Annotated in this window: 52 protein-coding genes and 1 tRNA gene (2 of these 53 running past the window's edge); 37 read left to right on the plus strand and 16 right to left on the minus strand. The window is 42.2% G+C overall.

Annotation, left to right across the window (positions count from 1 at the left end; translation table 11 throughout):
• Positions 1–1,117, minus strand: the 5' portion of a protein-coding gene (locus ACYVIL_RS10835) for a choice-of-anchor I family protein (RefSeq protein WP_460312456.1). Its footprint begins 761 nt before the window's first position; 1,117 of the gene's 1,878 nt are visible here — the first part of the coding sequence; the start codon lies at positions 1,115–1,117; its stop codon lies off the left edge, out of view.
• Positions 1,118–1,416: 299 nt separating this feature from the next.
• On the opposite strand from ACYVIL_RS10835, the gene ndk reads away from it, so the two are divergent.
• The 9 genes from ndk (at position 1,417) to der (ending at position 11,382) form a co-directional block, all read left to right on the plus strand.
• Positions 1,417–1,848, plus strand: a complete 432-nt coding sequence (ndk, locus tag ACYVIL_RS10840) for a nucleoside-diphosphate kinase (RefSeq protein WP_303470406.1) — start codon at positions 1,417–1,419, stop codon at positions 1,846–1,848.
• 105 nt (positions 1,849–1,953) lie between these two features.
• A complete protein-coding gene (gene rlmN, locus ACYVIL_RS10845; protein WP_303470404.1) occupies positions 1,954–3,090 on the plus strand; it encodes a dual-specificity RNA methyltransferase RlmN in 1,137 nt (378 codons plus the stop codon).
• Between the two features lie 67 nt (positions 3,091–3,157).
• A complete protein-coding gene (pilW, locus tag ACYVIL_RS10850) occupies positions 3,158–4,396 on the plus strand; it encodes a type IV pilus biogenesis/stability protein PilW (protein ID WP_460312457.1) in 1,239 nt (412 codons plus the stop codon).
• Positions 4,393–5,334, plus strand: coding sequence for a RodZ domain-containing protein (locus ACYVIL_RS10855; RefSeq protein ID WP_460312458.1), 942 nt, complete (start codon positions 4,393–4,395; stop codon positions 5,332–5,334). The genes pilW and ACYVIL_RS10855 overlap by 4 nt, the downstream gene beginning before the upstream one ends.
• A gap of 14 nt (positions 5,335–5,348) precedes the next feature.
• On the plus strand, positions 5,349–6,467 hold the full coding sequence (gene ispG, locus ACYVIL_RS10860) for a flavodoxin-dependent (E)-4-hydroxy-3-methylbut-2-enyl-diphosphate synthase (RefSeq protein ID WP_303470396.1): 1,119 nt from the start codon (positions 5,349–5,351) through the stop codon (positions 6,465–6,467).
• 114 nt (positions 6,468–6,581) lie between these two features.
• The gene (hisS, locus tag ACYVIL_RS10865; protein ID WP_303470362.1) at positions 6,582–7,862 is read left to right on the plus strand and encodes a histidine--tRNA ligase; all 1,281 of its coding nucleotides are present in this window, start codon (positions 6,582–6,584) and stop codon (positions 7,860–7,862) included.
• Positions 7,863–7,906: 44 nt separating this feature from the next.
• Complete coding sequence (locus ACYVIL_RS10870) at positions 7,907–8,521, plus strand: YfgM family protein (protein WP_303470360.1); 615 nt, start codon at positions 7,907–7,909, stop codon at positions 8,519–8,521.
• 7 nt (positions 8,522–8,528) lie between these two features.
• Entirely contained in the window at positions 8,529–9,767 is a 1,239-nt protein-coding gene (gene bamB / locus ACYVIL_RS10875; RefSeq protein WP_303470358.1) for an outer membrane protein assembly factor BamB, read from the plus strand.
• A gap of 169 nt (positions 9,768–9,936) precedes the next feature.
• A complete protein-coding gene (gene der / locus ACYVIL_RS10880; protein ID WP_303470356.1) occupies positions 9,937–11,382 on the plus strand; it encodes a ribosome biogenesis GTPase Der in 1,446 nt (481 codons plus the stop codon).
• Between the two features lie 75 nt (positions 11,383–11,457).
• Here der and xseA read toward each other — a convergent pair whose 3' ends face one another.
• Positions 11,458–12,801 (minus strand): exodeoxyribonuclease VII large subunit, encoded by a 1,344-nt coding sequence (xseA, locus tag ACYVIL_RS10885; RefSeq protein WP_460312459.1) that lies wholly within the window; start codon positions 12,799–12,801, stop codon positions 11,458–11,460.
• Positions 12,802–13,073: 272 nt separating this feature from the next.
• Between xseA and guaB the strand changes: the two genes are divergently transcribed.
• Both guaB and guaA read left to right on the plus strand, forming a co-directional pair.
• Entirely contained in the window at positions 13,074–14,543 is a 1,470-nt protein-coding gene (gene guaB, locus ACYVIL_RS10890) for an IMP dehydrogenase (protein WP_303470350.1), read from the plus strand.
• Between the two features lie 76 nt (positions 14,544–14,619).
• The gene (gene guaA, locus ACYVIL_RS10895) at positions 14,620–16,197 is read left to right on the plus strand and encodes a glutamine-hydrolyzing GMP synthase (protein WP_460312460.1); all 1,578 of its coding nucleotides are present in this window, start codon (positions 14,620–14,622) and stop codon (positions 16,195–16,197) included.
• 256 nt (positions 16,198–16,453) lie between these two features.
• On the opposite strand, the gene ACYVIL_RS10900 is transcribed toward guaA, so the two are convergent.
• The 4 genes from ACYVIL_RS10900 to ACYVIL_RS10915 all read right to left on the minus strand — a co-directional run bounded on the left by ACYVIL_RS10900 (position 16,454) and on the right by ACYVIL_RS10915 (position 19,902).
• Positions 16,454–17,629, minus strand: a complete 1,176-nt coding sequence (locus ACYVIL_RS10900; protein WP_460312461.1) for an MFS transporter — start codon at positions 17,627–17,629, stop codon at positions 16,454–16,456.
• A gap of 85 nt (positions 17,630–17,714) precedes the next feature.
• Positions 17,715–18,977, minus strand: coding sequence for an NAD(P)-binding domain-containing protein (locus ACYVIL_RS10905; protein WP_460312462.1), 1,263 nt, complete (start codon positions 18,975–18,977; stop codon positions 17,715–17,717).
• 54 nt (positions 18,978–19,031) lie between these two features.
• Positions 19,032–19,478, minus strand: a complete 447-nt coding sequence (locus ACYVIL_RS10910; protein WP_303470343.1) for a MarR family winged helix-turn-helix transcriptional regulator — start codon at positions 19,476–19,478, stop codon at positions 19,032–19,034.
• A 187-nt stretch (positions 19,479–19,665) separates the two neighbouring features.
• Positions 19,666–19,902: a hypothetical protein gene (locus ACYVIL_RS10915; RefSeq protein ID WP_460312463.1), complete on the minus strand. Its 237-nt coding sequence runs from the start codon at positions 19,900–19,902 to the stop codon at positions 19,666–19,668.
• Between the two features lie 201 nt (positions 19,903–20,103).
• Here ACYVIL_RS10915 and tadA point away from each other — a divergent pair, with 201 nt between their 5' ends.
• Positions 20,104–20,634: a tRNA adenosine(34) deaminase TadA gene (tadA, locus tag ACYVIL_RS10920; RefSeq protein WP_303470339.1), complete on the plus strand. Its 531-nt coding sequence runs from the start codon at positions 20,104–20,106 to the stop codon at positions 20,632–20,634.
• A gap of 176 nt (positions 20,635–20,810) precedes the next feature.
• On the opposite strand, the gene ACYVIL_RS10925 is transcribed toward tadA, so the two are convergent.
• Together ACYVIL_RS10925 and mltF are read right to left on the minus strand one after the other, a co-directional pair.
• Positions 20,811–20,963 carry a hypothetical protein gene (locus ACYVIL_RS10925; RefSeq protein ID WP_460312464.1) on the minus strand — a complete coding sequence of 51 codons (153 nt, stop codon included), beginning with the start codon at positions 20,961–20,963 and terminating at the stop codon, positions 20,811–20,813.
• Positions 20,964–21,153: 190 nt separating this feature from the next.
• The gene (gene mltF / locus ACYVIL_RS10930) at positions 21,154–22,551 is read right to left on the minus strand and encodes a membrane-bound lytic murein transglycosylase MltF (RefSeq protein ID WP_460312465.1); all 1,398 of its coding nucleotides are present in this window, start codon (positions 22,549–22,551) and stop codon (positions 21,154–21,156) included.
• A 220-nt stretch (positions 22,552–22,771) separates the two neighbouring features.
• On the opposite strand from mltF, the gene purL reads away from it, so the two are divergent.
• Both purL and ACYVIL_RS10940 read left to right on the plus strand, forming a co-directional pair.
• Positions 22,772–26,677, plus strand: a complete 3,906-nt coding sequence (gene purL / locus ACYVIL_RS10935) for a phosphoribosylformylglycinamidine synthase (RefSeq protein WP_460312466.1) — start codon at positions 22,772–22,774, stop codon at positions 26,675–26,677.
• A gap of 259 nt (positions 26,678–26,936) precedes the next feature.
• On the plus strand, positions 26,937–27,071 hold the full coding sequence (locus ACYVIL_RS10940; protein WP_303470333.1) for a hypothetical protein: 135 nt from the start codon (positions 26,937–26,939) through the stop codon (positions 27,069–27,071).
• Between the two features lie 82 nt (positions 27,072–27,153).
• On the opposite strand, the gene smrA is transcribed toward ACYVIL_RS10940, so the two are convergent.
• Positions 27,154–27,738: a DNA endonuclease SmrA gene (gene smrA, locus ACYVIL_RS10945; protein WP_303470330.1), complete on the minus strand. Its 585-nt coding sequence runs from the start codon at positions 27,736–27,738 to the stop codon at positions 27,154–27,156.
• 116 nt (positions 27,739–27,854) lie between these two features.
• Here smrA and ACYVIL_RS10950 point away from each other — a divergent pair, with 116 nt between their 5' ends.
• Positions 27,855–29,738 carry a M1 family metallopeptidase gene (locus tag ACYVIL_RS10950; RefSeq protein ID WP_460312467.1) on the plus strand — a complete coding sequence of 628 codons (1,884 nt, stop codon included), beginning with the start codon at positions 27,855–27,857 and terminating at the stop codon, positions 29,736–29,738.
• 79 nt (positions 29,739–29,817) lie between these two features.
• On the opposite strand, the gene ACYVIL_RS10955 is transcribed toward ACYVIL_RS10950, so the two are convergent.
• On the minus strand, positions 29,818–30,432 hold the full coding sequence (locus ACYVIL_RS10955) for a MarC family protein (RefSeq protein WP_460312468.1): 615 nt from the start codon (positions 30,430–30,432) through the stop codon (positions 29,818–29,820).
• A 381-nt stretch (positions 30,433–30,813) separates the two neighbouring features.
• On the opposite strand from ACYVIL_RS10955, the gene ACYVIL_RS10960 reads away from it, so the two are divergent.
• On the plus strand, positions 30,814–32,640 hold the full coding sequence (locus ACYVIL_RS10960; protein WP_460312469.1) for a cation:proton antiporter: 1,827 nt from the start codon (positions 30,814–30,816) through the stop codon (positions 32,638–32,640).
• 290 nt (positions 32,641–32,930) lie between these two features.
• Positions 32,931–33,380: a response regulator gene (locus tag ACYVIL_RS10965; protein ID WP_303470322.1), complete on the plus strand. Its 450-nt coding sequence runs from the start codon at positions 32,931–32,933 to the stop codon at positions 33,378–33,380.
• Positions 33,381–33,453: 73 nt separating this feature from the next.
• Here ACYVIL_RS10965 and ACYVIL_RS10970 read toward each other — a convergent pair.
• Both ACYVIL_RS10970 and ACYVIL_RS10975 read right to left on the minus strand, forming a co-directional pair.
• Positions 33,454–33,530 (minus strand) — tRNA-Arg (locus tag ACYVIL_RS10970).
• A 171-nt stretch (positions 33,531–33,701) separates the two neighbouring features.
• The gene (locus ACYVIL_RS10975) at positions 33,702–34,880 is read right to left on the minus strand and encodes a flagella assembly protein FlgT (RefSeq protein WP_460312470.1); all 1,179 of its coding nucleotides are present in this window, start codon (positions 34,878–34,880) and stop codon (positions 33,702–33,704) included.
• Between the two features lie 315 nt (positions 34,881–35,195).
• Between ACYVIL_RS10975 and ACYVIL_RS10980 the strand changes: the two genes are divergently transcribed.
• On the plus strand, positions 35,196–35,660 hold the full coding sequence (locus ACYVIL_RS10980) for an LPP20 family lipoprotein (RefSeq protein WP_303470318.1): 465 nt from the start codon (positions 35,196–35,198) through the stop codon (positions 35,658–35,660).
• Positions 35,661–35,727: 67 nt separating this feature from the next.
• Here the strand turns inward: ACYVIL_RS10980 and ACYVIL_RS10985 are convergent, their stop codons facing one another.
• The 3 genes from ACYVIL_RS10985 to flgA form a co-directional block, all read right to left on the minus strand.
• The gene (locus ACYVIL_RS10985) at positions 35,728–36,153 is read right to left on the minus strand and encodes a flagella synthesis protein FlgN (protein WP_460312471.1); all 426 of its coding nucleotides are present in this window, start codon (positions 36,151–36,153) and stop codon (positions 35,728–35,730) included.
• Between the two features lie 48 nt (positions 36,154–36,201).
• Positions 36,202–36,534 (minus strand): flagellar biosynthesis anti-sigma factor FlgM, encoded by a 333-nt coding sequence (flgM, locus tag ACYVIL_RS10990; protein WP_303470313.1) that lies wholly within the window; start codon positions 36,532–36,534, stop codon positions 36,202–36,204.
• 150 nt (positions 36,535–36,684) lie between these two features.
• On the minus strand, positions 36,685–37,416 hold the full coding sequence (gene flgA, locus ACYVIL_RS10995) for a flagellar basal body P-ring formation chaperone FlgA (RefSeq protein WP_460312472.1): 732 nt from the start codon (positions 37,414–37,416) through the stop codon (positions 36,685–36,687).
• Between the two features lie 170 nt (positions 37,417–37,586).
• Between flgA and ACYVIL_RS11000 the strand changes: the two genes are divergently transcribed.
• The 13 genes from ACYVIL_RS11000 to flgL all read left to right on the plus strand — a co-directional run bounded on the left by ACYVIL_RS11000 (position 37,587) and on the right by flgL (position 50,414).
• Positions 37,587–38,513 (plus strand): chemotaxis protein CheV, encoded by a 927-nt coding sequence (locus ACYVIL_RS11000; protein ID WP_460312473.1) that lies wholly within the window; start codon positions 37,587–37,589, stop codon positions 38,511–38,513.
• Positions 38,514–38,542: 29 nt separating this feature from the next.
• Positions 38,543–39,379, plus strand: coding sequence for a CheR family methyltransferase (locus ACYVIL_RS11005; protein ID WP_303470303.1), 837 nt, complete (start codon positions 38,543–38,545; stop codon positions 39,377–39,379).
• A 105-nt stretch (positions 39,380–39,484) separates the two neighbouring features.
• A complete protein-coding gene (gene flgB / locus ACYVIL_RS11010) occupies positions 39,485–39,889 on the plus strand; it encodes a flagellar basal body rod protein FlgB (RefSeq protein WP_303470301.1) in 405 nt (134 codons plus the stop codon).
• Complete coding sequence (flgC, locus tag ACYVIL_RS11015; protein WP_303470298.1) at positions 39,886–40,308, plus strand: flagellar basal body rod protein FlgC; 423 nt, start codon at positions 39,886–39,888, stop codon at positions 40,306–40,308. The genes flgB and flgC overlap by 4 nt, the downstream gene beginning before the upstream one ends.
• Before the next feature lie 26 nt (positions 40,309–40,334).
• Complete coding sequence (locus ACYVIL_RS11020; protein WP_303470296.1) at positions 40,335–41,021, plus strand: flagellar hook assembly protein FlgD; 687 nt, start codon at positions 40,335–40,337, stop codon at positions 41,019–41,021.
• A gap of 39 nt (positions 41,022–41,060) precedes the next feature.
• Complete coding sequence (gene flgE / locus ACYVIL_RS11025) at positions 41,061–42,443, plus strand: flagellar hook protein FlgE (RefSeq protein WP_303470295.1); 1,383 nt, start codon at positions 41,061–41,063, stop codon at positions 42,441–42,443.
• A gap of 180 nt (positions 42,444–42,623) precedes the next feature.
• The gene (locus tag ACYVIL_RS11030) at positions 42,624–43,367 is read left to right on the plus strand and encodes a flagellar basal body rod protein FlgF (protein ID WP_460312474.1); all 744 of its coding nucleotides are present in this window, start codon (positions 42,624–42,626) and stop codon (positions 43,365–43,367) included.
• A gap of 29 nt (positions 43,368–43,396) precedes the next feature.
• Positions 43,397–44,185 carry a flagellar basal-body rod protein FlgG gene (gene flgG, locus ACYVIL_RS11035; RefSeq protein ID WP_303470291.1) on the plus strand — a complete coding sequence of 263 codons (789 nt, stop codon included), beginning with the start codon at positions 43,397–43,399 and terminating at the stop codon, positions 44,183–44,185.
• 11 nt (positions 44,186–44,196) lie between these two features.
• Entirely contained in the window at positions 44,197–44,886 is a 690-nt protein-coding gene (flgH, locus tag ACYVIL_RS11040; protein WP_303470289.1) for a flagellar basal body L-ring protein FlgH, read from the plus strand.
• A gap of 41 nt (positions 44,887–44,927) precedes the next feature.
• Complete coding sequence (locus ACYVIL_RS11045; protein ID WP_460312542.1) at positions 44,928–46,010, plus strand: flagellar basal body P-ring protein FlgI; 1,083 nt, start codon at positions 44,928–44,930, stop codon at positions 46,008–46,010.
• Positions 46,011–46,035: 25 nt separating this feature from the next.
• Complete coding sequence (gene flgJ, locus ACYVIL_RS11050; protein ID WP_460312475.1) at positions 46,036–47,058, plus strand: flagellar assembly peptidoglycan hydrolase FlgJ; 1,023 nt, start codon at positions 46,036–46,038, stop codon at positions 47,056–47,058.
• Between the two features lie 24 nt (positions 47,059–47,082).
• Complete coding sequence (locus ACYVIL_RS11055; RefSeq protein WP_460312476.1) at positions 47,083–49,179, plus strand: FlgK family flagellar hook-associated protein; 2,097 nt, start codon at positions 47,083–47,085, stop codon at positions 49,177–49,179.
• Positions 49,180–49,187: 8 nt separating this feature from the next.
• Positions 49,188–50,414, plus strand: a complete 1,227-nt coding sequence (flgL, locus tag ACYVIL_RS11060) for a flagellar hook-associated protein FlgL (RefSeq protein WP_303470279.1) — start codon at positions 49,188–49,190, stop codon at positions 50,412–50,414.
• A gap of 9 nt (positions 50,415–50,423) precedes the next feature.
• Here flgL and ACYVIL_RS11065 read toward each other — a convergent pair whose 3' ends face one another.
• A complete protein-coding gene (locus ACYVIL_RS11065; RefSeq protein ID WP_460312477.1) occupies positions 50,424–51,350 on the minus strand; it encodes a hypothetical protein in 927 nt (308 codons plus the stop codon).
• A 260-nt stretch (positions 51,351–51,610) separates the two neighbouring features.
• Here ACYVIL_RS11065 and ACYVIL_RS11070 point away from each other — a divergent pair, with 260 nt between their 5' ends.
• The 6 genes from ACYVIL_RS11070 to fliD all read left to right on the plus strand — a co-directional run.
• Positions 51,611–52,435, plus strand: a complete 825-nt coding sequence (locus tag ACYVIL_RS11070) for a flagellin N-terminal helical domain-containing protein (RefSeq protein ID WP_303470275.1) — start codon at positions 51,611–51,613, stop codon at positions 52,433–52,435.
• A gap of 365 nt (positions 52,436–52,800) precedes the next feature.
• Entirely contained in the window at positions 52,801–53,643 is an 843-nt protein-coding gene (locus ACYVIL_RS11075; protein WP_303470273.1) for a flagellin N-terminal helical domain-containing protein, read from the plus strand.
• A gap of 494 nt (positions 53,644–54,137) precedes the next feature.
• Positions 54,138–54,965 (plus strand): flagellin N-terminal helical domain-containing protein, encoded by an 828-nt coding sequence (locus ACYVIL_RS11080; protein ID WP_303470272.1) that lies wholly within the window; start codon positions 54,138–54,140, stop codon positions 54,963–54,965.
• A gap of 892 nt (positions 54,966–55,857) precedes the next feature.
• Complete coding sequence (locus tag ACYVIL_RS11085) at positions 55,858–56,682, plus strand: flagellin N-terminal helical domain-containing protein (protein ID WP_303470271.1); 825 nt, start codon at positions 55,858–55,860, stop codon at positions 56,680–56,682.
• An 89-nt stretch (positions 56,683–56,771) separates the two neighbouring features.
• Positions 56,772–57,206 (plus strand): flagellar protein FlaG, encoded by a 435-nt coding sequence (locus ACYVIL_RS11090; RefSeq protein WP_303470268.1) that lies wholly within the window; start codon positions 56,772–56,774, stop codon positions 57,204–57,206.
• A gap of 20 nt (positions 57,207–57,226) precedes the next feature.
• A protein-coding gene (fliD, locus tag ACYVIL_RS11095; RefSeq protein WP_460312478.1) for a flagellar filament capping protein FliD crosses the window boundary here: on the plus strand, positions 57,227–57,671 show its start. Its footprint extends 1,016 nt past the window's final position; 445 of the gene's 1,461 nt are visible here — the first part of the coding sequence; it begins with the start codon at positions 57,227–57,229; the stop codon falls past the right edge of the window.

The raw sequence follows: 57,671 nt of genomic DNA on the forward strand, positions 1-57,671 counted from the left end.
TTGCAATCGTATCTGGTTGATACATGCCGTATAAGCCAGGTACGCTGCTGAAGCTTGGGATTTCATCTTCATTGGTGAAGTCTAGTTCAAACTCACTCCAATTTTTGAATCCTAACCCTTTCACTTCAATGGTCATGTCATCTAAATCAATAATGCCGATAGCATTCGCTTCTTGTAAAGAAACATAAGCTGTTTCGCCTTCAGCGCCTATGGCAATGTATTCTGGCTCTAAGTCTTGAGCGACAGTGGTCCCGGCAGGTCCTGCAAACTTAACACCCATAGCTTCAAGCAAAGCTCTACGCTTTTCATCCGTATCGTAGTCTTCTTCGTCTAAGGTGTCATTTGAGAACACCATATCGGTTGATAAGTTAATAGTGTTAGCAACGTCTGCTGGCACATCGTCGGTAATGGTAACTACCGAAATACTGCCTTCAGGATCAACATCATAATCGGTATCTGGCTCACCTTCATTGGCAATAAGGGCTAAGCTTCCATCTTCACTGAAAGTAACCATATCCGGTAACGCACCGGTTTCAACTGCTTTTACAAAAGTTCCTTGGCCTAGAGCATCTAGGGTATAGAACAATACTGCGCCATTATCTGTTTTCGATTCAGCTTCAACTGCTAAGGCCAACATATCGCCATTAATGGCGACAGAGTTTGCTACCCCAAGAGAAATTGTTTGATCAGCGCCATCTGCGTCTTTAACCGTCACACTACTAGGGAAAGTGAATGCTTGTGACGTTAAGCTGGTATCTGTGATTGGGTTGCCCACAGCAGCGGTAGGTATATTAGTTAATGAAATAACTTCCACTTGGTTAAGTGCGGCATTAATTGCAAAGGCTGATTGAGATGCTTCATGGAATTGAACGATTTCAGCAGCGCTCTTGCCATAAATCTCTTCACCACCTGCGGAAAATCTGCCAACCACTTCAATTGCTAGCTCGCGAGGTAGGCTTTGTCCATCTGCGCCGTCAATTCCATCAATTCCGTCTACACCTGCCGCACCTGTTGCGCCATCTTGACCGTCATCACCATCTAAGGTGCATCCACTTAATGCAGTCACTACTGCTAAGGCGACTAGGCCTAATTTTAGTTTGTTTAGCTGATCTTTCATTATTATTCCATGTTATCTATGTGTTATTAAAATCAGTCGTTTACATTAAGAGTTGGAAATTAAACATTTGCTACACTTGTATGAAGTAATTGTGACGATTTGTCGCTGTAATCACCTATAACTTAGGTTTAATTGGGTTTTTGAAGTGGTTTTTTTCAGCACTGTTGAGTTTTTATTACAGCTTAAATAAAAATATTTAGTCTATTTGTCAGATAAATTAGTCATTGAGAGCAAAGTTGCATATAATCCGCGCGGAAATTTAAGCAAATACTTTTTTATATGTAATCGGAGACCTGTCAATGGCCTTAGAACGTACTTTTTCAATCATCAAACCAGACGCTGTAGCAAAAAATGTTATCGGTGCGATCTATAATCGTTTCGAGTCAGCGGGTTTACGCATCGTTGCTTCAAAAATGGTGCACTTAAGCAAAGAGCAAGCAGAAGGTTTTTACGCAGAACATAGCGAGCGTCCTTTCTTTAATGCTTTGGTATCTTTCATGACATCTGGTCCAGTGATGGTTCAGGTACTAGAAGGTGAAAACGCAGTTTTACGTCATCGTGAAATTATGGGTGCCACTAACCCTGCAGAAGCTTTAGCGGGTACTTTACGTGCTGACTATGCTGCTTCTATCGACGAAAATGCAGTTCACGGTTCTGATGCTACAGAATCTGCTGCTCGCGAAATAGCATACTTCTTCTCTGACGAAGAAATCTGCCCTCGCACTCGATAAGCTAATCGCTTTATTCAAAAGGGGAGCTTTGCTCCCCTTTTGTCGTAGTAAAGTTAGCTTATAAAATGTACAATCTAGTTAGTTTGAATTGAGGTTAATTGTTTTATGTCTGTAGTCCATCAAGTGGCTAAAACCAATTTGTTAGATTTTAATCGTCAAGGTATGCGAGAGTTTTTCGCGTCTATGGGCGAGAAACCATTTCGTGCTGATCAATTGATGAAATGGATTTATCAGCAAGGTGAAACAGACTTCGAGAAAATGACGAACCTGAATAAATCCCTGCGAGCTAAGTTGATTGAACGTTGCGAAATACGTGCTCCAGAAATTGCTTATCAGCAAAATGCTACCGATGGCACCATTAAGTTCGCATTAAAATTAGAAGGTGGACAGGAAGTAGAAACTGTCTGGATACCTGATGGCGACCGAGCCACTTTATGTGTGTCTTCACAAGTGGGCTGCGCTTTAGAATGTACATTTTGTTCCACTGCACAACAAGGTTTCAATCGCAACTTAACGGTAGCTGAGATTATCGGACAGGTTTGGCGCGTTGCGATCACCATTGGCTTATCAAAAGATACGGCAAAAAGACCCATTACCAACGTTGTAATGATGGGCATGGGCGAACCACTGTTAAATTTAAAACATGTGGTGCCAGCCATGGAAATTATGTTAGATGACCTTGGCTTCGGTCTATCTAAACGTAGGGTAACATTAAGTACTTCAGGGGTTGTACCTGCACTCGATAAATTAGGTGACATGATTGACGTGGCATTAGCCATATCTTTGCATGCACCAACTAATGATTTACGTGATGAAATAGTGCCAGTCAACAAAAAATACCCCATTGAAGAGTTCTTAGCTGGGGTTAGACGATACCTGGCGAAGTCAAATGCCAATCAAGGTAAAGTCACGGTAGAGTATGTTATGCTAAATGGCATTAACGACAGTACTGACCAAGCTCATCTATTAGCTAAAGTGCTTAAAGAAACGCCTTGCAAAATTAACCTAATACCCTTTAATCCTTACCCAGGTTCACCTTATACTTGTTCAAGTAACTCTCGAATCGATCGCTTTGCTAAAGTGTTAATGGAATATGGCATTACTGTGGTGGTGCGTCGAACTCGCGGCGACGATATTGACGCTGCTTGTGGGCAATTAGTCGGAGACGTTGTGGATCGTACTAAGCGTATGTTGAAAAAGCAGCAAAAAGGTCAACAAATTTCAGTAAAAATGGCTAACTAGTTGGATTCGTACCTAACAAGCAGTTAGCATAGGTGAATCTAAATAATCCCTAACGTAAGTGAGTTATATGCGTAGTTTTTTGATTATCGCAATGATATTTCTCTCCGCTTGTGTGAGCGAACCTTTGCCGGAAGGTTTTAAAGCAAGTGACGACTTTGATCCTATCGCTGCGGCCAAAAATAGAATTTCACTGGGTTTAACCTATCTAAAAAATGGTAACTACAGTCAAGCTAAGTTTAATCTGGACAAAGCGTTGAAATTTGCTCCTCGCCTAGCGGATGCTCACTTTAGTATGGCGTATTATTATCAACAGGTAGATGAAGATAAATTGGCAGATGAAGCCTATCAAAAAGCGCTGGCATTTGACCCTAAAAACCCAGATATCGCCAACTCTTACGGTGCTTTTTTATGTGAAAATGGGCAATACACAGAAGCCAAAAGCTATTTTCTTAAGGCGGTTAATAGTAGTAATTATATTTCAACTGCGGAGACCTACGAGAACTTAGCCTTGTGCAGTCAAAGCCAAGGAGAAATCGAAGACGCCTTAACCTATCTGCAAAGCTCTTTAAATCATCAACCGTCTCGGGCCAAAGCGTTAAATTTGTTAGTTGAACTGCAAATGCAACAACAACAGTGGGAAGAGGCAAAACTGAATCTTCGTCGTTTGGAGAAAACTGCCAGAGTCACCGCAGATACGCTTTGGAAGTCGATTATTATAGAACAGGCATTAAATCATAATGACTTAGCCAAGGGCTATGGCGACATGCTAATTAGCATGTACCCTAAGCATCCTAATACGGTAAAATATATTCAAAACAGACAAAACTTAGCCAACTTAGTGGATAATAAAAAAGTTGCAAAAAAGCTTACGCCGAATAAGAGCGGAATAGATAATATTAATAATCAAAACACGGTAGCAGAACAGCTTATTACCAGCCAAAACGTTAACACTGATAACTCTGCTCAACCTCAAAAAAACAACCAAAACAGCCAGGAAAATAACCAAAATAGTGTGGTACAAGATTATCCAGTTGAAGACTCCCAGCCTGAGGAAATCCTGAAAGAGACCTCGGAGTTAGAGTCTGAGCAGGAGGTTGCGACTTTGCTTAAAAGGCAAGAAGTTAATGAAGAGTCAGTGCAGAAATATCATATTGTGCAGAAAGGCGAAAATTTATATCGAATTTCTTTGAAGTATAATGTCAAAATGCAGCGCTTAATGGATTGGAATAATCTTTCTGACGGCGCGGCTTTATTCGTAGGAAAAAAGTTAATAGTGATTGATCCCCAAGCGGTAGAAAATAAATGACAGAAGAACAGCAAGAACAACCCATTAGCGTAAAAGGCCCAGGTGCAATTCTAAAGGAAGCACGGGAGAAATTAGGCTTAAAATCCATTGATATTGCCAATAAATTACACCTCAAAGTGAATATTATTGAATCAATTGAATCTGATGAATACGACCCCAAAATCTCCATGACGTTCACCAAGGGGTATCTGAAATTATATGCAAAACAAGTGAATGTGGATGAGCAGGTTGTGGTTGATGCATTTGCTTCACAAACAGAAGTTGAAAAAGAACCTGCAAAGCTACAAAGTTTCTCGAAGCGGGTAGCTAAACAAGCCAGCGATGACAGGTTGATGTTAATTACTTACGGTATTATCGCTGCATTATTAGCGTTAGTGGTGATTTGGTGGTTACAACAAGACTCGTCGGATAATACAGACACAGCAACCAATCAGATTGATGAGCCAATTGCCCAGCAACAGGCGTCAGGGATAAGCGCTGAACAGAATACGCCAGAGGATCTTTCACAGACTGATATGTCTGAACAGCCCACTGCGGATGATTTAATTATCAGTGCACAAATCAGCGAAGAAGTTAATGACATTGACACTAATGAACAAACTGAAATAACCGAAGACGATTCTATTGTTGCTGATGTTGCTCAACAAGCTGACGTAGTAAATGTACCTGAAGAGTCGCAAAATGCGGCGAACAATATAGAGTTAGTATTCGAATTTTCAGACAATTGCTGGATGAATCTTAAAGATGCAACGGGTGAAGCCATTGCATATGGGGTTAAAAAGAAAGGTCGGGTGATGACCGTGTCTGGGGTTGCACCGTTCGAAGTGACATTAGGTGCACCAAGTGTTGTGCAGATTCGTTATGACGGTGTGTTGGTTGACATGTCGCGTTTTGAAGCGGGCAAGTCAGTTAAATTTTCTCTGCCATTTGCTTCATAGGTTAAGGTATTTATATGTTTTCTGAATCTCCCATAAAACGTCGTAAATCGACTCGTATAAACGTTGGAAATGTCCCCATTGGTGATGGCGCACCTATTGCCGTGCAATCTATGACCAATACGCATACCACAGATGTTGCAGCGACTGTGGCTCAAATCAATCGAATAGTAGCAGTGGGTGGCGAAATCGTAAGAGTATCGGTTCCGACCATGGATGCGGCTGAAGCATTTAAACTCATTCGAGAGCAAGTGAATGTGCCCCTTATAGCAGACATTCATTTTGATTATCGGATTGCCTTAAAAGTAGCGGAGTACGGTGTAGATTGTTTGCGTATTAACCCAGGCAACATAGGTAGCATGGAACGTGTGCGTTCTGTTGTCGATTGTGCGAGGGATAAAAACATTCCTATTCGCATTGGTGTAAATGGTGGCTCTTTAGAAAAAGAGTTGCAAGAAAAGTACGGTGAACCTACACCCGAAGCGTTAGTTGAATCCGCTATGCGCCATGTGGATATCTTAGACAAGCTCAACTTTGATCAATTTAAGGTCAGTGTGAAAGCATCTGATGTGTTTTTGGCCGTAGGCGCATATCGAGAGTTGGCCAAAAAGATTGATCAACCCTTGCATCTTGGGATCACCGAGGCTGGAGGATTTCGTTCAGGGGCAGTGAAAAGCTCTGTGGGTTTAGGGATGTTATTGGCAGAAGGTATTGGCGATACCATTCGAATTTCATTGGCCGCCGATCCCATAGAAGAAATAAAAGTTGGGTTTGATATATTAAAATCCCTGCGGATACGATCAAGAGGGATTAACTTTATTGCTTGCCCCAGTTGTTCTCGTCAAGAGTTCGATGTGATTGCCACGGTCAATGCCCTTGAGCAGCGTGTTGAAGATATTTTGACACCCATGGACGTGTCCATTATTGGCTGTGTTGTAAATGGACCGGGTGAAGCTGAAGTTTCCGATTTAGGGCTGACAGGGGCTCGCAATATGAGTGGCTTTTATTTAGATGGGCAGCGTCAAAAAGAACGCCTTGCAAATAATGATTTAGTCGATCAATTGGAAAAACGGATCAGAGCCAAGGCATCGCAATTAGATGCCAGTCGCAAAATTGATGTGAAGCAAGTGGGTTAAAATTTTTTAGCACTTGTAACACTACTATCAAAGCCCCTATAATACGGGGCTTTTTTATTAGGGTGTTGGCAAACTGAGCGCCAATGCAGAATCGAATTTCAGAGTACGTATTTAGTGACAAAACAAATTCAAGCAGTTCGCGGGATGAATGATTGCTTACCCGCTGATTCCGGTATTTGGCAATGGGTAGAAAACAAAATTCGCAATGTAGTTAGTGCATACGGCTATCAAGAATTGCGCACTCCTATTGTAGAGAGTACCGATTTATTTAAACGCTCTATCGGAGAAGTAACTGACATCGTTGAGAAAGAGATGTACACCTTCGAAGATCGTAATGGCGATAGCTTAACCCTGCGTCCAGAAAATACGGCTAGTTGTGTTCGCGCTGGCAATCAGCATGGTCTTATCTACAATCAGCAACAACGTATCTGGTATATGGGCCCCATGTTCCGACACGAACGTCCACAAAAAGGGCGTTACCGTCAGTTTCACCAATTTGGTATTGAGACCTTTGGTCTTGAAGGTCCAGATATTGATGTTGAAGTGATTTTACTCAGCGCTCGTCTGTGGAAAGCCTTTGGTATCAGTGAGCAGGTTACGTTGGAATTGAATTCATTGGGTTCTAACCAAGCTAGAGCTAATTATCGCGAAGCTTTAGTGGAATATTTAACGGCACGGAAATCCCAGTTAGATGAAGATAGCTTGCGCCGTTTAGAGTCAAACCCATTGCGCGTCTTGGACAGTAAAAATCCTGATGTGCAGGCTGCTATTAAAGATGCTCCCACATTATTAGATTATCTAGACGAGGACTCAAAAGAGCATTTTGAAACCTTGTGCTCGAAATTAACGGATATGGGCATTAATTACCGGATTAACTCCCGTTTAGTTCGTGGTTTAGATTATTACAATCGCACGGTTTTTGAATGGGTTACCGACAGTCTAGGAGCTCAAGGTACAGTGTGTGCCGGAGGCCGATACGATGGTCTAATTGAACAATTAGGTGGTAAACCGAGCTCGGCTGTGGGCTTTGCCATGGGCATTGAGCGACTTGTTTTAATGTTACAAACCTTAGAATTAACTTCCGAAGTTCCTGACCCTGTTGATATTTATGTGACGGCCCTTGGTGATTCTACGGAACTTTACGCCATGAAATTGTCTGAGCAATTGAGAGATTCTTCTCCACAGCTTAGAGTGCAATTGCATTGTGGTGGCGGAAACTTAAAAAAACAGATGAAACGCGCTGATAAGAGCGGAGCACCAATAGTGTTAGTGATTGGTGAAAATGAAATGAACGAACAGAAAGTAGTGGTTAAATACCTTCGTGAAGATATTCCGCAGGTGACAATAGCCAGTGCTGAATTGGACACAGTTTTAGCTCAATATTTTACAAAATAAGATAAAGTACAATTACCTATTACAGTTTGTACGAGGAAAATTAGATGGAAGAGTTTGCAACAGAAGAACAACAAGTCGAAGCGATTAAGCGTTTTTGGCGTGAAAATGGCTTAGCAATTGCGGTTGGCGTGGTTTTAGGTGTGGGTGGTTTGTATGGTTGGAGATATTACAACGATACGCAAATAGCAGAAAAAGAAGCTGCGTCACTCTCCTATGAGCAAATAAACACGACGTTAAACTCTAAAAATACGCAAGAAGCGGAAGCTTTTGTTGAAAATAACCAAGGCGGATACTCGATTCTAACAGCCTTACAGTTGGCGAAATTGTCAGCTGAAGATGGCGACTTAGAAAAAGCTGTTACGCATTTAAAATATGCAGCCAATAATGCCCAAGACCCAGCATTAAAAAGTGTTGCGAATTTACGTTTGGCTAGAGTACAAAATTCATTGAATCAATTTGACCAAGCTATGGCGAGTTTAGACTTGGTTACGCAACCTGCATTTGTTGCTCAGGTTGAAGAAATCAAGGGCGATATTTACTTTAATCAATCGAATTTTGACGCTGCCAAAGCGGCATATACTGCGTCTTTAGAAGCCAATGCAGGTAATCAACCGGTTAAAATGAAGTTGGATAACTTAGCGGTTGTGATAAATGGGTAATATCAGTATGAGGTTAAGTTGGATTAAAGTGATTACATTTGTAAGTGTAATGACACTAGCAGGTTGTTCAACTATTTCTGGCTGGTTTATGGATGACGAAGAAATTGAAATCCGCACCCTCAAACCAATAGATGCTAAGTTTACACCCAAGCAGTTATGGTCAAAAGATCTGACCGGCGGTATTGATAAATTCTATTCAAGATTACGCCCCGCGATTGCCTATGACAAAGTCTTTGCTGCTAGTCGTCAAGGGACGGTTGCGGCTTTTGAGCTTGAGTCGGGTAAACAAGTGTGGGAGCGTGATTTTGCCGAATATCCTAACGATAACTGGTATAGCTTTATTACCAATTTATGGTCGGATGGGGTAACTGCTAAAATTTCCGGTGGCCTTACGGTTATATATGAAACTGTGTTTCTTGGCTCGGAGAACGGCGAAGTTTATGCGTTAGACGCGAACACCGGGGAAACCAAATGGGTGACCCAAGTCCGTGGTGAAATTATTGCCTCTCCCGCTGTCGATGAAAATGTCGTTTTGGTAAATACAGGTTCAGGGACACTTTTTGCGTTGGACGCAAACACTGGCGAGCAATTGTGGATGTTTGAATCTGACGTGCCCGCTTTGAGTTTAAGAGGAATTTCAGCGCCAGTTGCGGTGAATGGTGGTGCTTTGGTAGGGACAGCGACAGGGAAATTGGTGGTCAACATTCTCGCTAGTGGACAAACTGCTTGGGAGCAAACTATTTCAGCCCCTTCAGGCGCAACTGAGTTAGAGCGAATCGTTGATATTGATAGTCAACCTTTGGTAGTCGGACCAAATGTTTATGTCATTTCCTTTGACGGTACTTTAGCCGCAGTAGAATTGCGCAGCGGACGTATTATTTGGAAGCGTGAATATAACTCCTATAGACGTCTTGGAATTGATGGCAATAGTCTGTTCGTAACTGACAAAAACAGTAATATTTATGCTATCGATAGACGTAACGGTGTTGAACTATGGAGCCAAGGCGGTCTTAAAAAACGCAATCTAACCTCACCTGAACCTATTGGAAAATACATGGTAGTAGGGGATAAATACGGGTTTTTACATTGGTTAGATAAAACCGATGGCAGCATAGTCTCGCGGATGGATGTTGGTGGTGATGATGAAGATGAAGGAATTTATGTCGCTCCCGTAGCCTTTGGCGATACAATATATACTCAGACTCGAGATGGTGAATTAGTTGCCATTGAAGTGCCTATAATCTAATTAACTTTTGTTGATTTGGCACCATCGATTGTGTAAGTTCACAGATATTAGCCACTATGGATTGGCTTTATAGCATGAATGTGGACTACATAGCTTAAGTACAAACTATTAACGGCTCAACTATCTAATTTAGGTACTTGAGCCGTAACTTTTTTATTGGAATGATAATATGTTACCTGTCATCGCTCTCGTTGGTCGCCCTAACGTGGGAAAATCTACTTTATTCAATCGGCTAACCAATAGTCGAGATGCCTTGGTTGCCGATTATCCTGGGTTAACCCGTGACCGCAAATACGGTCAAGCTAAATACGAAGGCTTGCAGTTTATTGTGGTTGATACCGGCGGGATCAGTGGCGATGAGCAGGGAATTGATGCAGAGATGGCTGAACAATCGTTATTAGCCATAGATGAAGCCCATGTGGTGTTGTTTTTAGTCGATGCCAGAGCGGGGTTAACACCTGCCGATATTGGTATTGCTAATCATTTGCGTAAACAAGAAAAAACCGTTTACGTGGTCGCCAATAAAGTCGATGGTATCGATGGTGACAGTGAAACAGCTGAATTTTATTCGTTAGGTTTAGGAGAAATATCGCAAGTGGCGGCGGCCCATGGTCGTGGTGTCACTCAACTTCTTGAAAAGTCGCTTAAACCAATTGAAAAGCTTTATCCCGATATGCACATCCCTGAAGTTGTGCGCGATGATGATGGTGAAAATGCCGAAGCTGAATTACTGCGTTTACAAAGTTTACCTATTAAGTTGGCAATTGTCGGCAAACCTAATGTGGGTAAATCGACCTTAACGAACCGTATCCTGGGTGAAGAGCGGGTGGTGGTGTTTGATATGCCGGGTACCACACGAGATAGTATATTTATCCCAATGGAGCGTGATGATCGCGAATATGTCCTGATTGATACGGCCGGTGTTAGAAAACGCAAAAAAGTGTCAGATGCGGTAGAAAAGTTTTCCATTATTAAAACCTTACAAGCCATTGAAGAAGCCAATGTTGTGTTGTTATGCATTGATGCCAGAGAGGGGATTGCCGATCAAGATTTGAGCCTACTGGGTTTTGTCCTTAATGCAGGGCGTTCGTTAGTTATCGCGGTAAATAAATGGGATGGCTTGTCGAAAGACGTGAAAGACGATATTAAGCGAGAACTAGACCGCCGTTTAGGGTTTGTTGATTTTGCCAGAATACATTTTATTTCAGCGTTACATGGTACCGGAGTAGGGCATTTATTCGAATCTGTACAAGAAGCCTATGCTTCTGCCACTAAACGAATCAATACATCCATGCTTACTCGCATTATGGAAATGGCCCAAGAAGATCACCAGCCACCCATGGTGCGTGGACGCAGAGTGAAAATGAAATATGCCCATGCGGGTGGCTATAACCCGCCGGTGATCATTATTCACGGTAACCAAGTAGAAGATTTACCATCAGCGTATAAACGCTACATGATGAACTACTATCGCAAATCTCTGCAAACCATGGGAACACCAATACGGGTTGAGTTTAAAGAGGGGGCGAACCCGTTTGAAGGTAAAACCAACAAACTCACCTTGTCACAACAACGCAAGCGCAAGCGTTTAATGACCCATCATAAGAAGCCTTAATCCCTCAAATTTAGTTGAATTTCTTAGTCACAGCTAGTCGACAAGACTGGTCTGTGACTGTTGTTATTTTAATCCTTAGTCTGTACCCGTCACTTTGCTATTAATAGAGCCATCATGGAAGCGCGTGGTTATCTCGTCGTTTGGCTTTAACTGACTGCTTTTCTTTATGATTTCATTGTCTTTGTAGGTAATACTGTATCCTCGGGATAGAGTAGAAAGTGGGCTTACGCTATCGAGCAGCTCAGATGCTTTGGCGAGTTGAAGTTGTTTATTCACCAACAGATTGGTTGTCGACTTTTTCAATTGCATCGTCAGGCTTTTGTTATTTTCCATTAACCTTTCTAACCTATTGATAGGCGAGCGGCTGTATAAATGCTGGCTCAAACTATTCACAGTATTGGCGACCTGGTCTAATTTGCGTTTCATACGTTGTTCTAATGCCATCTGCATTTGATCTAAGTGTTGAGCTTGCTGTTTGATGCGATTTTCCGGGTGCAAGGTCTTTAACTGTTGGCTAGCAATTTGCGATCTGTGCCTGTGAAATTGCGTTTGCGAGACCATGCTACGATGTAGGTGAGACTTCAAACGTTGCAAGTTTTGCAGCACATCAAGCATGTCTGTACTGACCAATTCGGCCGCCGCTGAGGGGGTAGGGGCGCGCACATCGGCTACAAAATCAGCAATGGTTACATCCACTTCGTGGCCAACCGCGCTAATGGTTGGGATAACACAGGAAAATAATTTACGTGCTAATGTTTCATCATTGAAACACCATAAATCCTCAAGGGAGCCGCCACCGCGGCCAATCAGTAGCACATCTACCTCGTTGCGTTGCACGGCTTTGTCAATTGCTTGGCATAGCTGGTAGGGGGCTAATTCGCCTTGAACTTGTGAAGGGTAAACAATCACAGAAATCAACGGATTTCGTCGTTTTAATACCGTTAATATGTCGTGCAGCGCCGCACCTGTGGCTGAGGTGATAATTCCCACACGTTGAATCGTCTCAGGCAGCGCTTTTTTATGTGAAGTAGAAAACAGGCCTTCGGCTGCGAGTTTGACTTTTAGCATCTCAAATTGTTGTTTTAATTGACCTTCACCTTCTGGCTCCATGAAATCGACAATAATTTGATAGTCACCACGGGCTTCATATAAACCCACCGAAGCACGCACCAGTATCTTGTCACCTTCTTTAGGGCGTACTTTTAGCCGAGAGTTTGCGCCACGAAACATCGCTGCTTTCACTTGGGCTCGCGGATCTTTGAGGGTGAAGTACCAATGGCCAGAAGCCGCCGCGACAAAATTTGATATCTCTGCAGACAACCAGACTTGACCAATCTGCGACTCTAACACTGAGCGAGCAAGTCGATTTAATTGGCTAACAGTAAATATATTTTTGGAAGGGGAAGATTGGTTTGGCATAAAATCCTTAATGGTAAACCGAATTATCTTAACTTCAGTCTTGACGATATTTCTAAGCAGTGAGCTTAATTAAAATAAACACCAGGGTAAAATGTGTCGTGCTTTAAACTCGCTATTTTGAGTAGAATCGGCGTTAATGCAAATAAATCTATACGCAAATGAGATTAACCGCAAAAAGTTTTGAAATTTTACTACAAATTCAGTTTACCTGATAACGCAAAACCGCTACAATCACGCCGCAATTAAAACCCGCTAAATATAGGTGTAATTGCATGTTGAGGATTGCTAAAGAAGCCCTGACTTTTGATGATGTACTCTTAGTTCCTGGGCACTCCACTGTGTTACCTCACACTGCCGATCTGCGCACCAGATTAACCAGCAGTGTATCATTGAATATTCCATTAATCTCTGCCGCCATGGATACAGTTTCTGAGGCTCGGTTAGCTATTGCCCTTGCACAAGAAGGCGGAATGGGATTTATCCACAAAAATATGGCCATTGAAGAACAAGCTAACCATGTTCGTGCTGTTAAAAAGTATGAAAGTGGCGTGGTATCTGATCCGGTTACGGTTAGCTCTCAAGCCACCTTAGGTGAAATCAATGCTCTGAGCAAACATCATGGTTTCTCGGGCTTTCCTGTTGTGGATGATGATAATAACCTTATCGGAATTGTCACTGGCCGTGATTTACGTTTTGAAAATAAAGTCGATCAGCCCGTATCTAGCGTGATGACTCCTAAAGAAAAATTGGTAACTGTGCCTGAAGGCGCTGCTTCAGAAGAAGTACTTGAGCTGATGCATGAACACCGTGTTGAAAAAATTCTAGTGGTAGATGATGCGTTCAAACTCAAGGGCATGATCACCGTTAAAGATTTTCAAAAAGCTGAAAATAAACCCAATGCCTGTAAAGATGAATTAGGACGCTTGCGCGTAGGCGCGGCAGTAGGTGTTGGGCCAGGTACTGAAGAACGTATTCAAGCCCTAGTTGACGCTGGCGTAGATGTGTTATTAATCGATACCTCTCACGGTCACTCGCAAGGCGTACTGGATCGTGTTGCTGCTACCCGCCAAGCATTTCCTGAATTACAAATCATTGCCGGTAATGTGGCAACTGGAGAGGGCGCACTAGCTCTAGCTGATGCTGGCGTTAATGCTGTAAAAGTGGGGATAGGCCCTGGTTCAATTTGTACCACTCGTATTGTGACTGGTTGTGGTGTGCCGCAAATTACCGCAGTTGCAGACGCTGTTGAAGCTCTTGAAGGGCGAGATATTCCTGTTATTGCTGACGGTGGAATTCGTTTCTCAGGCGATATTGCTAAAGCATTAGTGGCAGGTGCAAGTTGTGTGATGGTAGGTAGTATGTTGGCCGGAACCGAAGAAGCGCCAGGAGAAGTTGAGTTGTACCAAGGCCGTTATTATAAGTCTTATCGTGGTATGGGCTCACTCGGTGCCATGAACCAAAGTCATGGTTCTTCTGATCGCTATTTCCAAGATACAAAATCAGAAGAAAAAATGGTGCCAGAAGGGATTGAAGGCCGTGTTGCTTATAAAGGCCCAATTTCTAATATTATCCATCAACAAATGGGCGGTTTACGTTCAGCAATGGGACTAACTGGCAGTGCAACCATTGATATTTTGCGCACCAAACCACAGTTTGTGAAAGTGACAGCAGCTGGTATGGGAGAGTCCCATGTTCACGATGTCAGCATCACTAAAGAAGCACCTAATTACCGATTAGGCTAATCTAACTATTGGTTCAATCTTAGGTATTGGCTTTGATGCCAATACCTACTTTTATATTATTAACACGAGACTTTCCATGACCACTAATATTCATGATCAACGTATTTTAATTCTTGATTTTGGCTCCCAATATACCCAACTCATCGCCCGTCGCGTCCGTGAAATTGGCGTATATTGTGAACTTTGGGCATGGGATGTGAGTGAGGAGCAAATTAAAGAGTTTAATCCTAATGGGATTATTCTTTCTGGTGGTCCTGAGTCGGTGACTGAAGCCAACTCTCCGCGCGCTCCCGAATATGTATTTAATGCCGGAGTCCCTGTATTGGGTATTTGCTATGGAATGCAAACCATGGCGGCCCAGTTGGGCGGGAAAGTGCTGGGTTCAGATAAACGTGAATTTGGTTATGCGCAAGTGGAAGTCATTGGTAATATTCCATTGTTAGCAAATATTGAAGATCACATTGGCAGTAATGGAAATGGCTTGTTGGATGTTTGGATGAGCCATGGTGACAAGGTATTGGAAATACCAGAAGGCTTTGTTACAGGTGCACAAACACCGAGTTGTCCCCATGCCGCAATGTTTGATGTTTCTCGTCAATTTCACGGTGTGCAATTTCACCCTGAAGTGACCCATACCCGTCAGGGAATGCGCGTTTTATCTCACTTTGTGATGGACATCTGTGGTTGTCAAAAACTGTGGACCGCGGCTAGCATTATTGAAGATGCCGTTGAGCGTATTAAGAAAAAAGTGGGTGACGATGAAGTTATTCTGGGTTTATCTGGTGGTGTTGATTCGTCAGTAACAGCCATGTTGTTGCATCAAGCTATAGGTAAAAATCTCACTTGTGTGTTTGTTGATAACGGCTTGTTGCGACTCAATGAAGGCGAGCAGGTGATGGAAATGTTTGGTGACCATTTTGGTCTTAACATTATTAAAATAGATGCTGAACCACGCTTTTTAGAAGCCCTGGTCGGGGAAGCGGATCCAGAAGCTAAACGCAAAATTATTGGTCGTGAATTTGTTGGTGTATTCGATGAAGAATCGAGAAAGCTAAAAAATGCCAAGTGGCTAGCTCAAGGTACTATCTATCCAGATGTCATTGAATCTGCAGGCTCGGCGACTGGAAAAGCTCATGTGATTAAATCCCACCACAATGTGGGCGGTTTACCTGATGACATGGAAATGGGGCTTGTTGAACCTTTACGTGAATTGTTTAAAGACGAAGTGCGTAAAATTGGTTTAGAACTAGGCTTGCCTTACGACATGCTTTATCGCCATCCTTTCCCTGGACCGGGTTTAGGTGTGCGCGTGTTAGGAGAAGTGAAAAAGGAATATTGTGATTTATTGCGCCGCGCTGATGCTATCTTTATTGAAGAGCTTCACAGCGCTGACTTGTATCATAAAGTCAGTCAAGCATTTACCGTGTTTTTACCGGTGCGCTCGGTTGGTGTAATGGGCGATGCTCGCAAGTATGACTGGGTGGTTTCCCTACGTGCTGTAGAAACCATTGATTTCATGACAGCCCATTGGGCCCATTTACCCTATGACTTTTTAGGCAAAGTATCGAATCGCATTATTAATGAAATTGATGGTATTTCTCGCGTGGTTTATGATATTTCAGGCAAACCCCCAGCGACCATTGAGTGGGAATAAAAGATTCGGTTAGGTAACATCTGAGAATAGCTATCAATAACAGAATAAATTTCAAAGCCCAGCGTTCGTGCTGAGCTTTTCGTTTGTCTAAGAGAACAAAGCTGATTTTTGAGCTTGGTTAGGCAGATGCAGCCGTTCGATACGTTGCAGGTCAACAAGCCCAGGCAAGTATCGCGCAGCTCAACCATATATCCACTGAGGGAGAGGTCGAAATTTTATCTTTTCCTCGAATATTCGCCTTCTGACGTTTTGCAGATTACCGTTGCCGACCTAGTCTGTGCATCGCCCAAAGCCCTAAAGCTGGCCCCGGGAGTAGCCACCATACTACCCACAAACCCTGCCATTGCCACAGGGCTGTGGTCAATGCAATTGATGGAATGGTCAAAGCAAAGCCAATAGCATTTAACATGGCCAAGGTTGAGCCGATTCGCTCTCTTGGAGCGGCTTCAGCGGCCAGAGCCGATAACTGAGGAGAATCCGCAATCACTGTCAGGCCCCAGATAAAGAGTAAAACTAGCATTACTTCGGGCGACAAAAAGGCAACCAACGGATAAAGCAAGCAGATAAGTCCAGAGGACCCAAGTGCCAAGCGCGCCACTGCCAGACTTCCTATACGTCTGCTCAGTGCCCCTCCACCCACACAGCCCATCAGGCCAAGGGCGATGATGCTAAACGATATCAACGGGGTCGAGAAACCCTGCGCGTCGAGACGTCCCATTTCGCGGGACACCATAAATGGAATCAGCGTCCACATTGCATAAAGCTCCCAACTGTGACCAAAATAGCCGATTGCAACTGCGCGGAAACGCCGTTCACTTAAGGCGGCTAGCCCATCTTTGAGTCGTACCTTAGTACTTGAGGAAGGTAAGTGTGGGCCATCACCCAAAATGAAGATAGCCGCGCCACCTAACAATGCTAATAAGGAAGCAACGAGTAAAGTCCACTGCCAAGGTAACCCGAGCGTCATGCCGCGCAGAAGGTGAGGTAGGGCAGTGCCTAGGGTTAACATTCCGACTAACCATGCCAACGCTGCTCCGACATATTTAGGTGTCCAGCCAATCACTAGCTTCATACCTAAAGGGTAAATACCGGCTAAGCACAGACCGGTGAAAAACCGTAACAGCAGATCGAATGGCTGATGAGCCGCCACAAACACAAAGCTGGCATTTGCTAGCGCACCCGCTAGGCAGGAAATAGCGAAAATGCGGCTGGCAGCTATTCGATCTGCCAAACCTGTGGTGGCAATAAATAGCGTACCAGTAATGAAACCTGCCTGAACAGTGAGAGTTAACCAACCAAGATCTTTTTCAGTTAGCCCAACATCATGAATGAGAGCCAAACCCACCCCATTAACAGAGAACCAAAGGGAAGTACCACATAACTGAGCGAGCACGACAATAAATAGCGGATGACTTCGAATAAAGTATGTCATTTCTCTCATCCTATTGACCAAAAGAAAAATGCCCTCCAATAAACCTTAAATCCATTAATAAAGCTTTGATTAGAGGGCGAGACGCTTATTCTGAGCAACTTTGATTAAGGGCACAGTCTTTACGAGAAAGAGAGCTATTTATAACAGCAAAGTCTTTGTATTCCTGACTAGCTAACGTAGACGTTATTGACTTAATCTGTTTATAGCCAGTTCTTAGCAAAAAGGTTGGCGCACGGCCGTAGCTTTTAATTCCAGCAATATAAAGCCCCATCTCTGGGTGCGAAAGCTCAGCCGAACCATGCTCAGGGACTGAACCACAACTATGAAGATTGGGATCAATAAGAGGGCCGAGTTGAACCGGACTTTGGGTTGCAGGATCAATGGAGGTGCGCAGCTCAGACAGCAGCTGAAGGTCAGGACGAAACCCTGTTGCTGCAATGATCTGATCTACAGGCGGTAGTTGATATGAATGGCTATTTACGATCAGTTTGCCATTTTCACAGTTGATTTTTTCTATTGCTATATCGGTAAATACTTCGATTTTTCCTTCTTCCAGTAATGTTTGAATATGAACTTCGAGACTTCTGCGCTCTTGCAGCTCATCATTTTTTGGTGATCGCACGATGTTATCCACGGAGGAGCCGCGTATTCCCCATAAAATATGCATGCCATCAGTTTGTTCAGAAAGTTTGACTAAATCTTGTAATGCGTTAAATGCTGAATGGCCGCCACCGATGACGAGTACGGACTTGCCCGCATATTGTTTATTGCTAGCGCCAAGAATATCAGGCACACCGTAAGAAATTGATTGCGAAGCAGTAAGCTCACCAATAGCAGGAATACCATGAGCGCCAAGCCAGTTGGGGGTCTGATATGTACCAGAGGCATCAATTACGGCCTGAACAAGAATATCACGCTCACCTTCAACGTCGGAAACACGGATCACGAAGGGCGTACTCTCCCGGCCATTATTTCGTAAAATATCGTGATATTGGCGGCTGACGTTGTTAACACGGGTATTCAAATGTAGGTGCGGAGCAATCTTCTCGTGGGACGCCAAAGGAAGTATATAGCGCTCAAGCAGTTCGCTTCCGGTTGGAAACTCGGTCGAAACTGGTTCTACCCAGCCCTTTTTCTTAAGTAATGAAACCGCTTTGGGATCCATATTGTATGACCAGGGCGAAAACATACGCACATGACCCCATTTTGCTATGTTGGAACCGGCACAATCACCTGATTCAAACACAATGGGTGTAAGGCCTGCATCGAGCAGGTTAACTGCTGCACTCAAACCGATAGGACCGGCGCCTATGATGGCAATGGGCAAGTTTTCGACATTGTAATTCATAGATAAACCTCCAAAATAGTGTTGTTAGTAACAACAATGTGGTTAAAAAAATAGTTAATCGCCGAGTCGGTTCCGCGCTGCGACGGTAAGTTTTCCCAAGAGTACAAGAGCCGCATCGACAACTTCATCAGAGATATCAGATATCATTGATGCCTCTTCTTCAATCAAGCTTTTTCGAATGGTTGCATATAACTCATGGCCTTCAGGGGTTAGTGATAGCTGCACTGCGCGCTGATCAAGGGGGTCTAAGGTCTTCAGTGCATAGCCTTTACGCAGTAACGAGTCAACTACTCGGCTTGTGGTACTTTTATCAAGGCACATTTCTTCAGCTAGTTCTTTAAGCCTTAAGGGACCTCGTTTTACCAGTGTTTCCAGCGCATAACACTGAGCGACCGACACGTTATGACAGCAAATACTTTCACGATCACGAAACTGATGTACGCGGATCAGTTGGTTAACCGCTTCATAAAGTGCTTCGGCACGCTTGAGTTTTGTGTTCATCGAATGTCTCTGGCTTAAGTTGTTAGTAACAACAATATAGTAGCCGTCCATTTTCTGCAAGCCCCGGGTCTTGTTTAATTAAAATTGTGTTTGAGATGATGTTAGACAGGGAATAGTCGCTGATCTGCATAGTAGCCATGCTATAAGGTACAAAAAAGGCGATAGTAATATCGCCTTTTTATACAGCTTACGCTGCTTTGCTAGGTGTTAGATTGTCAAACTCGCGCTTTAGTACATATTTTTCATCGGTTACAATGGCCTCTAGTACTGCAATTCGATCCTGCATCGCAGCAAGTCGTTGTATTAATTCGTCATTTTGCAGATCGGGTTCAGATACCTGTTTAGGGGCTTTTTTATCTTTCCCGGTTAATTTTACAATGGTCCAGCAAATGATGGCAATTATGGCGATGGCGGTTAAATTCATAGCGTAGTCTCCTTTGACTGGTATGGTGTTATCGTATTAGTATGTTTTAGCGTTATGATCTTGTTTTGCATATTTTTAACCAACTTTTATTTCTTATAAATATCAATAGTTTAGGTTTTTTCATAGGCAATGCTTGATATGTATATTAGTTAAAAAAACAACTTATTGAGCAAATTAACCAATGTTTTGTATGACCAATAAATGACAACTCCAAATTCGCCAAATAAAATTCAATCACAAGATGAGTATTGGATGGAATATGCGCTATCTTTAGCAGACAACGCTTGGAAAATTGGTGAAGTTCCAGTGGGAGCGGTGTTGGTAAAAGATAATGAGTTAGTATCCCAAGGTTGGAATCAGTCCATTAGCTTAAATGATCCATCTGCCCACGCAGAAATGATCGCCATTCGAGAAGGGGGAAAGTTGCTAAACAACTATCGCATGCTGGACTGCACCCTTTACGTAACCCTAGAACCTTGCCCAATGTGTGCTGGGCTACTGGTCCATTCTCGTATCAAACGCTTGGTCTTTGGCGCAAAGGATTATAAAACAGGCTTCGCAGGCAGTTTAATGAATCTTTTGAATGATGAAAGATTAAATCATCAAATTGAAGTGCAAGGCGATGTATTGGGCGAGCAATGTGCCAGCAAAATATCCGACTTTTTTAAAATGCGACGTGAGCAGAAAAAAGCCCTTAAGCAAATTGCTAAAACTGGCACTCAATTGAAATGATCTTAGACAAATTTTGTTGAATAGATGACCCGGCACCGAATCGTGCTGTTTAGTATTTTCGCAAAGATATTTTCAATATCGGAGGAGGGGTGCATAGTCAAATCGGATTGGAGGATGATTTACTTGCTCTTAACCAATTTGTTGAAAACAACATAGCCAGTTGGCTGAAGCTTATTCTAACTTGCTTCAGCAAAAGACTCTTGTAAATCAAATTGTTGGAAATTTTGACGTCTAACCAACACTCTTTGGTGTACTTTTTTTAACATTAGCCTTCTACGGCTACTATTGTTTGGTTTCACTTTTCTAGTAAATGTATTTCTTTTTCTCATGGTAACTCCTTTAAGGATTTTTCTCCTATTTCTTGTAATAAAACGGGTTAATTGATGTAGACAACTAAACTATCCATTAGTTTCAAAATTATTTCCATTGAAACAAATGAATCATTTACTTCTAATTAGATTGGCATGCAAATGTGACTGCTATATGACAAGTCAATAAACAGCGTAAATATCGGATGGTTTAATTTTCTGGCGCTTGAGCTGCGTCTTCAGCTTCATCGAGGGTTTCGGCATCCTGCCCGTCTAGCCACACTAATGTATCATAATAACGCCGTATGTTGTCAACATAAGTCACTGCTTCGTCACCCCGCGCGTATCCATAACGGGTGGTTTTGTAGTATTTTTTCTGACGTAATTGCGGTAAACGTTGTTTAACGTCTATCCACATGTCAGGGTTGCCGCCCTGTTTTTGAGTTAAAACCCGGGCATCTTCAAGGTGACCTAATCCAATATTGTATGCTGCTAAGGCAAACCAGATACGATCTGGCTCCTGAATGCGAGCAGGAATTCTACTTAATAAATTAGCGAAGTATTCAGCTCCCCCACGGATGCTTTGCTCAGGGTCTAATCGTGATTCAATACCTAGATCTTCTGCTGTGGCTAGGGTTAACATCATCATGCCACGAACCCCTGTGGGGGATTTTGCGTTAGGGTTCCAGTGGCTTTCCTGATAGCTCATGGCGGCTAACAAACGCCAATCAAGATTTTGAGCATGTTTCTCAAACCATTGTCTAAAGTTTGGTAAATTGCTTCGAGCTGAACGGATAAATTCCCGAGTGTCCACATAGTTAAATTGCCTAACATGACCAAAGTACTTGTCTTCTAAAGCCGCCAGGGTGCCATTTGATTGAATTAAACCAAAATATTCAATCAGTGCTGCTAATAATGAGTCATCTTGGCTTTTGTCTAATGCCCAGGCTACGCTTTGTTCTTTACTGATAGTAAAACCAATACTCAGCTCAGGATGTCTTCTACGCAAAACTGCTAAAATGTTAGAATCTACTATGGTGTAAGCGAGTTCATCGTTTAAAACCATTTCCATAAGTTCTTCTGCGTCTTTATCGTCGGTTTCTCGCCAGGCTAATTGCGGATGAAATGGCTTAAATTCTCGTAGTGTTTCAGCATGACTACTGCCTGCAATAACCAACATTTCTTCGGTCAAATCCGTCGCACTTCTGGGCCGTTCATTACCTTGTTTAAATACCACTTTTTGGCTGATACTTTGGTAGGCTGGACCAAAGCGGAATATATCGACTCGCTCATTGGTAACACTAATTCCGGCAGCAATTAAGTCCAAATGATGATTAGCAAGTTGGGGAAATAGTTCATTTAAAGTGTAATAGGGGAAAACTTCCAGACGCACGCCTAGGTAGCTAGCGAAACCGCTGGCTAATTCATATTCAAAGCCTTCAGGCCCAACAGGCCCATTATAATATGTTGTCAAACCATAATTGGTTCCAACTTTGAGTACACCTTGGTCTAAGATGCGGGCTAGGGTGCTGGATTGTTGCGGTTTTTCACATGCACTGAGTACAAAAAATACGCTCAGTAAAAAAAACCGAAAAACTGTTTTCTTCACAGATTCCCTTTTAAACTTAGTTAATTACCTCATTGTGACGAAATTGTTTGGATTCATCTACACAAATAATGCAATTGATGAGTAAAAACTTCTAAATCAAGTGGATTGATGCTTATAAATCGATTGTTTTTACACTATAATTCGCGCCTCAAAACTTCCTAAAAATCGTGAACTTAGTCAGACTAAATGGTCAAGTTCCAGTAACTTTGGTAATAGCCCTATGCTCGTCCTTCGTGGTGCTCCTGCGTTATCTGATTTTCGTGTTGAAAAATTACTTCAACGTTTTACATCTGCTCAACTTCCCATTGCTGAAATATACGCTGAATATGTGCACTTTGCGCAAATTGAGTCGGAAATAACAGCGGAGCAGAAACAAGTTTTAACTCAATTACTCACTTACGGCCCGGCGATACCCGCCCACGATCCAGAAGGCGAGTTAATTTTGGTAGTACCAAGACCCGGAACTATTTCCCCATGGTCTTCTAAAGCAACTGATATTGCTCACAACTGTGGTCTTAATAACGTTAAGAGAATTGAACGTGGTTGTGCATATTATTTGAAATTTGCCGCTGAGCTTAGCCAAACACAACGCACCGAGTTGCAACACATATTACATGACCGTATGACTGAAGCGGTCATGGCTGATTTTGAGCAAGTGCAAATGTTATTTGTAGAAGACTCGCCTAAACATTTCAGTAGTGTTGATGTGATCGGTGGAGGGCGAGAGGCTTTACGCTCTGCCAATGTTGAAATGGGGCTAGCGCTTGCTGATGATGAAATTGATTATTTGGTGGAAAACTTCCAACGCTTAGGTCGTAATCCAAACGATATTGAGCTGTATATGTTTGCTCAGGCTAACTCAGAGCATTGCCGACATAAGATTTTCAACGCAGATTGGACAATTGATGGTGCGAAACAGCCTAAATCCTTGTTCAAAATGATTAAGAATACCTTCGAACTCAACCCAGATTATGTGCATTCCGCTTATAGTGATAACGCTGCGGTTATGGAGGGATGGAAAGCCGGTCGTTTCTTCCCTAACCCGGCATCCCATGAATACGAATATCACCATGAAAATATTGATATTTTGATGAAGGTAGAAACCCACAACCACCCAACGGCTATCTCTCCTTTTTCTGGAGCCGCAACGGGGTCGGGCGGTGAGATTCGTGATGAAGGTGCCACTGGAAGAGGTTCTAAACCCAAAGCGGGGTTAGTAGGCTTTAGTGTTTCAAACTTGAATATTCCTGGCTACCCATTACCTTGGGAAACCGCTTATGGCAAACCAGAGCGAATTGTGAATGCGTTAGAGATTATGCAACAAGGCCCATTAGGTGGGGCGGCGTTTAATAACGAATTTGGTCGTCCTAATATTCTGGGATATTTCCGTACCTATGAACAACAGGTAAATAGCTTCAATGGTGAGGAAGTACGGGGTTATCATAAACCAATTATGTTGGCTGGTGGATTAGGAAATATTCGTCAATCGCATACTCAAAAAGGCGAAATCACCGTAGGGGCTAAGTTAATTGCCTTAGGTGGGCCAGCCATGAACATCGGGTTAGGGGGAGGTGCCGCTTCCTCAATGACATCCGGTGAGTCAAATGAAGATTTAGACTTTGCTTCTGTGCAACGGGGTAATCCTGAAATGGAAAGACGTTGCCAGGAAGTGATCGACCGCTGTTGGCAGTTAGGAGATGAAAACCCCATCCAGTTTATTCATGACGTGGGTGCAGGGGGGTTATCAAATGCTTTCCCTGAACTCGTTAATGATGGTGGACGTGGCGGAAAATTTGAGCTTAGAAATGTACCCAATGACGAACCTGGTATGGCTCCCCATGAAATTTGGTGTAACGAATCACAAGAACGATATGTGCTATCTGTTGCTCCAGACAAACTGCCGTTGTTCGAATCAATTTGTCGACGTGAAAGAGCGCCTTTTGCGGTGGTGGGAGAGGCTACTCAACAGCCTCATTTGTCATTGCATGACGAACATTTCAATGACTTACCCATTGATTTACCGCTGGATGTTTTACTCGGTAAACCACCTAAGATGCATCGTGATGTAACATCTAAAACATCCGTTGGAGATGATTTTAGGGCTGAGTCGGTAGACATAAATGAAGCTGCAGAACGTCTTTTACGTTTGCCCACAGTGGCAGAGAAAACCTTTTTGATCACCATTGGGGATCGCAGCGTGACTGGTTTAGTGAGTCGTGATCAAATGGTCGGCCCTTGGCAAATTCCGGTGGCGGATGTTGCCGTGACAGCGTCTTCATTTGATAGCTATCAAGGTGAAGCTATGGCGGTGGGTGAGCGCACGCCTATTGCATTATTAAATCATGGCGCGTCAGCGCGAATGGCTGTGGGTGAGTCTTTAACAAATATTGCCGCTGCAGATATCGGTTCGTTAAATCGCATTAAATTATCGGCTAATTGGATGGCTGCCGCTGGACACCCAGGTGAAGATGCTGGTTTGTACGAAGCTGTTAAAGCCGTAGGTGAAGAGCTATGTCCAGAACTAGGGTTAACCATACCCGTTGGCAAAGATTCAATGTCAATGAAATCTCAATGGCAAGAAGAGCAGGCTGATGGGCCGCAGGATAAATCGGTTACCTCACCATTATCCCTGATCATTACCGCATTCGGTGCCGTGCAGGATATACGTAATACCATGACTCCGCAGTTGCGAACCGACCAAGGTGAAACGGTTTTATTGTGCGTAGATTTGGGGGAAGGGCGTAACCGCATTGGCGGATCTTGTTTGGCGCAGGTATACAGTCAGTTGGGTAATCAAGCTCCTGATGTGACTCAGCCTAAGTTATTAAAAGCCTTCTTTGAAGCTATGCAAACATTAGTGCATCAAAATCTATTGTTGGCTTATCACGATAGATCTGATGGTGGTTTATTTACCACGCTAGTTGAAATGGCCTTCGCTGGACGCACTGGTATTGATGTTGAACTGGATAGCTTAACAGGTGATGCGCAGTCAGTATTGTTTAACGAAGAACTAGGGGCAGTGGTTCAGGTAACGACAGCCGACTTGGATAAAGTGAATCAAGTACTTAGTCAGCATGGACTTACAGACGTGACCCATTTGATTGGCACGCTCAACACTTCAGACAGAATTGAAATTAGCCACAAGCAACAAAAGGTCATCTCACAAGAACGCGGTTACTACCGCTTAATTTGGGCAGAGACCACAGATAAAATGCAGCGATTACGTGATAATCCTGAATGTGTTGATCAAGAGTGGGCGGCAAAAGGAAATGCCCAAGATCCTGGTTTGCATTGTGAATTAAGCTACGATATCAACGAAGATGTTGCTGCTCCGTATATTTCGAAAGGGCTTAAACCACAAATAGCCATTTTACGCGAGCAAGGTGTTAATTCGCAAAACGAAATGGCTGCAGCTTTCAATCGAGCGGGTTTTAACGCTATTGATGTTCACATGAGTGATATTATTGGTCAGAATCTAAGCTTAGATAAATTTGCTGGGTTAGTTGCCTGTGGCGGCTTCTCCTACGGTGATGTGCTAGGCGCAGGTGAAGGATGGGCTAAGTCCATTTTATTCAATCATTATGCACGAGACCAGTTTGAGCAATTCTTCCACCGAGATGAAACTTTTAGTTTAGGTGTCTGTAATGGTTGCCAAATGCTTTCAAACTTAAAGTCACTGATACCAGGTGCTGATTTATGGCCCCATTTTGTGACTAACCAATCGGAACGTTTTGAAGCACGGGTTTCCATGTTAGAAGTGCAAGAAAGTAAATCTATTTTCTTTGCCGGCATGCAGGGTTCTCGCTTACCCATAGCGGTATCTCATGGTGAGGGAAGGGCGGAATTTAAACATATTGGTCACCTTCGACAAGTTCAAAATAATCAACATATTGCATTGAAATATGTGGATAATTTTGGAAAGGTGACTCAACAGTACCCCGCAAACCCCAATGGCTCACCGGATGGCATTTCAGGACTGACTTCCAGTGATGGTCGCGCGACTATTATGATGCCTCACCCAGAGCGGGTGTTTAGGGCTGTGGCAAACTCTTGGCAAGCCGATGATTGGCAAGAAGATGGCCCTTGGATGAGAATGTTTAGAAATGCGCGAGTATTTGCAGGTTAATAATTTACACGCGGCATATAAAGTCATTTTAGAAAGTTAGAATTTCTAGCGCCTAATTTTTTAGGCGCTTTTTTTGAAATTTGTTTTTATTAGTTAGATCCTTGATTTAATTAAATAAACCCTTGTCAATTTAAAAAAACAGGTTTAGACTAAAGTCTACAATAGGTATAGTTATCAGCGATGATTCTACCCGCAAATGGACTTTACATAAACTTACCGACAACAATTACAATTTCAAAATAATAATAAGAGAAATAAAATGAATCGTTCGTCAAAAGGTTTTGGATTAACAGGTGTGTTCGCCACCGTACTTTTCCTCGTTGTTTTAGCTGTTGTTAGCACTCCCGCAAGTTCGCAGACAATGTCTGATGAGATTAAACATACTCAAATCTAATTGAGTACTTGTACTTAGAAAGACATTATATTAATACTGTTTGCAAATACTTATTCACACGTTTTGTTTGCTCGTATTGAGATTACTTTTTTCGATGTAATTCTCGATTAGTAGCTTTCTCTGTCTCACTTTTTTTCAGCAGAACATACACTGATGCCGAACCACCATGGTATTTTTGCGCAGTATGAAAAGCCAAAACTTGCGGCATTTGCTGTAACCATTTTTGCACGTAACTCTTCAGAAAAGCTGGGAAGGGTTGGCTGTTCAATCCGATTCCATGTTTCACTAATAATGTGCGAATACCTTTTTGCTGAGATTGAAGAATGGTTTCAAACAGAGCTTGTCGAGCTTGTTCAAATTTGTACTGCTGTAAATTCAGCACAGAATCAATTTTGTATTTCCCCAAACGTAAATTTTTAAATACACCTTCCTGTACCCCAGGCTTTTTGTATATGAGGTGATCATAGGGATCAAGAGGCTCTACGTGTTCAGTGCTCAAGTAATTCTGAGCTAAATTTAAATCTCGTTGCAATGCCTCACGCTTTAAGCTCTGTGCGAGGGTTGGCTTTGCTTTTAAGGATAGCACTTTATCTTGTTTAGGAAGTGGTTTGACATCTTGCATAGCATCCATAAACGTCGAAATTTCTTCGTTATTTTGTCTAGACATCTCAACCCCTTTTGAAAATTATGCTTTTAGTTAACCTGCAGATAATTTGCGGCCTTTGATTTCGGTTCTAACTAGTTTTATGTCACAATTAGCGAAAAAGTTCACTAGGAAAATATATGAAAAGTATTCGCTATCTTGCGTTTTTTTGGGTAACCACCTTATTGGCTTGCTCCAATCCAGAACAACCTTCCGAAACCAAAGTACAACAAACACCAAAACAAACGCAAATAGACAATGCTAAAGATTATCATTCTTTTGCTAATCCCGATGAAGTGAAAGTGTCACATATCGATTTAGATCTAACCGCTGACTTTGAAAAACATCAGCTGATAGGCACGGCAACGCTGACCTATCAAAAGGTGGATGAGCAAAGTGAAACCTTAATTTTAGATACTCGCGGATTAACCATTTTAGAGGTGACAGCCGGCAATGTCCCTTTAGCGTTTGAATTGCAAAAAGAAGATCCGAATTTAGGCTCTGCATTACGCATTACATTGCCAAAATCAGGCAATCAGGTAACGATTAATTATCATACTTCAAAAGAGGCTTCAGGCGCGCAGTGGTTAACTCCTGAGCAAACCGCAGGTAAACAATTTCCATTTTTGTTTACCCAAGCCCAAGCCGTTCACGCACGTAGTTTCATACCTTTGCAAGACTCACCACTGGTGAGAGTGACTTATACGGCTACCATTCGCACACCTGAAGAGCTACTTGCGGTGATGAGTGCCGCCAATGACCCAGATACAGAGCGCGATGGTGTGTATGAATTTAATATGCCACAACCCATTCCTTCTTATTTGATTGCGTTGGCTATTGGTGACTTGCACTTTAAGGCTATGGGGGAACGCACAGGTGTTTACGCTGAACCTTCAATACTTGATGCAGCAGCCAAAGAGTTTGAAGATACAGAAAGTATGCTAGAGGCAACAGAAAAGACCTATGGACCTTATAGCTGGGATCGTTACGATTTATTGATACTCCCGCCATCATTTCCCTTTGGTGGAATGGAAAATCCTCGACTTTCTTTCATTACCCCAACGGTTATCGCTGGCGACAAGAGTTTAGTGTCTCTCATTGCCCATGAACTTGCCCATAGTTGGTCAGGTAATACTGTGACGAATGCCACTTGGCGTGACCTGTGGCTTAACGAAGGTTTCACTACCTACTTAACTTATCGGATTATGGAAATGATCTACGGTACTGATCGCTACAATATGGAAGCTGTATTGGGATACCAAGATCTAGAAGCTGATATTGCAGCCTTGCCAGATAACGATGAAATATTAGCGATAGATTTGCGAGGACGTAATCCTGATGATGTGTTTTCAAATATCCCTTATGAAAAAGGTGCATTATTTTTACGTGAAATAGAACAAAAAATAGGGCGTGATAACTTCGATAAGTTTCTACTCGAATATTTCAATCACTTTGCGTTTGAGAGCATCACAACCGACCAATTTGTTAACTATTTAGATAAAACCCTATTGACCACTTATGCTGATGTTTTAGACAAAGAACGTATTCAACAGTGGATTTTTGAACCGGGTATTCCCGAGGGGGCACCTGCTCCTGAGTCAGATGCCTTTAGTAAAGTTGATACCGCTCGCAATGCTTGGTTAGAAGGAAGTTTGAGTGCCAAACAAGTTGATACTCAAGGTTGGACTGTTCATCAGTGGTTGTATTTCCTAAACAATATGCCAGATGAGTTAAATGAATCACAATTAAGCGCCCTTGATGATGCTTTTCAACTTACAGCAAGCAAGAATAATGAAATTGCCCATAGCTGGTTACTTATTGCGGTTAAAAACCAATATAAGCCTGCCTACGAGAGGCTGCATAGTTACTTGGTAAACATTGGTCGTAATAAATTAGTGAAACCATTGTACAAAGAGTTATCAAAAACCGTGGAAGGTAAGGCATTTGCTAAACGAGCGTTTGAAGAAGCTAAACCTGGTTATCATCCGCTCACTGTGCGTGTTAATAAGAAATTTGTTGAATAATCGGCTTTAACCATTCGTTTATTTGAACGTTTGAAAAAGGGAGCTTAATCAGCTCCCTTTTTGATTCTTATTCTTTTGTTTACGAAAAACTGCTTATCCACTTCTCAATGGATAAGGCTTCAACGACAAATTCGACAGAGAGCGCCGCTAAAATTATGCCCATTATGCGGGTAAGAATGGATGCGCCTCCTGAGCCAATAATGCGCAGTATGCGCCCTGACAATAACAACAACCCCAGGGTAATTAGCAAAATACTAAACATCACCAAAGTGGTGGTTATTTGTTGATGAATGGGGTGGGTATAGTTATCGGTTAATAGGATGACTGCTAAAATTGCACCTGGTGATGCTGTGGCGGGTATAGCAAGAGGAAACACCGCCATGTTGTGCTCTCGATCCATTTCGTTTCTGGGCGAACTGTCATCAAAAATCATTTTAAGCCCAAATAAAAATAAAATAATGCCGCCGGCAACTTTAAATGAAAGCAAACTAATTCCCATCGCGGTAAGGATTATCTGGCCAACTACAATTGCGCCTAAAAGTACCGCACTTGAATAGATGATAGTTTTAAATGCGGTTTTACGGCGCTCTGACGGGGAAAGACTGGCTGTGAGGCCAGCGAATAGTGCCATGGTCCCGATTGGGTCTATCGTTGCCCAAATTATCAAAAAGTCATTTAGTATTTGTTCCATCATGTTTTCATTAATTCTCGTTGAATATATCAGTTGATTACAGGGTTAGGTGTTGCGGTTGTATTCTTTAATTAAAGGAGCGAGTGCAATAGGTTATGTTTTATGAGGCGTTTCCAATGAAATTAGTTGTTAGGTTTTTGATTTAGAATGCTACTGAGACTGTAAACTTTTATGCCAGAGTTAACGTAGTTAAAATGCCGAGAAGTTTAATTGTATCGAAGCTTAGTAACCTGTATAAAAGTGATTTGCTGTCTATGTGGGGGCGGTTGAATAATTTACAACATGCTTTAGTCTTTGTTTCGAGTATCTATGGCTCATAACGACTATGTGGTGAAGCTATGAACGTAGTCAAAAAGTGTAACTAACACACATTAAGGAAAGTATTTGATTGATATTACTGCTGGACTGGTTTTGGTTGGATTGTTATCCATTTTTTGTCAGTATTTCGCCTATCGGATAAAATTACCTGCAATTTTACCGCTTCTTTTGGTTGGTATTATTGTTGGTCCTGGAACCGGGATCATAAATGCAGACCAAATTTTTGGCGACTTATTGTTTCCTGTCGTATCACTTTCTGTGGCCATTATTCTGTTCGAAGGAGCCTTAACCCTTCGATTTGAAGATTTACGCGGTCATGGCTCTATGGTCCGAAACCTATGTACATCAGGGGCTGTTTTAACCTGGTGTTTAGTGGCTGTGATAACCCATATTGTGTTAGATATGTCATGGGAAATGGCCTTTTTATTTGGCGCTATTGTTACTGTGACTGGGCCTACAGTCATTGTTCCCATGCTTCGTACTGTTCGCCCTAGTAACAAATTAGCCAACATTCTGAGGTGGGAAGGTATTATTATAGACCCCATCGGTGCATTGTTGGCGGTGCTCGTTTATGAGTACATCATTTCCACTCAAGATGCCCTCAGTCACACCTTATGGGCGTTTAGTCTTACCGTCAGTATAGGACTGGGAGTAGGGGCCGTTATGGGGTATCTAATGGGACTTGCTTTGAGAAAAAATCTCATTCCTCATTATTTGCGCAATACAGCCGTTCTAACGTTAATGTTAGGTGCATTTGCCGGTTCCAACATGATAGCCCATGAGTCAGGTTTACTGACTGTGACGATTATGGGGATGTGGCTGGCCAATATGCGTGATGTGGATGTTGATGATATTTTAGAATTTAAAGAAACCTTAAGTGTATTGTTAATTTCTGGCTTATTTATCTTACTGGCCTCGAGAATTCAGTTAGATTCAATTCTCAATGTTGGATGGGGCGCTATCATTGTTCTGCTGGCGATTATGTTTATCGTCCGGCCGATTTCGGTGATGGTTTCCTCCCTTAAAACAGGACTTAATTGGCGAGAACAGGCGTTTTTAAGCTGGGTAGCGCCAAGGGGGATTGTTGCCGCTGCAGTGTCTGCTTTGTTCTCATTAAAGTTAGAAGCCCTTAACTATGCACAAATAGAAATTCTTGTGCCCCTGGTTTTTTTAGTCATTATTTCTACTGTTGTGGTGCAAAGCCTAACCGCAGTTCATGTTGCCCAATGGTTGGGTATTCGAGCCCCTAAACCGAATGGCTATTTGATATTTGGTGGCGGTGCGTTCTGTCGGATGTTTGCTAAAGAACTAATGGACAATGATATTAATGTCTGTGTTGCGGACACTAACTGGGATGCTATTCGTTCCGCTAGAATGCAAAATATCCCCACTTATTTTGGCAACCCGATGTCTGAACATGCATCTCGGACGTTGGATCTAACATTATTTGGACGAGTGCTAGTTATGTCACCCTATCGCCAACTGAATCCTATGGTGACTTTTCATTTTGAAGATGAATTGGGTAAAGGAACCGTTTTAGGCTTGAGCAATAATGAGCAGCAACAACGACCTAGCCATCAAATATCAGAGTCGTATGCAAAAAAGCTGGGGTTATTTGCTGATGGCGTCACCTATGGAAAGTTAGCGAGTTGGGTAGCAAAAGGCGCAAAAATTAAAACCACTCAATTAACTGAAAGTTTTTCAATGGATGATTATTTACAAGAGTATGAAGGTAATTTACTGGTTTTATGTGCCTTCGATAGCCATAATAAATTGCGAATGCTGACCAATAAAAAGTCTGTTGATCCTAAGGCCGGATGGCGCATAATGAGTTTGGTTATCCCTAAAGAGACCGATTCTGAACCAGCGACTAATTCGAAGGATGATAAATAACAAAAGTAAGGCAACCACTGTCAATTAACGATAATAATATTCTTTACACTTGCTATTAGATAAGAGAATCGGTCTGCTTATTGTGGTGTGATGAAACGGGATATTCAGGTTAATGGCAAGCAAAGGGGTGGGTTTCCGTTTTGTTAAAATGTATCTTAACAACCTAGTTGAGAGCTTAAATTGTCTTCCGCGCTAGGCGGTTTTATCGTTATTATCAATCACAACCTTGTGATATATTTTAGACGGAAAATCATAATAAAAACCTCTGTAAGGGAAGGCGGGTTCCAACCATGAACGATATGAGTTTAGTTGCTAAAAATCTTCGGGCGGTCAATCATATTTTAGTCGCTGAAGATGATTTAGATGATCAAGAGTTGATCCGAGATGCGCTAACTGAAAATAATTTGGCGTTGGAAAAAATTAAGTTTGCTCAAGATGGAGAAGAACTAATTTCTCTACTGAACACAGCAGAAGTATTGCCAAATTTAATCCTGTTAGACTTAAATATGCCGCGTAAATCTGGAAGAGAAGCGTTAGAGGAAATTAAACAAAATCCAAAAATTAAACATATTCCAGTGATAATTTTCACCACATCAGATTCTGAAATTGATATAAAAGAATGTTACTTTCTGGGCAGCAACGCGTATTTAACAAAGCCTAATAACTACGTTGATTTAGTAGAATTAATGAAAGATTTGATCAACTTCTGGTTCTGCCAAGCGCAAATTATCATTGATTAGCGCCTATCCATTTAAGTGTCACGCTTAACCTAACCCTCAAACAAGTTTCCCAGTTATTCATTTACTCAGGAAGTGGCGTCTCCTAGAGGATTCGAACCTCTGGCCTACCCCTTAGGAGGGGGTCGCTCTATCCAGCTGAGCTAAGGAGACATTTTCGAAATTTTTAAGGGGCAAGACTATACCTAATTTGATGGTAATAAAACAAGTCTGGAGTCATCAGATTTTAATGATTAATTAGATTAGGTTGATAGGTTTCAGTATATCTTTGGTTAGTCTAAATATGCCCGCTAGCCGCTCAGATATTTAAACTGATCACTTCAATTATTGTTTGGAGACAAAGTCATTGGCTTGAATATTTCCCAATAAACTACCGTCTTTGGATATTGCCACCGCGGTGTTTGGGGAAATGCTCACTACTTTAACTGGCGTAGGGTGTAAGTTGAACTGAGTAAAGGTTTTACCTTGTGGATTCAGAATTTGCTGCAGCTGAAAAAGGGTGAACTCATCGCCTTTTAAAATGCCTTGGTTGCTGCCAATATCCAGTGTGAGTTGTTCACCTCTTACTTGAATAATGCGTCCATAGGTAGGCGCGCAGGCTAGCTGTTCATCCACATTGATGGCTATGTCTTGCATAATGGATGATATTGATTCTCCGTAAGGGCTTTGCCACAACACATTGCTGTTGATATCAACACTTTGATGGGTATCGAACTCCCAAGGTGCGGTGGAATGATAGGATTTTTGCCACAGTAATGAACCTGTATAACCGTCAATCAGGGCGACTTGGTAGCTGAAGTTACGGGAAGGGGAAGGGCTATTCCACAGTGCCCAGTTTGATGATTTTGTTTTGTTTAGACTAATATCTTTGACCTTAGCGGTTAATACGTACTGAGCGTTTGATTGCTTTGCTAACGCCATCGCATCATTTATCAACGTGATAGGTTGTTGTTTATAGTAAAAAGGCAAAATGGTTTGGATACTTGATTGCTGAGCGAAGTGTTGGAAATTTCGTTGCAGCATTTCTGGCAAAATCGTGCCAATTTCAAAGATATTACCCGTGGTAGCCTGTTCTCTTTTTTCCAGAGGATGCCAGGTGGTGACGATGTTTTTAGGGTATTGCGATGCCTGACATACACTTTTATTGGGAAAGATATCTGCTCGTATGGAAACGGTGAGATAGCCATCTTTCGAAATTTCATCAATGAGTTCAATACTATTTACTTCGCCGCTGGCTCGAATGGTTAAATCATCATTTTGCAACACCCCATTTGCCATCTTTTGCACACTATGAACTGACGCTCCGGCAAATAATAGCACTTGCTTAATGGCTTCTTGGGTCGCGTTTTGCCGGGCTAGCTCAATATTGCCGTTTCTAATTGCCGCTTGGCCACTGGACTCGAACCAAGCTGCTGAGGATAAAGCAGAGAATAGTAAAGCGGAAAAAGCACAAAAGAATGTGATTAACTTCACAGAGAAAATTCGATTATGTGCTGGTTTCATTTACAAAATATCCAATTAGCGCTTAGACTCACAACGGTAAGCACCCAGTCAGTTGTGTGCTTACCACTGCTAAGGAATGCATTAACAATAGTAGTTACAATTCAATGCATCTTTTGTACCTATTTTCTTTTGGAAGGGGATTATTTAACCACTTGCTTCTGATTGGATACATATTTTCGACATTTGCCGGCGGATTTTTATCTTAAGGAACAAATATTGCAGTGCAAACAATCTGATGACAGTTCGAATTGGGTTTAAACATGACGAAAATCCAATATAGCAAATATGTGCTGTTAAATATTATTGAGAAAAAATATGAAATTACTATATAGCTTTGTGATTGTAGGTTGTTTAGTCGGTGTAGTCGGGTGTCAAAATCTCATCGATAAGCAGGTGGAGTGGGAAACCATCGAGCCTGAAACTTATCCTGTTATCCGTTCAATTGGTTATGCGCCAATCGACGCTCAACGTGGAAATGATAGATCGGCTAAAGTATTAATGGCGGTGAAAGCCTCGAAGCTGGATGCTTATCGTGAATTGACCGAACAGGTGTATGGACAAAAAATTGACGGTGAACAATCGTTAGCTAATTTAGTGCTCACCGATACTCAATTGATGGCCAGTGTACAAGGTGTTATTCGCGGTGCCAGAGTGGTGAAAAGTTACCCTATTGGAAATGATTCCTATGCCACAGAATTGGAATTGGATTTCAGTTTAGTACACGATCTATATTTGAGTACGGCCAAGCCTAAGCAAGTTAAAAAAGTGCGTTACTACTAAGCTCAATAAAGTAAAATTAAGGTCGATAAACTGGAGTGGGTTATTAGGTTCCGTCAGCAACTAACGCCTAAACGGTGACGCTTTTGCCAGATGAGCCGCCTTTAGGTTTACCGCTCTTGTCGTAAGTCATGGTTTCTTTCGCACGAGACTCTAGCAATAAGCTGCGAAGATGTTGCAGACGCAATTGGCCTTGTTCAACTGCTTTTTGATTGATTTCAGTTCTAAATTTACATTGCGATAAAGATTGGTTAATTTTATCAAATAAATCCTTCACCCCTTGCTCTGTTGCCCAATCAGGCTGTTTCTCAATTTGTTGCTCTATGGCTTTGTCTGTCTGGGCAATAGATTCTAATAGGTTGGATTTGTCATTGATAACAGTCGTTAAAGACTCAGCGTCTCTGGTGCCAATTAAATGCAGTTCAGATTCAAGTAATACGATAAGTGAATCGAGTTGTTCTTTTTGCTTTTCGAGGAGGGTAATTAGGTTCTTCATTTAGCTTTACTTTTATTTTGAGAAGCTAAACCAGTTTGGCATTAAAATCTAATCTTTAATGCCAAATACTTGAGCTTCGAGTTTGCTAATTTTTTGCGCTAACACATCAGGGTTAACACGATATTCACCATTCTGGATGGCTTTTTTCAATTTGTCGACCTTTTCCTGATTAACAGGCGCTTCTGATGATTTCTTTTGAACCTGACTTAACTGCTGAGCAGATTGGGTCAAGGATACAGAGTCCTGTCTTGGTACTGCCGCAGATTTAGATTGTTGTGCTGCAGATTGCGCAGTCGCTTGATTCTGAGATTGTTGTTGATTCAACCTCTGATTCTCAAGTTGTGGCTTTTGATTTCCACTATTTACATTGTTAATTGCCATAATGACCTCGAATACCTAATTTACCTCACTTATCTTATCGGCCGCAACTTTACGATCTTTAGAAAAATTTGGAAATAAATTAACTATTTTTTAGATAACCTTAAACCGTCGCTAATTAGCTGTAATAACAGACAGTTTACGCTAATTAAATTATATCTGCACAACTACTTGATGTGGATTCACAACTTGTGCGTGTACCACTCGATTAGATTTACTATTCTTCACCGCAATGGTGTCGCCTAAATTGCCATCTTGCTGTGCAATTCCTTTGGTCTTTATGCTGACGCCACCGGTATTTGCTGTAATTAATATACTATCGCCTTTGCAAACAAAACACAGTTGACCAGGAACCACCGGTTGGCCAGGGCGACTGCGTTTTTTCATTCTCGCTCCCACCACTGTACTTATATCGGCAAAGGTGCTGGTGCGTATTAGATTTTTATCCAGCATCACTACGCGAACATCGTTTTCATTTAACACTGTGCCAGGGCTGACAGAGGTTGTGAGTACCACAACAGGTTGTACCCGGGTTGCCTTTACCATCATATAAAGGTACCAATTGGTTTCCTCGCAACTGGCTCTTACGGTAATGTTGCTTTGCGCTAGGGCTTCTTTGCTTGCCGAAATTGTATAGGGTACAGGACAATCTGGAATGACAATGCGTTCATCTAGTGGCATTGTTTTTATCGTCAAATTACCATCGCTCACTTGCGTATATTGTTTTAATTGACTTGTTACGTAGTTTTCTACGGCATGAGTTAATTGTTGTTTGCTAGTATCAATATCATTAGACTGCCCAGCATAAGCGCTGTTTAAGGCAAAAGCGGCAATGAAAAAAGTACTCAGTATGTTTCGAGTTACATGTTTTGTTGATATTTTCATGTTCAGTTGCCGCCGTTTTGTCTATGCTTATTGATTCTTAAAGCAAACAAAGATAAACGTCAAAATTCAGTCACAAAAGCCAGTTTTGACGCTAATATTAGTTAAACTTGTATTTTCTGATAGGGATAACGCAACAATTGTGCCTATTTTAAATTTTATTGAGGTGGTTTATGTCGGGAATTCTTGACTCAGTTAATCAGCGAACACAGATAGTTGGTCAAAACCGACTTGAATTGTTGTTATTCAGGCTAAACCGCAGGCAACGATTCGGCATTAACGTATTTAAAGTGCGTGAAGTATTGCAATGCCCCCAATTGACTTCAATACCTCGACAAAACCCGCTAATTAGAGGGGTAGCCCATGTTCGGGGGCAAACAATCTCAGTGATCGACTTAAGCATGGCTACTGGCGGGAAAAAAATCGAAAATATCGCCAATGCGTTTATCATTATTGCTGAATATAATCGTTCTGTGCAGGGCTTTTTAGTCGGTTCCGTTGAGCGGATTATCAATACCAATTGGGATGCTATTATGCCACCTCCCCAAGGTACCGGAAGAGCGAGTTATTTAACCGCAGTAACCGAAGTCGATGGTGAGTTAATTGAAATTCTTGATGTGGAAAAAATTCTAAACGAAATATCGCCTTTGAAAACCGAAGTGAGTGAAGATTTAGCGGCTAATTTAAATATGTCTGAATCCCCTGCAAATGATAAAATTATTTTTATTGCAGACGACTCTTCGGTGGCGAGAAGCCAAGTTAAGAAAGCGCTGACAGCGCTGGGTTTAAAGATAGAAATGGCTAAAAACGGACTCGAAGCCCTTAATCGTTTAAAACAAATCGCGGCAGAAACTGGTGATGTTACCGATAAAGTCGGCGTCCTAGTGTCTGACATAGAAATGCCGGAAATGGATGGTTATACCCTTACTGCAGAGATTAAGCACACGCCAGAGTTGAGTAAACTTAAGGTCGTTTTGCACACCTCCTTAAGTGGTGTTTTTAATCAAGCAATGGTGCAAAAAGTAGGGGCAGATGACTTTATCGCTAAATTTCATCCCGATGAGTTAGCCTCTGCGGTGCAAAAATGGTTTAACAAATAAAGCGCTTACTTTATGTTGGAATTTGATATTTGAAATTAGATCAATTAGCGCCCCATGAACTCTCGGAATTTGCGGAATTTTTAGAGCGACAATGCGGTATTGTATTAAGTGAGCAAAAAGGCTACCTAGTTTATAGTCGTCTTGGTCCTTTAGTGCGTCAGGAGAATCTGACGAGTATTTCTGAACTACTTCAGATTGCCTATAAAGGCAGTTCCGCCCAACTGCGGGAAAAAGTAGTGGACGCAATGACAACCAACGAAACCTTGTGGTTTCGTGACAAGTATCCATTCGAGATTCTATCTAAAACCCTGCTTACTAAATTGGCGAGTGTAAACCGTAAAGTTAGAATTTGGAGTGCTGCCTGTTCGTCTGGGCAAGAACCTTATTCCATTGCCATGTGTATTCAGGAGTTCAAAAGGTCTCATCCTCGTGCTTTTCCTTATGGTATTGAGATTGTTGCCACCGATATTTCAACTGAGATGCTGAAAAGAGCTAAAACAGGTAAGTTTGATAGTATTTCAATAAGCAGAGGCTTAGCCGACGAGCGTAAAAACCGTTTTTTTAAAGCCGTTGATAATAACCATATGCAACTGGATCACGAAATCGTTTCTATGGTGCATTTTAAACCGCAGAATCTGTTAAACAGTTATTCCGGCTTAGGTCGCTTTGATGTGGTTTTTTGTCGAAATGTGCTTATTTATTTCTCGTTAAGTAATAAGCGGAAAATCCTGCAACAAATTGCCGCTTGCCTGCAAAACCATGGAGCTTTATTCCTTGGCGCCTCTGAGTCTATCGCAGAGTTAAATCAATTGTTTAGTCTGGAACGCAATAATCCAGGTATCTTTTATATTAAAAAAAGCAATTGATTCAATCGGTTACACTGTTTCATCTGTTTACCTCCCTTTTATTCTAAATGTCTTGGCATAGGCCTTGCTAAATTTTTCTCAAGCGAGTTTTAAGTTGAGAACAGTATGGCAATTAGTCTTGATAAATTAACCGGCCTTCATAGTCGAGCAATGCAGGTGAGAACCGACACCATGGAAGTTATTTCTGGGAATTTAGCTAATGCTAACACCCCTGGTTATAAAGCACGTGGTGTCGATTTTCAAAAAGCCATGCAATCAGCAAATCAAGATCGTCAGCAAAATATGACCCGTACCCATGAAAAGCATTTCGAAGGAACCATGCAATCTCAAGCCAGTATTGAGTTTCGTATTCCTTTGCAGCCCGATACTGGAGACGGTAACACCGTAGAAGTACAAGCTGAGCGTAATGCTTTTTTAGAAAACGGCATGCGGTATCAAGCAAGCATACAATTTTTGAATGGCAAGATTAAAGGTATGAAAAAAGCACTAGCTGGAGGGCAAGGCGGATGAGTTTATTTAGAGTTATGGACATTGCTAGCACTGGCATGAGTGCGGAAAGCGTTCGATTGAATACTACAGCCAGTAATATTGCCAATGCCAACAGCGTTAGCAGTAGCTATGACGAAACTTACAAGGCTCGCCATCCTGTTTTTGCTGCTGAGATGCAACGAGCAACAGAGTCACAGTCACAAGGTTCAGGCGTGCAGGTGCTAGGTATAGTCGAAAGTCAAAAGCCACTGCAAATCGAATACAGTCCAGGCCACCCCATGGCAGACAGTAACGGTTATATCTATAAACCCAATGTGAATGTGGTTGAAGAAATGGCGGACATGATGTCTGCATCAAAATCTTATGAAACCAATGTTCAACTGGCAGACACTACCAAACGTATATTTAGACGTGTATTGCAACTTGGTCAGGGTCAGTAAATCACTGATTTAGTGAGGAAAGTAACGTGGAAATATCAAAAACAACAGGATTAGACTCTAACCTGTATGTGCAAGAAGAAACTGTACCAATTGATGATGGTAGTAATGAACGGTTAAGCCAGGAAGATTTTTTCTCTTTGCTCACCGAGCAATTGGCGAATCAAGATCCCACTAAACCTGTAGACAATGATCAAATGGTGTCGCAAATGACTAGTTTCAGTATTTCTGAGGGCATAGATTCATTGAATACTAAATTTACTGAGTTTGCCACTAGCATGACTTCAAACCAAGCGCTACAGGCATCAAGCCTAATCGGTCAAGATGTGTTATTGCAAGGTAATGTTGGTCATTTAAGTGATACCAGCACTGGTGTGACAGGGGTGGTGATTACCGACCAGACTACCCAAGACTTACAAATTACCATTGAATCAGCATCCGGTGAATTAATTAAAACCATTGATGCGGGTACGCAGACCGCGGGAAATATTCAATTTTCATGGGATGGTAAAGATGCAAACGGCAATGATTTGCCTGCTGGCGATTATGCTGTGTATGCACAAGGTACGCAAAACGGAGAATCGACGACTTTACCCACAGCGGTTAATAGACATGTGGATAGCGTCAGTTTTGCAAGTAACAATCAAGGTGTCATTTTAAATTTGGATGGCGAAACAAGTGTCAATTTGAGTGATGTCATTCAAATCGGTGGTTAATTAAAAATGTTAGCCCTTTAGTTTAGGAGAGAATAAACGATGTCTTTTAACATAGCATTAAGCGGTGTTTCAGCTGCTCAAAAAGATCTAGATGTCACTGCAAATAATATTGCAAACGTAAATACTGTCGGTTTTAAAGAATCGCGAGCTGAATTCGGTGACGTCTATGCTTCGTCGCTATTGGCAGCCGGCAATACAAAAGTAGGTGACGGGGTATTAACCCAAGATGTTGCTCAGCAATTTTCTCAAGGTAGTCTTCAGTTTACCAATACTGCACTGGATCTGGCGATTACTGGAAACGGATTTTTTGCCACTACTCCTGAAATAACCTCTCGTGATTTCTCATTTACGCGAGCTGGGCAGTTTAAACTTGATCAAGATAACTTTGTGGTTAACTCCAACGGTGATAATTTAATGGGCTTCCCGGTTAACGCTGACGGTACGTCTTCATCTGTGGCTTTGAGCACAACTATTCCGGTGAGAATTCCAGACTCTTCAGGCTCACCACAACAAACCACCGAAGTTTCACCTCGCTTTAATTTGCCAGCAGGTGATGATGCTAAAGATATAACCCTTTTTGATCCTGACGATCCACTTACCTATAACGCAGCTACATCTATCACCGTATACGACTCCCTGGGTGATAGCCATGTAATGACTTACTACTTTATGAAAGACTCTGCTGCAACCAATGAGTGGGTAGTCGTTAATTATGTTGATGACACTGCCATTGATACCGCAGGTGACACTGAAAACGTAGCAGGTACAGATCCGAATAATATAGCGGGTTCAGTATCATTGGGGGCAGATGCGGTTTCCGGTTTTAGAATGCAATTCAGCAGCGGCGGTGATTTTATTGGTATTCAGAATGGTGATGGTACGCCTGTTGCGACCGGCGATGTGACGACTGTTCAGTTAGGTAACCCGCCGTTGATAAACGGTTCTGATGCAACTCAGACTATTACAACTAACTTCGCACTTGAAACTGGCAGTGCAACTGCTGATGAGCCAACTCAGTTTGCCTCTTCGTTCGAAGTTACTTCATTGGAGCAAGATGGACTTGCAGTAGGGCGGCTCACGGGTATTGATATTGGCCCAGATGGATTAGTTCGAGCCACTTTCTCAAACGGTACATCAGAGCCTGTTGTGCGTGTAGCTTTAGCTCGTTTCGCTAATGAACAGGGGTTAACTCAACAAAGTAGTACCCAGTGGAAAGAGAGTATTTTGTCTGGTGAAGCCCTAGCAGGTGAGGCGACCACAGGAACCTTTGGAGATGTTAATTCATCAGCACTTGAGCAAGCGAATGTGAATTTAACCACGGAATTGATTGACATGATTATTGCTCAGCGGAACTTCCAGGCCAACTCACGGGCTCTTGAGGTGAATAATCAGCTTAATCAAACTATCTTAAATATTCGATAACTTAGTTTGAGTTTCATAATACCGCTCCAATATGAGCGGTATTTTTTTGTTTGTTTTTCAAAGCATACCCATTACCTAATCATTTAGTCGAGCTCGGGTGATCTTAATCCCTATTTTCTGTGCCGATGGCATCTTTATTGCAATCCTTTAGGTTACGTTAACCAGAGTCAATAAGTTGTCATGGATAAATTACTCTATATTTCAGCCAGCGGAGCCAGCCAAGACCTATTGGGCACGGCTGTGCGCGCAAATAATTTAGCCAATGCGCAAACCAATGGTTTTAAAGCCATGTTGGAAAATGCGAGAGCCATGCCGGCATACGGCGAAGGTTTGCCGACTCGGGTATTTTCAATGACAGAATCACCCTTCAACAATTATGCGGGTGGCGCAATGATCCAAACCGATCGCGAATTAGACGTGGCAATTCAAGGTGATGGTTGGCTTAGCGTAATTGATGCCCAAGGCAATGAAGCTTATACCCGAGCAGGTAGTCTTCAATTGGGGCCAGATGGCGGTCTTGAAGATGCCAGTGGAAACTCAGTGTTAGGGGATGCTGGTGGCATATTTTTGCCCATTCCACTTTCGAATATCAATATTGCTAACGACGGTACCATTTCAGTTCGACCCCAGGGAGCGCCTGAAACGGTATTGGAAGAAGTAGGCAGGTTAAAGCTAGTTAACCCCAATGTGGCGGATATGAAGCGTGGGGAAGACGGTTTATTTCGACTGAAAAACGGTCAAGAAGCGAATGAAGATATCAACGTGCGACTTCGTACTGGAATGGTTGAAGGCAGTAACGTAAATGCCATCGACGAGATGGTGAATATGATCAGCTTACAACGTCATTACGAATTGCAAGTGAAGATGATGAAAAAGGCCGACACTTTAGATATGCGCGGCAATCAACTACTTAGAATAATTTAGTACTAAACATTAAATAGCGGAGGTGAATAATGCACCCAGCACTTTGGATAAGTAAAACCGGACTTGATGCAGCACAAACAGATGTATCGGTGATCTCTAATAACTTGGCGAACGCCAGTACAGTGGGATTTAAAAAGGATAGAGCGATCTTCGAAGATTTACTCTATCAAAATATTAATCAACCAGGCGGTCGCTCTTCGGCGGATACTGAGTTGCCATCAGGGTTAATGTTAGGTGCAGGTAGTAAAGTTGTTGCTACCCAAAAATCTCATACCCAAGGCAATATGCTGACCACTGATAACGCCTTAGATATGTCAATTCAAGGGCACGGATTTTTCGAAATTCTTCAACCTGACGGCAGTATTGCCTATACCCGAAACGGGCAATTTACCTTAGATGATCAAGGACAAATTGTGACACCAGGCGCTGGTTTCTTATTGCAGCCAAATATCACAATCCCTGAAGATGCTCAGCAAATAACCATTTCACAAGATGGCGAAATATCAGCTTCTATTCGTGGCCAAGCTGATCCCACAGTGTTGGGGCAACTGAGTTTATCGAACTTCATTAATCCAACTGGATTGCAGCCAATTGGTCAAAATTTGTATGTTGAAACTGCAGTAAGCGGTGCACCTATACAAGGAGTGCCAGGACTGGAAGGGTTAGGCACTGTGGTTCAGGGCGCGTTAGAGACTTCCAATGTTAACGTCACCGAAGAATTGGTTAACTTAATTGAAAGTCAGAGACTGTATGAAATGAACTCAAAAGTGATTTCATCCGTTGACCAGATGTTGGGTCAGGTGATTCAGCAACTATAGTGGGGTTAATTATGACTAGGTTCGCTTATATTCTATTTACACTGAGTGCATTGGTTCTTAGCGGCTGCGTAAGTTCTCCCATTGCAGGGCCTTCGCCTAATGATCCAAGTTATGCACCAGTGATCCCAGATATGCCTCGTCAAAAGCTAACTCAAGATGGCGCAATTTTTCAGGCAGACATGGCAAACAGTATTTATTCCGATGTTAAAGCGCGACGCATCGGCGATATTATTACGGTGAATCTGCAAGAAAATACCAGTGCTACCAAATCTGCTGGTACAACAACCTCGAAAGAGACAGATGTTAATGTTGATACTGTCATTGGTTTAGGTGGCGAAGCAGTTAACATTGGCGGTCAAAGTATCCAGCTAGGTGTGGGGGCCGACAACGAATTCACAGGCGATGCCCAAGCGAACCAAAGTAATAATTTGAGCGGTAATATTTCGGTAACCGTTATACAAGTTTTACCCAATCAAAATTTAGTTGTACGTGGCGAAAAATGGTTAACCTTAAACAATGGCGATGAGTATATCCGCTTAACGGGAGTTGTACGTCCCGCTGATATTAGTCCCACCAATGAAATCGTTTCAACCAAAATTGCCAATGCACGTATTCAATACAGTGGCACGGGTACCTTTGCGAATGCGCAAAAACAAGGCTGGTTGAATAAATTCTTCTCTTCACAGTGGTGGCCGTTTTAATGAAAACTTCAACCTTACGTTCATCTCTTATTTATTTGCTGATGGTGGTGCTAGTGACTCCATTTGCCCATGCACAGCGAATTAAAGATCTTGCTTCTATCCAAGGGGTGCGAAGTAACCAGCTAGTTGGATATGGCTTAGTTGTGGGTTTACCTGGCACCGGCGAGCAAAGTCCGTTTACCGAACAAAGTTTCCGAACTATGTTAAGTAATTTTGGGATTAGCCTATCTTCAACCGTAAAACCAAAAATCAAGAATGTGGCAGCTGTGGCGGTTCATGCTGAATTACCGGCGTTCATGAAACCTGGGCAAACAATAGATGTTACGGTCTCATCAGTGGGTGAGGCGGCCAGCTTGCGTGGCGGCACCTTATTACAAACATTTTTAAAAGGCTTGGATGGCAAAGTCTATGCCGTAGCACAAGGCAGTCTAGTGGTCAGTGGTTTTGGTGCAGAAGGGGCTGATGGCTCTAAAATTGTGTCCAATACCCCTACTGTCGGGCGCATCGTTAATGGCGCTTTGGTGGAACGAGCCGTTCCTAGTGGCTTGATGCAAAATGATTTCCTAACCCTGAATTTGAACTATCCAGATTTTTCCACCGCCAAATCTTTGGCAGACACCATTAATCAGCGTTTAGGCGCTGATCCTGAAATGGGCTATATGATAGCTACGCCCATTGATGCCGCTTCGGTGAGAGTCTCTGCGCCTCGAGATGTGGGGCAGAGGGTGAGTTTCGTCGCGACTTTGGAAAACTTCACGTTTACCCCAGCTGATGCGCCAGCAAAAGTCATTATTAATAGCCGCACAGGCACTATTGTGATTGGCAAAGATGTACGTTTATTGCCAGCTGCAATAACCCATGGTGGCCTTACGGTCACAATTTCAGAATATCAGACGGTTTCGCAACCCAATGCACTTGCCCAAGGGCAAACTGCTGTTACTAATCAGTCGATTGTTGATGTGAGTTTGGATGATAGTCGAATGTTTAAATTTGACCCAGGTGTGAGTTTAGATGAATTAGTTCGTGCGGTTAACGAAGTGGGCGCTGCACCTGGTGATTTAATGGCGATTCTTGAAGCCTTACAACAAGCTGGCGCCTTACAAGGCGAGCTAATCGTTATTTAATTGCTTGTGAATCAGTGAATTTATTATGGAAATGAACAACCACATTGATCAACAACTAGAAATGTCGCGCAATGTCCATGATTTTAAGGGCATAGATAGTTTGCGTCAGGCAGCTCAAAGTGGTGACAAACAAGCATTAGATGAAGCCGCTAAGCAATTTGAAGCCATATTTGTACAAATGATGCTCAAATCAATGCGAAAAGCACAAGATGCGTTGGCTGACAAAGAGAGTCCGTTCAATTCTCAGCAAGTTAAGTTTTATCGCGATATGCATGATCAGCAATTAGCCGTTGATTTGTCGTCTCGTGGAGGAGTAGGGATTGCTGAGTTGATCGTGCAACAACTTAGTCCCGGTGAAAACGGTTTTATGCCTGCCAGTGCGGTTAGGGATAACGCCAATTTGATGAATATGGTTCATCAAAGGGCTAAAGAGTACGCAGATCCTCAAAGTCATAATGATCCCTTACAGACTAATCAAAGTGTAATGCAACAAAATTCAGCGATGCAAAATGCGCCTAAACAGAGTGCGACTAAACAAAGTGCTTTTGCGTCTCCGTCGGAGTTTATGCAAACTTTGCTACCCCATGCACAAGAAATCGCTCAAAAAATGGGTATCGATCCTAAAGCGTTGTTGGCTCAAGCTGCAGTGGAGACAGGGTGGGGGCAATACATGATCCATACGGGAAGTGGACAAAATACCCACAACTTGTTTGGCATCAAAGCGGACAATCGCTGGCAAGGAGAGACCACTGCAATCAATACTGTTGAATTTGATCAAGGTGTGGCTAAACAACAAAAAGCGCAGTTTAGAACCTATGACTCTTTTGCCGATGGTCTAAAAGATTATGTTTCTTTTGTAACGGACAACCCAAGATACCAACAAGCGTTAGAAAACGTGAATGACCCTGAAGCGTATTTCAGTGCGCTACAAACCGCTGGATACGCTACCGACCCTCAATACGCTAATAAAATTCTGTCGGTATTGAATAGCGACACCTTTAAGTCAGCGTTTTCTACACTAGGGTTTGGCAAACAAAATGCGCAATAACAGTTTTTCGCGGGAGTTAAAAAGATGATCAGAGCTGCCGATTTATACACTATTGCGACCAGCGGTGTTAGGGCAAGCAATCAATTGCTCGCCACCACCAGTAATAATATTGCCAACGTTAATTCCGAAGGCTATGTTCGCGAACGCACAACCTTCGAAAGCCAATTAGTTGGAGGGGTTGGCCGCGGTACCACTGAACGTGTTTTAGATACGTTTGCGCAAAATCAACTGCGCCGAGACACCACCCAAGTAAGTGAATTTGAAACGTATTTTCAACGCTCTAGTGTGTTAGATGACATTTTTGCCAGTGAAGCAAATAGCATCTCAAGTAGCATGAGTCGGTTTTTTAGCTCTTTGCAAACCGCCACTGATGAACCTACAAATATGGCCGCTCGACAACTCGTATTGGGCGAAGCCAATGCCTTGGTGGGCCAGGTGAGTACCTTGTCGCAATTTATGGACAACAAGGAAAAAGAGCTCAATTTAGAATTAGAGTCCACCATAGATACCGCGAATAAGCTAATTGAAACCATAGCCGACCTTAACGCGAATATTCGAATAGCCGAAGGCAACAACTTATTTGATGAACCCGGCGTACTCAAAAATCAACGTGATAACGCAATTTTAGAATTAGCCGAGATAATGTCCATTGAGACCCGTGATAACGGTAACGATGACGGTTCATTGATGGTGAACTTAACCTCTGGTGAATCATTGGTGCTGGAAGATGGATCTTTTAATTTGTTTCAGCTAAGTGGCGATCCCGACCCCGATTACCGAAATTTGTTTTTAGCTAGCACCGGAAAACCTACAACGTTAAGACTACCAGAGCAAAACTTAGGTGGACAAATGGGCGGTTTATTTCGTTATCGTGATGAGATTTTGGCTGAAGGGCAGCGAGAGCTCGGGCAAATTTCCATGGCCTTAACTAGCGCTGTAAATCAGCAGAATAGACTAGGGATGGATTATGATGGCCAACTAGGCGTTAACATATTTTCTAATCCAGAGTTTCAAGGTTTGAATTATTCGGCAAATTCTGATTTATCGTTAACCATGAACGGCAGAATGACCGAAGATGGCGCCAGTAAAATTACCGCTGCTGATTATTTGGTGGAGATCACCGGCACCACGCCCGGGGCTCCCGATACGGTTGATATCAGTGTTACCTTAGTCAACCCTGATGGCTCTTATGTGACTGATATAGACGGTAATGCCATAACACAATCTTATACGGGTTTGGATGCACAGGCCGATAGCTTTACTGAAGTGATCGGTGGTTTGGAACTCGAATTTCCCAATGGCGATAGTTACGCAGTGGGAGATCGATATTTATTCCAACCAACAAAAAGCACAGCCCAATCAATCGAAGTGGTTATGACCAGACCTGAGGATATTGCTTTAGCTTCGCCATTTCGTGTCGATAGTAATTTGGATAATTTAGGAGATGCACGTTTAACTGATTCGACTGTCACTAACACCTTTGTTGATAGCACTTTGACTGATCCTCAGGCATCCGCTTTTGACGGTAGTGGAGGTTTTGTTAGCGGCAGCCCGGCACGTATCGTGTTCAATAGCGAATCTGAATTCGAAATTTTTGATGAATCCGGTGCATCATTAGTCGTGATTTCTGGTGTGACTGACTACAATAATTTAATGGAACAAGCGGCAAGTGATGGTAGTTGGCCATTTTCTGCTTTGACGGATTTTCCTGGCTATGATTTTAGTCTACAAGGTACCCCTGTGGCGGGCGATGAGTTTACCATTAACTACAACACCGATGGGGTAGATGATAATCGCAATGGTTTAAAGTTGGCTGGTCTACAAGACGTGGATATCATGCAACAAAGTAATAATAATGTCGGAAATTTGATCACATTCCACGAATCATACGCCAATATTGTCAGTGATATTGGTGCTAAAACGGCGTCTGCAGATATTTCGATGCAGGCTGCACAAGCGATGCAAACCCAGTCCAGCGATTGGTTTCAATCCGTGTCTGGTGTGAATTTAGATGAAGAAGCGGCAAACTTGATCCGCTTTCAGCAAACCTATGCGGCGGCAGCAAGAATATTAACTACCGCAAGCGAATTATTTGACACCATTTATAGTGCTACAAGGTAAATTGTACTATGGCTAGAATATCCACAAACCAGTTGTATGACCGCAGTATTAATACAATTACGCAAAATCAGGGAACTTTATCAGATGTTCAACAGCAACTCTCATCAGGGAAAAAGTTGTTGCGACCTTCGGATGATCCTGTGGGTGCCGCGCAGGTGGTTAGACTCACTGAAGATCTCGACAAAATTACACAATACAAGCGTAATAACGATTTACTGACTAATTCATTGCAACAGGAAGAGGTGGTTCTTAGCAATATTAATAACGCGTTGGATAAAGCCAGACAATTGATGATCCAATCTGGAAATGGCGTATACGATGAATCTGATTTGCAGGCCATCGGCATAGAGATTGGCGCAATTCGAGATGAAGTATTTAGTCTCATGAATACCCAAAATTCCAATGGCGAGTATATATTTGCTGGCTATCAGTCTCAAACTGAAGCATTTACCTACAACCCATCAGCGGCAGATCAAAAATACACGTTTTCTGGGGATGATGGCGTTAAGCACATCCAAGTATCAGATGCGATGAATATTCAGTCTAATAGCTCAGGAAAGTCGGTATTTGAAAACGTTCTGGCAAGACTTAATTTCAGCGTTACTGGGGACAGTGGACTGGCATCATTTTCTTCTGTCATTAGTGAACAATCCGCTTTTGATAAATTTCATGAAAATAATTATGACGCGGTGACCGCAGCGAATAATCAATTTCAAGGGACTATTATTGCGGGTAATCAAGTTCAAATTGAAAATGTTGGTACTGGGGACATCATTGACACCGTCAATTTTACTTCTGGCGAACCATTTGTATTTAAAGGTATTGAGTTCAATCTAGAAGGAAGTGTAGGGGATACTTTTGACTTTCAACTTGATAAGCCGGAAAAAAATAATATCGCGGAAACCTTAAACAATTTTTATTTGGCGTTAAATGCCGGTGATTTAAGTGATAAAGGACTGAATGAGGCAATTGCTGATGCATTGGTTGGAATTGATAACGGCTCAAAATCTTTAGCCAATGCAACTTCATCTTTAGGTGGACGCATGAATGTAGCAGAATCTGTTTATGAATCGAATTTGGATCTTGAAATTGCCAATAAAACAGCCCGGGCAAATATTGAAGATGTGGATTATGCAGAAGCCGTATCTGAATTGAGTAAACAAGAAACGGCTTTACAAGCTGCCCAGGCTACTTTTTCCAGAGTAACAGGGCTTACCTTGTTTGATTACATCTAGTGTTTGAATTTACAGTTCAAGTTTTGTTAAGTAAATATGGCTTTGATTGTCTATGTGGCTGGAATAATAGCTAATAAATATGCCTTCTTTGCGTTTGATCATACCTGCATAGCTGCAATCTCCACCTGAAGGTAACACCATTACTAGGGTCAGCTTTTGAGTTTCAACATTCATTTTCCAAAGTGCCGTTTTAAATTGTCTGTTTAGCCAGGCCCTGCCGCAAATTAAAATAGTTTTAGGATCGAATTGGATGATCACCGGTGCGCCTATGTATATTTTTAGATCAAACCATTGCCACCGGGTGAAGGGGGGCTTTGACACTCCCCATTGCGCACTAAAAGAGTCTGCATCCCTACGCACTACGGCAAAAGCTTCTCCGCTGTCGCTGAAACATAAGTCACTTTCGTTGGGATAACCAAGACCATGGGTGGCTAGACTGAGTGCATCGGGTTTAAAACATTCAAAAGTACGCAATGGATTGCCTTTGTATAGGTCGAGTTGTTGTTGCGCGCGTTTGTAAGCAAATCCATAGGCCTGTTCACCATGCCAACGAATTCGCCACACCCACCAATTTTTTTCAGCAAACCAATGTGGACTAGACCAACTCAATCCATCTTGCGAAAACCAACATAAAGAGCGGCTATGTAGCCATTTGCCATTTTTATCATAACAACGAGCATAGGCGTTGATTAATAATTTACCATCGGGCATTACGGTTAATTTGGGATCGCGTAGATCGCAATTAGCCATTTTAAGATTGACGCTATTTATTTTTTTACCATTAAAGTCACAAGTCACAATGCGTATATCCCCATCTTTGCTCATGTGATCTGTGGCTTCTCTAAAACTAACGAACAGCTTGTCTACATACACACACATATCAGTAAATGCGCAGTGTTTAGCCGTTTTCCAAATCGAATTAGTCCAATTAATCATCTTTTTTAAAATTTATTTTTGTCTAAAAACCTATTGAATCTCAATTAATTACATTTTGCAAAGCGGAAATTTTTTGCCGTTTTTATAAAAAACGGCAAAATTTAGTTAAAGGGATTTTTCTATCCGTCGATACCCTATCTGAGAGAGCCAGTAACACCGATCTAGTTTTGACTAAGATTGATGTTCTTGAATGTGTTTTTTAACCACCGATTTTATCGGTTGCCAGCGAAACGCTGGACTGAGAGTGTAGGAGAAATCCCATGGGATTATACGTTAACACCAACGTTTCGTCTTTAAATGCGCAACGTCAATTATTTGATTCATCTAACCGTTTAGGCACGTCTTTTGAGCGTTTGTCTTCTGGTTTCCGTATAAACCGTGCAGCGGATGATGCTGCTGGTTTGCAAATCACCGACCGTTTGACCACCCAGGTTCAAGGTCTTAACCAAGCTGTTAGAAACGCAAATGATGCGATTTCTTTAGCACAAACTGCTGAAGGCGCGTTAGGGGAAGTAACAACTTCACTTCAACGTATCCGTACTTTAGCGGTACAGTCACAGAACGGTATTAACACCTCTGCTGACCGCTTAGCCCTGCAAAAAGAAGTTTCCGCCCTTAAAACTGAAATTTCACGTATTGCTCAAACTTCACAGTTTGCCGGCGTAGACATCCTTGATGGGGCATTTTCTGCCGCATTCTTAGTGGGTGCAAACGGTGGTCAAACTATTTCTGTGAACTTGTCTAGAACCAGTGGTTTCGGAGCGTCAGGTCTAGGTATCGCTGGTACTTCAGTTGCCAGTATTACAGAGGCATCTGCAGCGTTAACAGAAATTACTGCTGCAATTTCAACCGTTGGAGCTGTACGTGCCGATTTAGGTGCCCTGCAAAATCGTTTCCAATCAACTATCAGAAACTTAAGTAATATATCTGAAAACGTTGCTGGAGCTCGTTCACGTATTCGTGATACAGATTTTGCGACAGAAACAGCTGAATTGACACGTAACCAGATTATCCAACAGGCCAGTTTAACTGTTTTGTCTCAGGCTAATCAGCGTCCACAATCAGCGCTTCAGCTTCTAGGTTAATAGAATACGATTGGGAAATTAAAGCCAGGGGGTAGTGAATCTGTATTTAATGGCCCAAAACGTAGAGAGTGCGCTCTTTCCCTCCTAACGTAAGAGCGCTTCGCCGGCTAATTTAGTCGGCTTTTTTCTCAACCTAAGTAATTGAAAATAATAGGAATTAATATTTAGTTAGAAATTAGGCTAAAGAATTTTTCGATCCTGTTCGATAAAGATTTCAAGAGCGATGTACAAACTAAAAAAATAATAAGTACACGCCTAATTAAGTGACGTAATAAAACTAATAATAGCGCACTTAGAATCACCGCAATGATCACTAATAATAATAATAGGTCAGGCGGATTGCTTAAATCGTTAGGAGAAAAAAAATGTCTTTATACGTCAACACAAATGTGTCGTCGTTGAATGCTAGTCGTCAGCTATTCACGTCGAACAATAATTTAAGTACAGCGTTTGAACGCTTATCCTCAGGTTTGCGCATAAACAATGCGAAAGATGATGCCGCCGGCCTGCAAATTTCCAACCGACTTACCACACAGATTCTTGGCCTTAATATGGCCGTCAGAAATGCCAATGACGGCATCTCTCTAGCGCAAACCGCAGAAGGTGCATTGGCTGAAACCACGTCCGCATTGCAACGTATTCGTGTACTTGCTGTGCAATCTCAAAATGGTATTAATGGCTCGGCTGATCGTTTAGCACTACAAAAAGAAGTCGATGCTTTAAAACAAGAAATCAGTCGAATTGCCGCAACCTCACAGTTTGGTGGCGTCAACATTCTTGGTGGAGCTTATTCTTCTGCATTTTTGGTCGGTGCGAATCCAGGTCAAACAATTAGTGTCAATATCTCTAGACCCGGTGGGTACGGGACTTCCGGCTTATTCGGTTCGCAGAGTATTGATTCAAATTTAATTTCTGTTGCTTCTGAGGCCGCTGCATCTCGTGCTATGACTGCTGTATTAGGTGCAATTTCCATAATTGATGCTAAAAGAGCGGATTTAGGTGCCATACAAAACCGGTTTCAATCTACCATCAGAAATTTAAGTAACATTTCAGAAAATGTATCAGCGGCTAGATCTCGCATCCGCGATACAGACTTCGCTGCTGAAACAGCTGAATTGACTCGCTGGCAAATAATTCAACAAGCCAGTATCACAGTGTTAGGACAGGCTAATCAACGTCCACAAGCTGCTTTGCAACTGTTGCAATAATAAGAGAGAAAGATCATGAAATATGATGCTGAGCAAGCAACAGGGGCAGGCTGCAACATTGAAGATTGATTGAAGAAAAGAAAACGGCCGGATTGCAAAATGTGGGGGCAGGCTGCAACCGACCGAAGAAGATACGTTTTACTTAAACAACTAGATAACTCACGCTGTATAAAAGCGCGGGCGAATTCTCACTCCATTATCAAGCCATAGGCTTTTTTAATTGGCAGTCGACTGGGCAGAAAAGACGCCAGGAGGTAGTGAGAGGTATTGAGGTATAGGCCATCAATTCCGCCCGTCGACAAGAGCTTTCGCTCTTACTTTTGTACAGCTTTGTCAACCATAATTGCTTGGCAAAACTGTCAGCCATGGTAATGACTGACAATATGATTTTAGCATTTAGTGTGCCAAATTTATATTTAACTGAGTTATCAACACATTTTTTAAGTAAAACTATTAATAAACAGTTAGTTAATTAAAGTTTAGGAGTGTGGATAATGACTTTGTTTGTAAACACAAATATTTCGTCAATTAATGCCAAGAGGCAATTGATTACCACCAACAATGATTTAAGTACCGCTTTTGAGCGTTTATCGTCGGGTTTTCGTATTAATGGAGCCAAAGATGATGCGGCAGGTTTACAAATATCCAATCGTCTAACCACACAAATTTTAGGGTTGGATATGGCAGTCAGGAATGCAAACGATGGTATATCTTTGGCGCAAACCGCCGAAGGTGCTTTGGCCGAAACAACAGTGGCACTGCAAAGAATAAGAGTGCTAGCGGTCCAATCTCAAAACGGCATTAATAATTCAGCCGATCGCCTAGCTTTACAAAAAGAAGTTTCCGCATTAAAAACAGAAATAAGTCGTATCGCCAGCTATAGTCAATTTGGTGGCGTCAACTTGTTGGATGGCATTTATTCAGCAAAATTTCTCGTCGGGGCTAATGCTGGTCAGACAATCAGCGTGAATATTTCCCGTTCCGGGGGGTTCGGTACGTCAGGATTGTTTGCCGGTTACAATATTTCAGTGGCATCAGAGGCCCAAGCTTCAGCAGCATTAACTCGCGTAAGCCAAGCTATTTCAATAATTGACGCTAAGAGAGCTGATTTAGGTGCAATACAAAATCGCTTTCAATCCACAATTCGTAATCTGAGTAATATATCTGAGAACGTTTCAGCGGCAAGATCGCGTATTCGGGATACAGATTTTGCCACAGAAACGGCAAGTCTTACCCGTGCACAAATTTTACAACAAGCGAATTTAACGGTTTTGTCCCAGGCTAACCAGCGGCCACAAGCTGCATTGCAATTACTTGGATAATAGCGGTAAACAAATTAGAGGATCATATTTCTGAGGGTAGGAACTGAGAGGCCAACCCAGAGGCACATTGGAAATGTGTCTAGATTGGCCAAGGATGGCGGTGGTGTCGGCACCACCTAAATAAAAAGCCGACTAACAGGACTGAGAGTGTAGAAGTTTGGTTGAGAGGCCAGTATTCATTCTCTAACCCTGCCAGCCGGACAGAAACAGTATTTGCTCGTACTCCTAACGTGAGCAAGTTGGCCAGGTCATTTGATCTGGCCTTTTTTTATTTTTATGCCAAAAAAATGGCTTTTGTTATTTGTCTCACGTTTATATGAAATTAATTTAGCAATCGCTGTGCCAGTAATTAACATTGTTACCTGACAAAGGATTATTTTTCCTTACAGGGTAAAATTAAGGCAATGAATTAATCTGCATGTAGATGTGGCTCAACTTCAACTATACCCCTCGAAAGTCAAAATTACGCGCAAGCAAATATTAGGTATTAAGCGCCATCTGAACTGTCTGTGACACAAGGAACGCTTATTTGTTCAACCTTTTCTTTATACCCGCTTAGCCCTGTGATTCGTTATTCCCAAAAAACACCTAACTTTCTTCGATTTAAGCCTATTTTCTTTAACTAAATTTTTATTATTTTTAGAGTATTTTTAAAAATCTTTATTTATCAACATGTTAGGTTTGATAAAAAATAGATAAAAAAACTAAAGATCTTCAAGTAGTGGTCGATAACATTAGTTGAGGGGAATTCTTTTTAAAGAATTTTATGTTGAGGGTTGGTAGAGGTGCCGATTCTCAATCAAAGAGAGGTGGCTTTCAAGATGTATTTCTTGGAAGTCAAAATTGAGGCGAATTACCTTATCAGTTAATAGGTAGTTCTCAGGAGGTAAATATGGGTTTATATGTAAACACCAATGTGTCGTCTTTGAATGCGCAGCGTCAGTTGTTTAATTCAGGACAGTCACTTAGCACATCATTTGAAAGATTGTCATCTGGCTTTCGTATTAACCGAGCAGCAGATGATGCGGCTGGTCTGCAAATCTCAGATCGTCTTACGACTCAAGTTCAAGGTCTAAACCAAGCAGTACGTAACGCTAACGATGCCATTTCATTAGCACAAACGGCTGAAGGCGCTTTGGGCGAAGTAACATCATCTTTGCAACGTATTCGTACCTTAGCGGTGCAATCGCAAAATGGTATCAATACTTCTGCTGATAGACTCGCGTTACAAAAAGAGGTTTCAGCGCTGAAAACTGAAATTTCACGTATCTCGACTGACTCACAGTTCGCCGGCGTAGATATTCTTAAAGGGACATTTTCAGCTGCGTTTCTAGTTGGCGCAAATGGCGGACAGACTATTTCAGTAAACTTGTCGCGCTCTGGTGGATACGGTTCTTCAGGTTTGAACATTGGGTCATTGTCAGTTGCCACTATCGCAGGTGCATCTGGCGCATTGACGTCAATTGACAATGCAATATCGACTGTGGGTGCAGTAAGAGCTGATTTGGGTGCGTTGCAAAACCGTTTCCAATCCACTATTCGTAACCTGAGTAACATTTCAGAAAACATTGCTGGTGCTCGTTCACGTATTCGTGACACCGACTTTGCTACTGAAACTGCCGAGCTAACCCGAAATCAAATTGTTCAACAGGCATCTTTATCTGTGCTTAGTCAAGCAAATCAGCGACCTCAATCGGCGTTGTCTTTGCTAGGATAATTTGATTAGCTTTTTAGGTTAGTCTATCAACGATAATGCCACTATACTTGTATGGTTAGTGGCAAATTGCTTTGAAGTGGAGGTGAAAGATGGATGTTAATTTTTCACAGTATGGCCAGAATTTTGCACAGCAAGACATAACACCGTCGGTTTCTGTAAACGTATCTGAACAAAATCAGCTCAGAAATGAAAAAAAGCAAGGTGCCGATTCTGGGCAAAATGGTCAAGAAAATCAGAGACAGGCCGATAAAACTGTATCAAACAATGAAAGCACAGAAAGTTCTGTAAACATTGAAAGTGCGGTTAGCGAAATAAGTGATTTTCTGCAGACTTCTAATCGTCAACTATCGTTTTCTGTTGATGAGAAGAGCGAACGACAAGTGGTTAAAGTGACAGACTCGGAGTCTGGGGAAGTGATAAGACAAATCCCCACTGAAGAAGTACTCGCTTTGTCTGAGAGAATCAAAGATCTCCAATCTGACGTAGGTAGCGCAGTGGGGGTATTGTTTAACAAACAAGCTTAATTTATTTAAAGAGGTTCGTCATGACAATCCAATCATTAGGTGTAGGCTCGGGGTTGGCGTTAGATGATTTAGTCACGCAATTAATTGCCGCCGAAAGAGAGCCAAAACAGGCTCGTTTGGACGAAAAAGAAGAGTCACTGGATTCTGAAATTTCTGCTATCGGCCAGTTGAAGTCTAAAATGAGTGACTTTCTCGACACCGTTGATGAATTGCGCAGTGATATCAATCTGCAAGGTCGCGAACCTTCTATCACGAATCCCGATGAAAGCGTCGAACCTTTTACTGCGGAAGCTGCCAATAGTGCTGTAAAAGGCGAATATCAAATTGCTGTTACCCAATTAGCTAGCGGCAGCCGCTTTGAAACAGAGAATGCTGTAGATGGCGGTTTTAGCGATTCAACTGATACGGTTTTATCCTCTGGAAGCGGCAGTCTAACGTTTAAAATTGATAGTACTGGCGATAGTT

This window comes from Aliiglaciecola aliphaticivorans, from assembly GCF_054782055.1.

Bases quoted from the DNA above. Each gene is read 5' to 3' on its own strand.
- ndk (WP_303470406.1), top strand. From the start codon at position 1,417: ATGGCCTTAGAACGTACTTTTTCAATCATCAAACCAGACGCTGTAGCA.
- rlmN (WP_303470404.1), top strand. From the start codon at position 1,954: ATGTCTGTAGTCCATCAAGTGGCTAAAACCAATTTGTTAGATTTTAAT.
- pilW (WP_460312457.1), top strand. From the start codon at position 3,158: ATGCGTAGTTTTTTGATTATCGCAATGATATTTCTCTCCGCTTGTGTG.
- ACYVIL_RS10855 (WP_460312458.1), top strand. From the start codon at position 4,393: ATGACAGAAGAACAGCAAGAACAACCCATTAGCGTAAAAGGCCCAGGT.
- ispG (WP_303470396.1), top strand. From the start codon at position 5,349: ATGTTTTCTGAATCTCCCATAAAACGTCGTAAATCGACTCGTATAAAC.
- ACYVIL_RS10870 (WP_303470360.1), top strand. From the start codon at position 7,907: ATGGAAGAGTTTGCAACAGAAGAACAACAAGTCGAAGCGATTAAGCGT.
- bamB (WP_303470358.1), top strand. From the start codon at position 8,529: ATGAGGTTAAGTTGGATTAAAGTGATTACATTTGTAAGTGTAATGACA.
- der (WP_303470356.1), top strand. From the start codon at position 9,937: ATGTTACCTGTCATCGCTCTCGTTGGTCGCCCTAACGTGGGAAAATCT.
- xseA (WP_460312459.1), bottom strand. From the start codon at position 12,801: ATGCCAAACCAATCTTCCCCTTCCAAAAATATATTTACTGTTAGCCAA.
- guaB (WP_303470350.1), top strand. From the start codon at position 13,074: ATGTTGAGGATTGCTAAAGAAGCCCTGACTTTTGATGATGTACTCTTA.
- guaA (WP_460312460.1), top strand. From the start codon at position 14,620: ATGACCACTAATATTCATGATCAACGTATTTTAATTCTTGATTTTGGC.
- ACYVIL_RS10900 (WP_460312461.1), bottom strand. From the start codon at position 17,629: ATGACATACTTTATTCGAAGTCATCCGCTATTTATTGTCGTGCTCGCT.
- ACYVIL_RS10905 (WP_460312462.1), bottom strand. From the start codon at position 18,977: ATGAATTACAATGTCGAAAACTTGCCCATTGCCATCATAGGCGCCGGT.
- ACYVIL_RS10910 (WP_303470343.1), bottom strand. From the start codon at position 19,478: ATGAACACAAAACTCAAGCGTGCCGAAGCACTTTATGAAGCGGTTAAC.
- ACYVIL_RS10915 (WP_460312463.1), bottom strand. From the start codon at position 19,902: ATGAATTTAACCGCCATCGCCATAATTGCCATCATTTGCTGGACCATT.
- tadA (WP_303470339.1), top strand. From the start codon at position 20,104: ATGACAACTCCAAATTCGCCAAATAAAATTCAATCACAAGATGAGTAT.
- ACYVIL_RS10925 (WP_460312464.1), bottom strand. From the start codon at position 20,963: ATGAGAAAAAGAAATACATTTACTAGAAAAGTGAAACCAAACAATAGT.
- purL (WP_460312466.1), top strand. From the start codon at position 22,772: ATGCTCGTCCTTCGTGGTGCTCCTGCGTTATCTGATTTTCGTGTTGAA.
- ACYVIL_RS10940 (WP_303470333.1), top strand. From the start codon at position 26,937: ATGAATCGTTCGTCAAAAGGTTTTGGATTAACAGGTGTGTTCGCCACC.
- smrA (WP_303470330.1), bottom strand. From the start codon at position 27,738: ATGTCTAGACAAAATAACGAAGAAATTTCGACGTTTATGGATGCTATG.
- ACYVIL_RS10950 (WP_460312467.1), top strand. From the start codon at position 27,855: ATGAAAAGTATTCGCTATCTTGCGTTTTTTTGGGTAACCACCTTATTG.
- ACYVIL_RS10955 (WP_460312468.1), bottom strand. From the start codon at position 30,432: ATGATGGAACAAATACTAAATGACTTTTTGATAATTTGGGCAACGATA.
- ACYVIL_RS10965 (WP_303470322.1), top strand. From the start codon at position 32,931: ATGAACGATATGAGTTTAGTTGCTAAAAATCTTCGGGCGGTCAATCAT.
- ACYVIL_RS10975 (WP_460312470.1), bottom strand. From the start codon at position 34,880: ATGAAACCAGCACATAATCGAATTTTCTCTGTGAAGTTAATCACATTC.
- ACYVIL_RS10980 (WP_303470318.1), top strand. From the start codon at position 35,196: ATGAAATTACTATATAGCTTTGTGATTGTAGGTTGTTTAGTCGGTGTA.
- ACYVIL_RS10985 (WP_460312471.1), bottom strand. From the start codon at position 36,153: ATGAAGAACCTAATTACCCTCCTCGAAAAGCAAAAAGAACAACTCGAT.
- flgM (WP_303470313.1), bottom strand. From the start codon at position 36,534: ATGGCAATTAACAATGTAAATAGTGGAAATCAAAAGCCACAACTTGAG.
- flgA (WP_460312472.1), bottom strand. From the start codon at position 37,416: ATGAAAATATCAACAAAACATGTAACTCGAAACATACTGAGTACTTTT.
- ACYVIL_RS11000 (WP_460312473.1), top strand. From the start codon at position 37,587: ATGTCGGGAATTCTTGACTCAGTTAATCAGCGAACACAGATAGTTGGT.
- flgB (WP_303470301.1), top strand. From the start codon at position 39,485: ATGGCAATTAGTCTTGATAAATTAACCGGCCTTCATAGTCGAGCAATG.
- flgC (WP_303470298.1), top strand. From the start codon at position 39,886: ATGAGTTTATTTAGAGTTATGGACATTGCTAGCACTGGCATGAGTGCG.
- flgE (WP_303470295.1), top strand. From the start codon at position 41,061: ATGTCTTTTAACATAGCATTAAGCGGTGTTTCAGCTGCTCAAAAAGAT.
- ACYVIL_RS11030 (WP_460312474.1), top strand. From the start codon at position 42,624: ATGGATAAATTACTCTATATTTCAGCCAGCGGAGCCAGCCAAGACCTA.
- flgG (WP_303470291.1), top strand. From the start codon at position 43,397: ATGCACCCAGCACTTTGGATAAGTAAAACCGGACTTGATGCAGCACAA.
- flgH (WP_303470289.1), top strand. From the start codon at position 44,197: ATGACTAGGTTCGCTTATATTCTATTTACACTGAGTGCATTGGTTCTT.
- ACYVIL_RS11045 (WP_460312542.1), top strand. From the start codon at position 44,928: ATGGTGGTGCTAGTGACTCCATTTGCCCATGCACAGCGAATTAAAGAT.
- flgJ (WP_460312475.1), top strand. From the start codon at position 46,036: ATGGAAATGAACAACCACATTGATCAACAACTAGAAATGTCGCGCAAT.
- ACYVIL_RS11055 (WP_460312476.1), top strand. From the start codon at position 47,083: ATGATCAGAGCTGCCGATTTATACACTATTGCGACCAGCGGTGTTAGG.
- flgL (WP_303470279.1), top strand. From the start codon at position 49,188: ATGGCTAGAATATCCACAAACCAGTTGTATGACCGCAGTATTAATACA.
- ACYVIL_RS11065 (WP_460312477.1), bottom strand. From the start codon at position 51,350: ATGATTAATTGGACTAATTCGATTTGGAAAACGGCTAAACACTGCGCA.
- ACYVIL_RS11070 (WP_303470275.1), top strand. From the start codon at position 51,611: ATGGGATTATACGTTAACACCAACGTTTCGTCTTTAAATGCGCAACGT.
- ACYVIL_RS11075 (WP_303470273.1), top strand. From the start codon at position 52,801: ATGTCTTTATACGTCAACACAAATGTGTCGTCGTTGAATGCTAGTCGT.
- ACYVIL_RS11080 (WP_303470272.1), top strand. From the start codon at position 54,138: ATGACTTTGTTTGTAAACACAAATATTTCGTCAATTAATGCCAAGAGG.
- ACYVIL_RS11085 (WP_303470271.1), top strand. From the start codon at position 55,858: ATGGGTTTATATGTAAACACCAATGTGTCGTCTTTGAATGCGCAGCGT.
- ACYVIL_RS11090 (WP_303470268.1), top strand. From the start codon at position 56,772: ATGGATGTTAATTTTTCACAGTATGGCCAGAATTTTGCACAGCAAGAC.